This window comes from Butyrivibrio sp. VCB2006, from assembly GCF_000420945.1.
Taxonomy (GTDB): Bacteria; Bacillota; Clostridia; order Lachnospirales; family Lachnospiraceae; genus Butyrivibrio.
The window spans coordinates 57,672-101,674 of record NZ_ATVX01000014.1 but is presented as its reverse complement, the minus strand read 5'-3'; the positions used below and the strand labels follow the sequence as shown (position 1 = coordinate 101,674).

Here is a 44,003-nt window from a genome sequence, read left to right as displayed (position 1 = left end):
CAGAGGATGACATTGCATTTAGTGGAGAAGCAGTAGCAAAGGGAACCGATGTTGATACATATCCTATGAACCTTAAGGATTCACAGTTCAGCAATGGAAATACTGAGCAGTTCAGCAACGTAACCATCAAGGTTGTAAAAGACGGCGTACTTGAGATTACACCTTTAAAGGTGACTGTAACAATTACAGGTAATAACGATTCAGTATTCTATGATGGTCAGACGCATACAGTAAGCGAATTCACAAGTAAGATTGAAGGAAGTGATCTGTATACTGAAGACGACTTCGAATACGATGGAAATACATTGATCAGCGAGACAGATGTAAATAGAGACGAAAATGGCGATGTCACTAAGTATTTGATGGGCCTTGATGCTGAGAAGTTCGTAAATAACAATAATAACTTTGATCCTACATTTGTTATAGCTGAGGATGGAGATGGATATCTTCTCATCAATCCACTTGAGGCATCTGTAACAGTACAGGGTGACCGCGTTACAGCACCTTACGACAATAAGCTCCACGAAGCATCCGGTTGGAAGGTATTGGAGGAAACTATCAGTAATCCTCTTCTTAGCAAAGATGCAATCGCATTAAATGAAGGTGTGAGTGCATATGTAGCAAGAAAAGATGTCGGTAAGGATACCATGAATCTTACAACTGATGACTTCTACTGCAAAGATGGAAACTTTGATGTTACTATTACCGTTGAGGATGGATATGTTGATATCACACCTATCGAGAATATTGTTGTAAAGATTAATGGTACAAAGGCAACTGAGGAATACAACGGACAGCCTCATAAGGCTGCTGACTTTGATGTAATTATCAGTGATGCTTCAGGTCTTTTCCAGAAGACCGATATCACATTCAGTCCTCAGGGAAAAGTTACAGTAGATACTAATAATGTTCCTTATGTTGAGGCTACAGATGTTAAGAGAGATTCAGAAGGCAACGTTGTTTCATACCCTATGGGACTTCTTAAGGAGATGTTCTCTTGCACAGATGAGCGTTTTAAAGATGTAACGTTTGAACTTGAAAGCGATGGCGAGCTTACAATAACACCGGTTAGCATGAATATTGCTGTTGAGGGTGATAAGAAGACTTATACCTATAATGGCAAGGATCATACTGCAGAGGGCTATAAGGCAACCAGCACAGGAGAGTTCTTTGACGAGACTAAGGTCATATATGCCAAGGATAAGCCTGTTGTAACTAAGAAGGATAAGGGAACATATTCATTAGAGCTTGACGAGAATGACTTTAGCTATGATGACAAGAACGTTGACGTTACATTCTCTGTTCAGAATGGTGAGCTTGTAATCGATCCACTTAATATCACAATCGATATCGTAGGTGATTACATTGAAAAGCATATCAAGTTCGACGGAAATGAGCATACAACTAAGGAAGCTAAGCCAGCTCACGAGAAAGGCTATGCAGTAGATTATAATGATGCAACAGCAATTATCGAGGACGAGGATGGTAATCCTGTTTCTCAGACAATTTCTAAAGCTGACATCGAGAAGATTTATGATGAAGCTAAGATTGCGTTCAGCGGCGAAGCTATTGCAAAGGGAACACTTGCTAGAGCAGAAGCCTATACAATGGGACTTACAGAAGGCCAGTTCAGCAATACCGATGATAACTTTGTAGTAAAATTCGTTGTAAAAGATGGTTATCTCTACATTGATAGCCGCGGAGCAGATGCTTATAAGATTACTATTAGTTCTCAGGATGTTCATTCTCCATACAACGGACTTGAGCAGAGCTACACAATCCTTGCAGGCGTTAAGGATGCGACAGCAACCAATCCTGTAGCAGCAACACTTAACAAGATTGCAGAGATGGTTGATAATTTCTTCAGTCTCAAGGTTGGTGCAGAAGATGGTGAGAAGGAAGTTGTAGTTGACGGTGTTACATACGTTGTTCACAACCTTAAAGTCACAGCAACAGGTAAGGATTACAACGAGACCGGTTATGCGTTTGCATTTGAAACAGCACCTACGGTAACTCTTAAGGGTGAAGACGTAACAGGAGAATTCGATATCATTCCTTCACTTGGAAAGCTCTACATCGACAAGGTGCCTGTAACAATTACAGTTGATAACAAGACAAAAGTTCAGGGTGCAGGAGATCCTACATTTACAAGCAAGATCGAAGGCCTTCAGGGAAGCGACACACTTGCACTTGGCTATACAAGAGCAACAGGTGAGGCTCCCGGTAACTATCAGATCAATGTAACTGCTACTAAGGAGGCATTGGAAAGTGATTACAAGAACTATACATTTACTATAGTTCCAGGAACACTTACAATTACAGCTCCAGCACCTACACCTGCTCCGGATGATCCTACTCCTACACCTACACCAACACCTACACCGATACAGGATAATCCTACACCTACAGCACCAGCACCTACACCTGTAGCAACTCCTGCACCACAGGCAGTTCTCGGAGCACAGAGAGAAACAGGTAACGGCCAGGCAGTTCTCGGAGCAAGAAGAGCAAAGACTGAGGACGAGACCAACGATATGGCAAGAGTAATTGCAATCGTTATGTCAGCAGTAGCAGCAGTAATGCTCATGCTTGCAGGCAAGAAGAAAGAAGACGAAGAGGAGAGCTGATACTTAAGAGTAGTGTAAAAGTAGTTTTATGAAAGTTTAAAGATCATATTGAAAGGTCGACAAGTCGGAAATCTCCGGCCTGCCGGCCTTTCTTCTTTGTGTGCAAAAGAAAAATTTTAAGGCCATGCCATTCCTGGGGGCCATATGTAATATAATAATATTTAGAAATACTAAACATGAGGAAGACAAGTTGCTGAAGAATATTATCTTTTCACTGAAAAGAAGTGCAATTGAGAATAAAGAAGTCCTGGGACAGGTGGTTAGAAGCGGCCAGTACCTTGAGGACTGTGGTTATAATGTTAAGCTCCTGGAAGCGGAGGATGAATCCTATCCCAAGATTAAGAGCGCAGGCAAGAAGAATACACTTATAGTCTGCGACAGCGCCTCTTATGCAAAAGAGCTGACGGATAAAGGATATTACTGCATCGGCGCGATTTATAGCACCAATGCTGGGGAGAAATTCGAGGGACTTAAGTACGTATTTGAAGAAATTGAGGAAGTCGACGCAGATTCTTTTGTCAAAGCCTATCAGAGATACTCAGGCGATCCTTGGGAAGTCATAAGAACAGACAGGCTCATTATCCGTGAAACCACCGTAGATGATGTGGACGAATTCTACAGACTCTACAAAGAGCCGGAGATGACCAAATATATGGAAGGTCTTTTCGAAAATCCCGAGGACGAAAAGCGCTATCAGAAGGACTACATTGAGAAGGTCTATGGCCTCATGGGCTTTGGAGTATGGACCATTGTGAGAGCATCAGATGGCGAAGTAATCGGAAGAGCTGGTTTCTCCATAAGGAACGGTTTTGAGAACATTGAGCTGGGATTTCTTATAGGAAAAGAGTATCAGGGAAAAGGATACGCCTATGAAGCCTGCAGCGCTATTCTTGATTATGGCAGAGATGTTCTGTGCCTTGAGCAGGTTCAGGCTTTGGTCAAAAAAGAAAATGAAGTATCAATAAACCTCTGTCAAAAACTTGGTTTCGAGTGCACGGATACCGTAAAGGTTGAAGAAAATATCTATGGTCACAGCTATACTGGGGCAAGCGATGGCACCGATATCAGAGTCAGTGAGTCAAGGTACGGTGAGTATCTCAAATTTGTAAAAGAGCTGTGATCCATATTTTTTTGTTTGAAAGCAAATTTTATGGCAATTTTTAGGTTAATACTGTAATATAATAGCTGTAACAGTAGAAAATTGTAGAAATAATAGGCATAGAGAGGGAGTTCCTCTCAGAGGAGAGTGTCTATACGGAGGTAAAATGAGTTCATTAGAAATGTTCAGCCTTGTTGCGGGGTTAGTTGGTGGTCTTGCCATGTTCCTTTATGGAATGAATGTTATGAGTGGCGGACTTACCAAGATGGCCGGAGGTAAGCTTGAAAGCGTACTGGCCAAAGTAACAGAGCACGCATTTGTAGCATATCTTTTCGGAGTGGGAGTAACCGCTCTGGTTCAGTCTTCATCTGCTTCAACCGTAATGGTTGTTGGTCTTGTTAACTCAGGAATCATGACTCTCAAGCAGGCAGTAAGCGTTATCCTTGGCGCAAACCTTGGTACAACCTTCACTGCATGGCTCTTGTCTTTAAATGCAATCAGCAGTGACAACTTTATAATAAATCTGCTTAAACCGGCATCATTTACGCCTTTCCTGGCACTTATCGGTATTGCCCTTTATATGTTTGGTAAGACTGAGAAAAAGAAAAATGTAGGAACCATCCTTCTTGGCTTCTCCGTTTTGATGTTTGGTATGCAGAGCATGTCCAGTGCTGTTTCACCTCTTAAGGACGTTGAATCTTTCAAGGCAATCCTTACAACCTTCAGTAACCCGGTAATCGGATTCCTGGTAGGTATCATCTTTACAATGGTTATTCAGAGCTCCGCAGGAACCATCGGTGTACTGCAGGCCCTTTCACTTTCTGTTGGAATCAAGTACAGCATGGCAATTCCGGTAGTTATCGGTGCTGAGGTTGGTACATGTATCACAGCGATTTTGTCATCCCTCGGTGCTAACAAGAATGGTAAGAGAACCGCTCTGATGCACCTGTACTTCAACATTATCAAGGCATCAACCTTCATGATCGTGTTCTACATCCTCAATGCATTCATGCATTTTGCATTTTTGGAAGACAAGATCGGAATGGTAGGAATCGCCGGAATCCACACACTGGTTAACCTTGTGGCAACTCCGCTTATGCTGCCATTTGCTCAGGTGCTTGTTAACCTTGCTCTTAAGACAATTCCAATTGATGACAAGGAAAAGAGAGAGCAGGAAGAACAGGAAGGTCTTCGCACTCTGGACCCAAGATTCTTGTCCAACCCTCCTTTTGCGCTTGAACAGGCTCGTCAGGCTGCTATCGCAATGGCAACCATGTCCCAGGAAGCGCTTCAGAAGGCTATCGGACTTATCAATGATTACAACCAGGAAATTGCTGATGATGTAGAGTATCTTGAGAGAAAAATAGATACCTATGAGGATCAGCTTGGAACATATCTTATGAAGATAAACTCTCACCACCTTGGTGAAGAGGACAGCCATACATTATCTCTTTTGCTCCACTGCATCACTGACTATGAGCGTATCAGTGACCATGCTCTTAACATTTCTCAGAAGGCCAAGGGCATGAGTGATGGTAAAAGAACCTTCTCCCCTAAGGGACAGACTGAGATGGAGATATTTGCTTCAGCTGTTCAGGAAATCATGGGACTTGCCGTTAGCTCTTTTACCAACACAGACATTGAGCTGGCTAAGACCATCGAACCTCTTGAAGAGACCATTGATGGTATCCACATGGAGATGAAACGTCGTCACGTAAGACGTCTTCGTAAGGGCAAGTGTACAATTGAGCAGGGATTTGATTTATCCGACATCGGAACTGACTTTGAGCGTATCGCTGACCACTGCAGTAATATTGCAGTTGGTATCATCGAAGTTGACGAGGATATGTACGATGCCCACGAGTACATCGAGACCTTGAAACGTGATCAGACTGATGAATTCCAGAAGGCAGTTAAGCGTTATGAAAAGAAGTATCAGTTGCCTGCAGTAAAATTCTAAGCAATTTAGCACTTTAAAGTTGTGAAAATAAAATGTACAATTGACTGTGGAGGAGAAATCTTCCACAGTCTTTTCTTTATATACGGATTTATGGTATTATAATCTACTAAATTGATTGAAATCAAATTATGACTTAAACAGAGGTAAGAGGTTATGAATATACGAAAGCTTGGCAGATTGGACAATTTGATTGAAAGCCAGCGTGAAAAAGGCAGACTACAGGGAGCAACAATCCTTGTTGAGCATAACGGAAAAAGAGTTTACGAAAAACACTATGAGCCAGACAGAGAAGACAGCATATATAAGATTTTCAGCATGACTAAGCCGATTACTGCAATGGCAGCCATGATCCTGTACGAGAGAGGTGAGCTGGACCTTATGAGCAAGGTTTCGGATTATCTTCCGGCTTTTGCTGATTGTAAAGTGGCTTCTCCCGAGGGAATTACAAAGGCCAGAAATCCAATTATAGTCAAAGATCTTTTAAATATGACTTCAGGAATTGTGTATTCAGGGGACTTTGGCGAAGCTGAAAGATCAATGACCAAGATTTACAAGGAGGCCAAGACTCAGAGACAGTCCGGAATCCTTAGAAGTAATGTTGATGTATGCAACAAACTGGCAGAAGGATACCTTGCCTTCGAGCCGGGAACAGGCTTTAGATACGGACACTCCGCGGATATCATGGCAGGAGTTATCGAGGTAATTACAGGCAAGAAGTATTCGGATTTCCTGAAAAAAGAAATCTTTACACCTCTTAATATGGAGGATACAGATTTCAGAATAGATGAGAGCAAAGCTTTCAGACAGGCAGTTTTATATAGAAGAGATAAGTCCGGCAAGGTTGTTCGTGCTGAGGATGATGTAAAGCGCCGAATGGAAATGGAAAACCCAACAGCCATGCCTTGGTTTGAAATGGGGGGTTCAGGTCTTTATTCCACAGCCAATGACTATGCGCACTTTGCTCAGATGCTGCTTAATAAGGGCTCTTACCATGGCAAAGAGCTTATTGGTAAGAAGACTCTTAGCTTTATGACTATGCCACAGCTTAAGGAGAGTTTTCTTGATGCGTTCTGGGATGTGAACGGTGATCCGGGATATAACTACGGCAATTATTTCAGAATTCTCACAGATCCAGCCATGGCTGCTTCCAACGGAAGTGTTGGAGAATATGGCTGGGAAGGAAAGGGCGGAACTTACTTCCTGGTGGATCCAAACGAGGAACTTATCGTGATCTACATGCAGCAGATCGAGGGTGGCGTAGATTACAACTTTATCCGCGGAATCAGACAGATAGTTTACGGAGCGTGCTAATCATGAAGTTTGAATATTTGGAGAAGAAAGAGCAGGGCAAGTTTATTACAAGATATGACCTGCATTACAGAACTGAGGATGATCAGGAAAAGACCTATGAAATAATCTCAAGAAACCCTGACCTTAAGGGATTTGATGATATTCATAACAAAAAGATAGATGCAGTGGTCCTCATCATGCATGATGAGACCGGGGAAAAGATTCTTATAAACAAGGAATATAGAATGGCTCCCGGAGCCTGGGTTTACAATTTCCCGGCAGGCCTTATTGATCCCGGAGAAGAACCTGAAGAGAGCGCAAGGCGCGAACTTAAAGAAGAGACAGGCCTTGACCTGATAGCTATAGATGACTGGATTGGAGAGAGCTACAGCGCAGTGGGATTTTCTAATGAAAAGAATGTGTGCTGTGTTGGAAGAGCCACCGGTTCTTTTGCCAAGAGCTCATCTACATTGGAAGAAATAGAGCCGGGCTGGTATAGTAAGGCCCAGGTAAGAGAGCTTCTTAAAACAGAGCCTTTTGCCGCAAGAACTCAGGCATACTGCTATTTGTGGGCCAAAGAGTGATGAACTACAGTCATGTTAGATTTTTTAGATTATAGAGATTTGGATGAGAGAAGAAAGAAAAGAAGAACAAAGCCCAGTACAGAATAAGAGCCTGGGAGTATATCAGAAGCAGAGTGGGGCAGAGGAGCTTAAAAAGGGAATCATCGGCCTTAATATTTGTGAGGAATGTGGTGGCTTTTGCACAGAGAGCGTCCCTCTTATGGAAGGACTTCCTGTAAATGCTCAGGTTAGCCTTATGGAGCACTCCAAGCACGAGACTCTCAAAAAGGGAAGCTATCTCTTTAGAGAAGGTGAGAGAGTTGATTCCATCTGTATTATCAGGAAGGGCAGAATTAAGCTTTGTCGCTATGATTCTCTTGGAAGAGAGCAAATCATAACTATCCTTGCAGATCACGATATTATTTGGGAAGGTATGTTTTTGGATGGAAGTATTTATCCCTATTCTGCTGTGTGCCTTACCAACGCGTCAATCTGTCAGATACACAGAGACGATTTCATCAAGGTTGTGGATAATCCCACAGCTGCCATGAACATCATCATTCTTCTTAGTAAAAAACTGCACGACGCCAATGAAAGAAACATGCTACTTTCCACCAAGGATCCAATGGCACGTCTGGCGGGCTTTTTGATGTATAGGGTAGACAGAAGCCCTTCTGATGATATAGTATTGAAACTCGATGACATTGCGGCAAGTGTAAGCCTTCGAATGGAAACCGTAAGTAGGAAGCTTAGAGAGCTTGAGAAAATGGGACTTATCGAGAGAAGAGGCCATGGCAAGATCAAGGTCATCGACAGAGATGCACTGAGGGAGATATACGTTTCCCAGTAATTGGTTGTTTTAGGAAGAGAGTAAGGATAAATGATACAAGGAGCAATTCATTCAATAGAGACATTTGGTTCAGTTGACGGACCCGGAATCAGATTCATAGTATTTTTGAAAGGCTGCAAACTTCGTTGCAAGTATTGCCACAATGCAGATACCTGGGATCCTAAGTCAGAGGACATGAGAACACCTCAGGAGCTTCTTGATTTCGCAGAGAGATATCGCGGATATTGGGGAGAAGACGGGGGAATTACAGTCAGTGGCGGAGAGCCGCTTCTTCAGATTGATTTCCTGATAGAATTCTTCAAGATGGCCAAAGAGCGTGGCATAAATACTTGTATAGACACTGCGCTTCAGCCCTTTGATGAGGATAGAAACAGCGAATTCTTTGGTAAGTTTGAAGAACTAATGAAGTACACAGACCTTCTTTTGGTTGATATCAAGCACATTAATCGCGATGAACATATTGAACTCACAGGACTTCCAAACGATAATATCATCGCAGGAATGAAGTATTTATCAGAAATTGGCAAGCCTATCTGGATCAGACACGTACTGGTTCCCGGAATTACCGATAATGATGAGTATCTTAAACAGACAAGAGCCTTTATTGAGACTCTTAATAATGTTCAAAAGATAGAAGTGCTTCCATATCATTCTATGGGACAGCACAAGTTTGAAGCTCTTGGAATACCATATAAGCTTGTTGGTGTGGAGTCTCCAACAGCTGATAGAGTAGCTAACGCAACTGCGATCCTTCGTGGCGAAGCTTAAGAGCGTAGAGTAAGCGTATAAAAGATATGGCGAATTGATTTGTAATGGATCAATTCGCCATTTTTTATATGTGAATAATGTGTGAAAAGTAAAAAATGAATTAAAATTTGATTACAATCAAAGTTTACAATATAGCGTAATGATAATATATCCTTCGGTAGAAATAAGTGATAAATTATTAACAAGCTATGACTGCGTGTGATTGCAGTTATTATGCGTAGTTCATCACTTTTGTTATTGAGAGGAGTTTATTATTATGAACGAAGCATGGAGAGGGTTTAAAGGAACCCACTGGCTGGATGATGTAAACGTTAGAGATTTCATCCAGAACAACTACACACCATACGATGGAGATGAGAGCTTCCTTGCTGATGCTACAGATGCTACAAACAAGCTCTGGGGCAAGCTTCAGGAGCTTCAGAAGCAGGAGCGTGAAAAGGGCGGTGTCCTTGAGTGCGAGACAGAAGTTGTTTCTAGTCTTACAGCTTACGGTCCTGGATATATTGATGAGTCTATGAAGGACCTTGAGACAGTAGTAGGTCTTCAGACAGACAAGCCTCTTAAGAGAGCATTCATGCCTTACGGCGGAATCAAGATGGCTGAGGAAGCTGCTGAGACATACGGTTACAAGGTAAACGAGAAGTTCCACAAGATCTTCACAGAGTACCACAAGACACACAACCAGGCAGTATTTGATGCTTACACACCTGAGATGAGAGCTGCTAGACACAGCCACATCGTAACAGGTCTTCCAGATACATACGGACGTGGACGTATCGTAGGCGACTACAGAAGAGTTGCTCTTTACGGTATTGATTACCTCATTGCCAAGAAGCAGGAAGATTACAACAACTGCGGCGATGGCACAATGCTTGACCACATCATTCGTCAGAGAGAAGAGATCTCCGAGCAGATCAGAGCTCTTAAGGGAATGAAGGCTATGGCTGAGGTATACGGTTTCGATATTTCACAGCCAGCTAAGAACGCAAGAGAGGCTGTTCAGTGGCTTTACTTCGGATATCTTGCAGCTATCAAGACTCAGAACGGTGCTGCTATGTCAGTTGGTCGTGTATCAACATTCCTTGACATCTATATCGAGAGAGATATTAAGGAAGGAACTCTTACAGAGTCTGAGGCTCAGGAGCTCATCGACCACATGACAATGAAGTTCAGAATGGTTAAGTTTGCTCGTATTCCTTCTTACAACAACCTCTTCTCAGGTGACCCAGTATGGGCTACTCTTGAGGTTGGTGGACTTGGAATGGACGGACGTCACATGGTTACCAAGAACGACTTCAGATTCCTTCACACACTTGAGAACATGGGACCTTCACCAGAGCCTAACCTTACAGTACTTTATACTTCTAAGCTTCCAGCTACATTCAAGAAGTATGCTGCTAAGATCTCTGTTACAACATCTTCAATCCAGTACGAGAACGACGATGTTATGAGACCTATCTGGGGCGATGACTACAGCATCTGCTGCTGCGTATCTGCTACACAGACTGGTAAAGAGATGCAGTTCTTCGGAGCTAGAGCTAACCTTGCTAAGTGCCTTCTTTACGCTATCAACGGTGGTAAGGATGAGAAGTTCCTTACAAAAGATGGCAAGCACATGCAGGTAGGACCTGAGATGGCACCTATTACATCGGAGGTTCTTGATTACAACGAAGTTATGCACAAGTATGACATCATGATGGATTGGCTTGCAGGACTCTATGTAAACATCCTCAACCTTATCCAGTACATGCATGACAAGTACTACTACGAAGCAGCTGAGATGGCTCTTATCGATACAAACGTAAGACGTACATTCGCTACAGGTATCGCTGGTTTCTCACACGTTGTAGATTCACTTTCAGCTATTAAGTATGCTAAGGTTACAACTGTTCGTGATGAGTCAGGCCTTGTTGTTGATTACAAGGTTGAAGGAGACTTCCCAAGATACGGTAACGATGATGAGAGAGCAGACGAGATCGCTGTATGGCTTCTTAAGACATTCATGAAGAAGATCGAGAAGCACCACACATACCGTGATTCAGAGCCTACAACATCTATCCTTACAATCACATCAAACGTAGTTTATGGTAAGGCTACAGGTGCTACACCTGACGGAAGACCTGCTTATGCTTCATTCGCACCTGGTGCATCACCATCTTACGGTGCTGAGAAGAACGGTCTTCTTGCTTCACTTAACTCTGTTGCTAAGATTCCTTACGAGTACGCTCTCGATGGAATTTCAAATACACAGACTATGAACCCTAACGCTCTTGGCCACGACGACGAGGAGAGAGCAAACAAGCTTGTTAGCGTTCTTGATGGATACTTCAACCAGGGATCACATCACCTTAACGTTAACGTATTTGGTAAGGAGAAGCTCATCGATGCTATGGAGCATCCTGAGAAGCCTGAGTATGCTAACTTCACTATCCGTGTATCAGGATATGCTGTTAAGTTCATCAACCTTACTAAGGAGCAGCAGCTCGACGTTATCGCTCGTACATGCCACGAGGCACTTTAATTAACAAACCTATAAGTAAAATGTTATAAAAAAGGACTATGGATAATGACAATGTCACTATTCATAGTCCTCTTTATATGGTGTGATGCACGGATGCACGCCATGCATCAACAAGTGGGCAATTATTTAATTTCGAATTTCTTCCATATTAGTACTTCTTTAACACCGACACCGGCAAGAGGTCCCGGAATGGTCTCGCTGTCTCTGTGGTTACCTAGGAAGTCTCTGTCAAAAGTAATAGGAGTTCCATCCGGATTTTCAAATCTCTGCTCCGGCTCAAAAGCTTTTCCAAGAGTATCTGAGGTTATAATTCCATCGATTAAATCTCCGAGAGCCTTTCCGTAGTTGGTCTTAAGATAGAAATCACCATTCTTTTCCTTGAGTTCTACAGTAACTTTAGTCTTTTTATCTTCCAGATGATTCTTTTTCTTTTCATGCTTACATACAGTAGCCCCATTAAAGTAAGCATTTCCCTCAACCCATACAGGCAAGTGCCCGAAGTGAGCCTCGGCAAGGCCGCCCATGTCAGGGTTATGTTCAAAGTCAAACTGACTTATCCACTCTTCATATGAAGGGAAGATGTCAAAAGGCTTGGTGCCTACAACTTCATACTCTGCGTCGGCAGGAGTTTTCTTCTTGTCGGTGACAGGATGCTGCTGAATAAACACGTTATTATAGATTCTGTCGTCGCCGTGAAGTATGGTCATAAAGCCGGCGACCTCTGTCCTGTGGCGAATGTGATATGGAGTAAATCTAGGCTCTCTTTGACCGTTTACAATGCTGTCTACTCCTGAGTTTATAAGGCCGAAGCCGCCAAGGATAAGGTTGTGGATCACACCGATACCTTCACTTGGAATGATGATGGCAGTAGGTGACAATAAAATGTTGTTATCGATAAGTGTAGGACCATGACCAACTTCGATGAATACATCAGTTGAGAACATAGCTCCCGGAGCCTGCTTAAGGCCGCCGTGTCTGTAATTATCATGCATCAGGTTCTGACTTACACGAGCGCCCTGGGCTTCCCAGTCGAGCCATACACCTTCTATACAGTGATGGATATGATTTCTTCTGATAGTAACATCAATTGCAGCGTGGAGCTTGATTCCGGCGGTTTCTGCGCCTCCAAGCTGCTGAGATGTGCAGATATCGTGAATCTCACAGTCTTCTATGGTTGAGAATACTGCGCCCATTCTACCTACAATACCGGTCTGCTCACAGTGATGAACATGACAACGGCGAACAATATGATGACCAATTTTTTCTTTTAACCAGCCATGGTACTGACCTCGGCAGACAGCGTCACGCTCCATCTGTGTGGGACTCTTAACATGGTTCTTGGTAAAATACATATCATTTTCGGGATCACAGTATTTGCCAAGAGAAATTCCGCAGCATCTGCTTCCGTAAACTTCACAGTCCTCAATAATCCAGCCCTTAGCCCAGTGTGGTCCGATCATGCCGTCCTGATAGGCAGCAGGCGGAGCCCAAGTAGTAGCAGCTTTGTTGATGTTAAAGCCGCTTACAGTGATATAGTCAACGTGATTCTTGGTAGGCATGAAGACATTGCGTCTTACGCTAATTTCTACCTTCTCTTTATTTGGATCAAGGTCTTGGAAGTTTGCGTATAGAACGGTTTCACCGGTCTTCTCATCCTGCTCGGTGTACCAAAGATACTTGGCTGCATTCTGATCCCAGGCAAGAGGATCACCTTTTCCTTTTTGACATTCAGCTAAAGATGATGTTTCATACATCATGCTGTCATTAACAAAGACAGAGCCGGTATGTCTGATGATTGGTGAGAAATACCAGTCTCCGTAGACTCTTTCGATGTAAGGATTATAGTTTCCAAACATGCTGTTGGAAACTCTTGCTGTCCAGGTTGAGCCCTTAACCTTTTTCCAGCCGTTTACAACTTCAGCGCCGGTGATAACAGCTCCAAGGGGCTCTTCTGAGCGATAAACGATAGGAGCATCCTTGGTTCCTGCATTGACCGGAATAACATGCTCTCTGTAAACTCCGGGTTTAACAACAATTTCATCTCCAGGGACAGCAATTTTGGCAGCGTCATTAATATGCTTAAATGGGCGCTCTATACTGCCGTCACCGTCTCTGAAAGACTTTGCATCAACGTAATAAATCATACCTTTCCCCTCTGCATTAAATGCACAATAAAAGCCGATTTGGTTGAACGTTAAACATAAATATTTATTATAATATGTGTTTCAATAATAGTTTACAAGGTCAATTTGCACAAAACTTTGAAAAATAGTTTGTGTTTAATAGACAAATTATCAAAAGATGTTGACAATTCTTTTTGGCAAAGGTTATATTTATGGTGTGTTTAACGATTTACCAACACAAAACTGACACTTAGGAGTAGAGATGGTAACCCTGAAGGAAATTGCGGAAATCTGTAATGTTTCCGCGACAACAGTGTCCAACGTTATCAACGGCAAAGCCAAGACTAGCGAAGCGACCAAAAAGAGAATAATGGATGTTGTCAGGGAAACTGGTTACAATCCCAATTACATGGCCAAGGGCCTTCGTATTAAGCGGACCAGGACCATTGCCATCATCGCCGAAGATTTGGCTCAGTTTACTTCACCGCCCATAATAGAAAACATTATGGCTTACTGTGAGGAACGTCATTATCGGGCAACAGTCTATAATCTGCGTCTATATGACAGATGGGCAGACACCTGGTACAACAATGAAGACGAGTATCAGTCGGTATTTGATCCGGTTTTACGAGATGTGTTATCTGCTCAGGTTGACGGAATAATCTACCTGGCCGGACACTGCAGAGTAATTAAGTCATTTGGGGATGACTTCCAGCTTCCTGTAGTTATGTGCTATGCACTTTCCGATTCGCCAAAGATTCCGTCTGTTGTGATAGATGACGAGAACAGCTCCTGGGAGATGGTTACTCATCTTTTAAAGGCAGGCCATAAGCGAATAGGATTTGTCGGCGGCCGTGTTGAGAATACACACACCATTGAAAGACTTAAAGGGTATCAGAGAGCTCTTTATGAAAACGGAATACTGTTTGATCCAAGCCTTGTTTACTACGGTAACTGGGACAGACAGTCCGGATTTGAAGGAGCACAAAAGCTCCTTACCCAAGGGGTTACAGCTATATTTGCAATTTCAGACAGAATGGCCGGTGGGGTATATGACTATCTGTATGAACAGGGGATTGCGGTAAAAGAAAAAATAGCTGTAGCGGGATTCGATAATGAATCCATATCACAATTTTTCAGACCGGCACTTACAACAACGCAGTTGCCGCTGGCTGAGATTGGCAAGAAGAGCGCGGAACTGATTCTAAACTGCTTAGAGAACAAAGATGGGGAAAAGATAAGCCGTTTGGAACCATATGTAATAAAGATTCCGTGTGCTTTACAAAACAGACAATCTGTTTAAAGGTATTTTTTTACTGGTTTGGTTTATCGTTAAACCAAAAGGAGGAGTAAGGGGTGACAAAGAAAAAGGTTTATTCATTCAAGCTATTCTTAATGGTTCTGCCATTCATTGTTCTGGTTTTATTATTCTGTTATTACCCACTTTATGGATGGATGTATGCATTTTATGATTACAAACCGCCGAAGGCTTTGGCTAATTGCCCATTTGTAGGCTTTAAGTGGTTTACATCACTTATCAGCAGTCAGACCAAGATTAATCAGATAGTTCAGGTGCTTAAAAACACCTTTGCTATGAGTGGAATTACTCTTGGAACTAGCTGGCTCCCAATGCTGTTTGCAGTATTTCTCAATGAGATAAGAGGCGTTAAGTTCCGTAAGTTCGTACAGACAGTAACCACTCTTCCTAACTTCGTAAGCTGGGTAATGGTTTATTCCATAGCATTTGCCCTCTTCAACAGTACAGGAATGATGAATTCTCTGCTTATGAAATTCGGAATGATTGAGCAGCCGATTCTTTTCCTGCAGCAGTCTGAGCACGTTTGGTTTACACAGTGGTTGTGGCTTACCTGGAAAAACCTTGGCTGGGCAGCAATCATGTACATCGCAGCAATTTCAAGTATTGATGACGAGCTTTTGCAGGCAGCAAGAGTTGACGGTGCCAACAGAATGCAGATCATATGGCACATTACAATACCAAGTCTTTTACCTACATATTTCGTTCTTCTGGTAATCAACGTAGCAAACTTCCTTAACAACGGAATGGAGCAGTACTACGTATTCCAGAACGCTTTCAATAAAGAGTTTATCCAGGTTCTTGACCTTTATGTTTATAACATGGCCATGGGTAGTGGCGGATACTCAGTTTCAGTTGCAATCAGTATGCTTAAGAGTCTTGTCAGCGTAGTCCTTCTGATCATTGTTAATGGGGCTTCCAAGGCAATAAGAGGAGAGAGTATCCTATGATTCTGAGAAAAGATTTAGAGTCCCCATTATCGGAGAGAATATTGGAGAAAAAAGCCATGAGTAAAGAGAAAGAGCAAAAAACGAAAATAAAGGTTAGTGCCGGGGATCGCACATTGGAAATCATATGCTACATCATCTTTTCAATAGCAGCGTTTCTGTGCTTGTATCCTTTTTACTACATCATTATTAATACAATCAGTGCCAACGACTTAAGTGCCAAGGGAGATATCCTTTTCTGGCCAAAGGGAATTCATTTCCACAACTATATGTCAGCCTTCAGAATAGATGGACTGTTCAACGCACTTAAGATTTCACTTATGAGAACAACCCTTGGAACTGCATTCACAGTTTTTGCATCAGCATATCTGGGATTTATGTTTACTCAGGAAAAAATGTGGATGAGGAAATTCTGGTACAGGCTTATCGTAGCAACAATGTATTTCAACGCCGGAATTATTCCATGGTTCCTGGTTATGAAGACAATGCACCTTACCAATAATTTCTGGGGCTACATTTTGCCGGCTATCGTATCACCCTTCAACCTGATCCTCACCAAGACCTTCGTTGAATCGGTGCCAAAAGAGCTGCAGGAAGCCGCAGAAATGGATGGAGCAGGCGTACTTACAGTATTCTTCAGAGTTATTATTCCTGTTATCAAGCCAATCATGGCTACTGTTGCTATCTTCTCAGCAGTAAGCCAGTGGAACGCTTTCCAGGATACATTGCTTCTTATGACAGATACTAAGCTTTATCCACTTCAGTTCGTATTGTATCAGTATCTGAATCAGGCAAGTTCACTGGCATCCCTGGCCCAGAGTACAACAAGTACTTCGTCACTGGCGGCAGCTGCTGCAACCAGCCAGACCACAACCAGTGTTCGTATGACAATTACGGTTATCGTTGTACTGCCTATTATGCTCGTTTACCCGATCTTCCAGAAATACTTTGTAAAGGGTATTATGATCGGCGCAGTAAAAGGCTAAGTTAGTAACTTCCATAAAGGAAGAGGTTTTTATAAAAAAGGAGGAATGAAAATGAAGTTTAAGAAAATGGCTTCTCTGGCACTTTCAACGCTGATGGCAGCTTCAATGCTTGCAGGCTGTGGCGATACAGCGCCAGCAAGCACAGGCGGTGCTCAGACTGAGAACAAGACTGAGACAGCAACAACCACAGAAAGTGGTGGGGAAACAGCAGCTGCACCTGCAGAGGCTGACCATAGCACAGAGTACACTGTAGATTTCTACAATGTAGCTGCTAACTTCCAGGGCGTTCAGTCCGGATGGTATGGAAAGATCGTAAAAGACAAATTCAACATGGACATCAACATCATCGCACCTCAGGTTTCAGGTGATGGCGCAGCTCTTTATCAGACACGTTGCGCAGCAGGTAACCTTGGTGATCTCATTATCCTTGATAATGCAGATATGCAGGAATGTATCGAGACTGGTCTTATCCACGATCTTACAGATGTTATCGAGCAGTATCCTAACCTTGCAAAGTACATGTCACAGATTAAGCAGTTCAACTCAATGATGGGCGATGGCACCAAGATCTATGCTATTCCTCTTGAGATGAACAACAACGGACCTACAGCTTATAAGCAGCTTCACGTATATTCATATCCTCGTATGGGATGGGATATGTACAACGAAGTAGGTGCTCCTGAGCTTAAGAATCTTGATGACCTTCTTAACTGCCTTGCAGATATCCAGAAGGCTCATCCTACAAACGACAAGGGTGACCCAGCTTACGCTATCAGCCTTTGGAAGGACTGGGATAGCCAGTTCATGGAGAACGTAGCTCAGCTTACAAAGTGGTACGGACAGGAAGTTAACGGATCAGTTCTTATCGGAACAGACAACTCAATCGCACCTCTTACAGACAAGGCTGGCGCATACTACAAGATGCTTAACTTCTTCTACAAAGCTAACCAGATGGGTCTTGTAGATCCTGACTCAGCTACTCAGGATTGGAACTCAATCGTATCCAAGATGCAGGATAAGAGAGTTTACCTGTACTGGTACAGCTGGCAGTATGGATTCTGGAATTCTCCAGCAAGAGGAAATGAAGGAACTAACTACGTAGAGATTCCTGTAGCAGATACAAACCTTTATCAGACATCAGATACATACTATGGTGACGGACGTGTTCTTGCAATCGGTTCACAGGTTTCAGATGAGAACTTCGCAAGACTTATGGAGTTCCTTGACTGGTATGCTTCTCCAGAGGGTGTTCAGATTCAGCACGCTGGTACAGAAGGTCTTACATACACAGTAGAGAACGGCAAGTACACACTTACAGAAGATGGTCTCAACAGATTCTCAGCAGAAGTTGCTGTTCCTGAAGAGATGGGCGGCGGAAACTGGAACGATGGTAACAACCAGATCAACCAGTGGATCGTAGCTTCTTGTGATATTAACCCTGATACAGGCGAACCATATGCATCAGATATGTGGTCAACAACAATCGAGATGAACCAGACAAAGACAACTAAGGAATGGTCAGAGAAGTTTGGTGCAGCAGACGATGTTGAGTACCTCAATAAGAACAACATGATGACAGTAGTTCCTAGTATCAACATGGCTCTTGCAATCGATTCTACAGACATCAGCCTTATCCGTAAGCAGTGCGGCGATATCATCAAGGATTCTTCCTGGAGAATGGTATTTGCTAAGGATGACGCAGATTTCGATGCTCAGTGGGAAGCTATGGTAGCAGAGCTTGAGGGTCTTGGCTGGAGCGATCTTGTAGCATTCGATACAGAGAAGTATCAGCCAATGCTTGATGCTAGAAAAGCAGCTCAGTAATTATAAGTAAATTATTAAATTTTTATGCAGGGCAGCGCCAGTGGCGCTGCCTTGTTTACTTTTACCAATATGGGTGTTAGAGTGAAAATTGAACACAATTATTTTGAATGATAAGGAAACATCCATGGGAAAAAAGTCTGTTACCGATATGACTCAGGGCAATGAAATAGCCCTTTTGATCAAATTTACAATTCCAATGCTTCTTGGAAATCTTTTCCAACAGTTTTATAACCTGGCAGATACTATCATCGTCGGACAGTTCGGTGGTGAGTATGGCCTGGCTTCTATTGGCGCGGTTGGTAGTGTGAATTTCCTTTTCTTTTCTCTGTGCCTTGGAATGGGAGCTGGAGTAGGAATCATGATTTCCCAGAACTTTGGTGCCGGAAAAGATGACTATGTTAAAAAGATAGTTGGAAATGCCATCTATATCACACTGGTGGCAGGAATTCTCATGAGTATAGTAAGTGTTGTGTTTGCCAGACCTATCCTCACAATAATGGATACCCCTGAGGAATGTATGGCAGATGCCCTTTTATATATGAGAATAGTGTGTGGTGCCACCTTCCTGGTTGCGGCTTATAACATGATATCTTCCATATTGAGGGCCCTGGGAGACAGCAAAACACCATTGATTTTCCTGGTGGTGGCATGCGTGATAAATATTGCCCTGGATCTTATTACAGTAGTAGGACTTCACTGGGGAGTTGCCGGTGCGGCCATTGCTACAGTCTTTTCCCAGACGATTGCCATGGTGGGCTCAATTGCTGTCGGAGTTAAAAAGAATCCGTATCTGCAGCTTAGTAAGAGGCATAAAGAGCTTAATACGGATATTGTTGATAAGGCTATAAGGCTTGGTATTCCGCTGGCTCTACAGAATGCCCTGATTGCCTTCTCCTGTGTAGCACTTCAGAGAGTTGTTAACAGCTTTGGAAGTAATGTAATGGCGGCCTACACCGCTACAGGACGAGTTGAACAGCTGGTTCAGCAGCCATTTGGTTCTCTTGGAACTGCAGTTTCAACTTTTGCCGGACAGAATGCAGGTGCCAAGAAACTTGACAGGGTAAAGAGCGGATGTATCAAGAGTGTACTTCTTGTGGCAATATTCAGTGCAATAATGCTGGTTGTGATGTTCTCCTTCGGAGAGACAATCATCGGATTCTTTACACCTAATCAGGAAGCCATCAGAATTGGCGCCATAGGTCTTCGTATAACCGGTATGTTCTATTTCTTCCTGGGACTTATCTATGTCTTTAGAGGAATGCTTAACGGCGTTGGAGATGCGGCCTTTGCTCTTATAAACGGAATCATAGAGGTTGTGGGACGTATAGGATTTGCAGCGATTCTTATGGCAATTCCCGGAGTCGGCCTGTGGGGATGCTGGTATACAAACGGTCTTACTTGGGCAATTACCGGAATAGGTTGTGTTATCAGGTATATGAGAGGTAAGTGGAGAAAAAAGGTGTTTGTATAATAACAATATTTGTATGGTAGTACGTACAATATAGATGTATCATAGAAGAAGATAATTTTCTTACGGAGGGAACAAAATGGGGACTAATCAAAACACAAAATTATTTTCTGCGCTAAGTTACATTGGATGGATTGGCTGGGTCATTAGTTTTGTTCTTAGAGACAAAGAGGATGAGATAGTCAAGTTCCATCTTAATCAGTCTATGGTATTGCATATAGCAGCGATAATTATAGGTGTTCTTGCACGGCTCCACGGAATATTTGTGGTGATCGCGGGACTTGGGGGACTGGCTTTATTCTTCTACATTGTTTTTGGCATTGTGAGAGCAATTCAGCTAAGCACAGAGCCACTTCCACTTATCGGCGACATTAGACTGGTAAAATAAAATTGCATTATTGTATACAAAATGCTTGACATGTTTTTTTATTTGCTTTAGAATTCATAAACATAAAGACAAGGGCGTCTTAGAGATAACTCTCTAAGGCGCTTTTTGCTTATATATGTATTTGCATGCAGTCCGCGGTGTGTGTGAGTACATGAAAAATCTTCATAGCTTTACTTATTTGGTGATGCAATGGCGCATTAGACTACAGGGGTGTGTAGTGGGCTGTTGCATCTTTTTTATTACCAACAATGCGGAGAGGAGAACATGTATGAGTGAAGAAATCTTAAGTGCAATAGATAGTAGCGTGTTTGGCGTGTGGTTCCTTATCGGAGCTGCATTGGTATTCTGGATGCAGGCCGGCTTTGCAATGTGTGAGGCCGGTTTTACCAGAGCCAAGAATACAGGAAATATCATAATGAAGAACCTTATGGATTTCTGTATTGGTACTGTAGTTTTTATTCTTATCGGTTTTGGCCTGTTACTTGGGGAAGATCTTGCAGGCGTTATCGGTAAGCCGGGATTTGATATCTTTACAAGTTATGCAAACTTCGACTGGTCAAATTTCGTATTTAACCTTGTGTTCTGTGCAACAACAGCAACAATCGTTTCCGGATCAATGGCTGAGAGAACAAAATTCATTTCCTATTGTGTGTACTCGGCAGTTATTTCAGCAATCATTTATCCTATTGAGGCTCACTGGACATGGGGCGGTGGTTTCCTTTCACAGATTGGTTTCCACGATTTCGCAGGTTCAACCTGTATTCACATGGTAGGTGGTATCTCAGCTCTTATCGGAGCAGCATTCCTTGGACCACGTATCGGTAAGTTCGAAAAAGATAAGTCAGGAAAAGTAACAAAGGTAAATGCTTTCCCAGGACACAATCTTGTAGCTGCAGCTCTTGGTGTATTCATTCTCTGGCTTGGCTGGTATGGATTTAACGGAGCAGCTTGTACATCAATCGATCAGCTTGGATCAGTATTTGTAACAACAACAATCGCACCTGCACTTGCAACTGTAACCTGTATGATCTTTACCTGGGTTAAGTATGGTAAGCCTGATGTTTCAATGTGTCTTAACGCTTCCCTGGCAGGTCTTGTAGCTATCACAGCTCCTTGCGATGTAACAGATGCATTTGGCGCCATCGTAATCGGTATTGTAGCAGGCCTTCTTGTTTGCTTCGGTGTATGGTTCCTTGATTACAAGCTTCACGTTGATGATCCTGTTGGTGCTGTTGCAGTTCACTGCCTCAATGGTATTTGGGGAACAATTGCGGTAGGTCTTTTTGCAACAAATACAGCTCCCGGATATAGCATCGTAGATGCTTCAGGAAATGAGATGATAGGTCTTTTCTACGGCGGCGGCTTTAAGCTTCTTGGAATTCAGATTCTTGGTTTTGCAGCTGTAGCAGCTTGGACAGCAGTTACTATTTCAATCACATTCCTTGCTATCAAGGCAACACTTGGCCTTCGTGTAACAGAAGAGGAAGAGATCCTTGGTCTTGATTCTACAGAGCATGGCCTTGCAAGTGCATATTCAGGATTTGCCATCATGGATGTATCAAATACACTTCAGATGTCAGTCAACGAAAATACAGATCTTGGTGTCAGCGAATACGACGAAGCATCAGTATTCCAGAAGAATGCAGCAGTTCCTGTTGTATCTGCACCTGTTCATACAGAATCCGGTATTCATAAAGTTGTTATTATCACTAAGTTATCCCGCTACGACAAGCTTAGACGTGCAATGAACGACCTTGGCGTAACCGGAATGACTGTTACTCAAGTCATGGGATGTGGCGTCCAGAAAGGTTCTGGCGAAATGTATCGTGGAGTCGAGATGGATGCCACTCTCCTTCCCAAGATCAAGCTTGAGGTTGTTGTTAGTAAAATCCCGGTTGAGGATGTTATCGAAGCTGCCAAGAAGACCCTTTATACAGGTCATATCGGAGATGGTAAGATTTTCGTTTACTCTCTCGACAACGTAGTTAAGATCCGTACCGGAGAAGAAGGCGCTCTTGCACTTGCAGACGTCGAATAAACAATAGTTTTTGGAGGAAGTTATGTGCGCAATACTTACATACGCAAGGGAAGATTTATCCCGGGAGTTCTTTGAAGAAATGCTATCAAAGACCATATCAAGGGGCCCTGACATGTCAAGGATCCAGAAAGTAGGATGTGGATGGATGGGATTTAACCGTCTGTCTATCATGGGGCTTAATGAAGCAGGAATGCAGCCCTTTAATCATAATGGTAATACGGTGGTATGTAACGGAGAGCTTTACGGATTTCATGATTTAAAAAAATACTTAGAATCCCTTGGATACAGCTTCCAGAGCGAAAGTGATTGCGAAATATTGCTTCCTTTATATGAGATATTAGGAACCAAAATGTTCGGATTTCTTGATGCTGAATATGCCTGTGTTATCTATGACAAGAAAAAGAACTCATTTATAGCAGCAAGAGATCCAATCGGAATCAGACCCCTCTATTACGGCTATGATGCAGAAGGACACATCATATTCGCATCTGAACCTAAAAACCTGGTGGGAGCTTGTGATAAGATAATGCCTTTCCCACCAGGGCATTTCTATGAGGATGGTAAGTTTGTCTGCTATAGAGATATGACAAAGAGTAAGGTGAAAGAGTGTAGAGAAACACTCGCCGATGATTCCTTAGAAGTCATAGTTGAAAACATTCATGACAAGCTTTTTACCGGTATCCAGAAACGACTTGATGCGGATGCGCCTGTGGGATTTCTTTTATCAGGTGGTCTTGATTCATCCCTTGTCTGCGGCGTAGCGGCAAAGCTTTCCGATAAGCCAATAGAAACCTTTGCAATCGGAATGGACATAGATGCCATTGATCTTAAGTATGCAAGAGAGGTTGCTGATTACATACATAGCAATCATCACGAAGTAATCATTACAAAAGACGATGTCATTGGAGCTTTGGAGCCTGTTATTGCAGCACTTGGAACCTACGACATCACAACAATAAGAGCATCAATCGGAATGTACTTGCTCTGCAAGTGGATACATGAGAACACAGATATCAAGGTTGTTCTTACCGGTGAGATTTCAGATGAGCTCTTTGGTTACAAGTACACAGACTTTGCACCAAGCGCCGAGGCTTTCCAGGAAGAAGCAGAAAAGCGTATCAGAGAAATTCACATGTACGATGTACTTCGTGCAGACAGATGCATAAGTGTTAACTCACTGGAAGCAAGAGTTCCATTCGGAGATCTGGATTTTGTGGATTATGTAATGGGAATTGATCCTGAAAAGAAATTAAATACCTATGGTATTGGTAAATTTCTTTTACGAAAAGCCTTTGAAAAGGATGAAGTTATTCCACATTCGATCCTAATGAGAGAAAAGGCAGCATTTTCAGATGCCGTGGGGCATTCTCTCAGAGATGACCTTATGGAATATGCAGATAGTAAATATACTTATGCAGAGTATGAAACTACTAAAAAGAAATATGAACATGCAACTCCATTTACTAAGGAGTCACTGTTATACAGAGAAATATTTGAAAAATACTATCCGGGCCAGTCAGATATGGTTATTGATTTCTGGATGCCTAACAAGAGCTGGAAGGGCTGCAATGTAACAGATCCTTCAGCAAGAGTTTTATCGAATTATGGAGCCAGCGGTCAGTAAAGGCTCATAAATAAAAGAAAAACGGAGGAGAGTGGCAATGATCGAAGCGAGCAAATTAACAACAGAATTTGGAAGTCTAGTATTTAACGACAAGATTATGAAGGAACGCCTTCCCAAGGATATCTACAAGGCAGTTCATAAGACAATTGAAAAAGGAACACATCTTGAGCTGGATGTAGCTAACTGTGTAGCAGCAACCATGAAGGAGTGGGCAATCGAGAACGGTGCTACACACTTCACACACTGGTTCCAGCCAATGACAGGTCTTACAGCTGAAAAGCACGACAGTTTCATTTCTCCAACAGAGGATGGCAAGATCATCATGGAGTTCTCAGGAAAAGAGCTGGTTAAGGGCGAACCTGATGCATCAAGCTTCCCAAGTGGTGGTCTTCGTGCAACATTCGAAGCTAGAGGTTATACAGCATGGGATCCTTCATCACCTGCATTCATCAAGGATGGTTCCCTTTACATTCCAACAGCTTTCTGCTCATACGGCGGAGAAGCTCTTGATAAGAAGACTCCACTTCTTCGTTCAATGGAGGCTCTTTCAAATGAAGCGGTTAAGATGATGCGTCTTCTTGGATATGAGGATGTTAACCGCGTAAATACTACAATCGGTTCAGAACAGGAATATTTCCTTATCGACAAGGATTTCTATAAGAAGAGGAAAGATTTGCTTCTTACAGGCAGAACACTTATCGGTGCTCCAGCCAGCAAGGGTCAGGAAATGGAAGATCACTACTTCGGAGTTATTAAGCCTAAGGTATCTGCATACATGCATGACCTTGATGAAGAGCTCTGGAAGCTTGGAATCCCTGCTAAGACCAAGCACAACGAGGTTGCACCTTCTCAGCACGAGCTGGCTCCTGTATTTGAGACAGCAAACATCGCTGTAGATCACAACCAGCTCACAATGGAAGTTATGAAGAAGGTTGCTGACAAGCACAACTATGCATGTCTTCTTCACGAGAAGCCATTTGAGGGAGTTAACGGATCTGGTAAGCACAATAACTGGTCAATCTGCACAGATACAGGAATCAACCTTCTTGATCCAGGTAAGAACCCAGGCGAGAACATTCCTTTTCTTGTCTTTCTTATGTCTGTTATCGCAGCAGTTGATGAGTATGCACCAATCCTCAGACTTTCAGTAGCATCTGCCGGAAACGACCACAGACTTGGAGGAAACGAGGCACCTCCAGCAATCATCTCTATCTTCGTTGGTGATGAGCTTGCAGAAGTACTCAAGGCTGTTGAAGCCGGAGAAGCTTACAAGGCAGCAGGCAAGTCTCAGATGACAATGGGAGCAACAGTACTTCCACACTTCACCAAGGACAACACAGACAGAAACAGAACATCACCTTTTGCTTTCACTGGTAACAAGTTCGAGTTCAGAATGCCTGGTTCATCAGTTTCTGTTGCTAACGCTAATATCGTTCTCAACACTGCAGTTGCAGAAGAAGTAGCAAAGCTCTATGCAAAGCTTTCAGCATACAGCGGAGATGAGCTTAAAGAGAAAGTTAAGGAAGTTCTTAAAGAGACACTTCTTGCACATAAGAGAGTTCTTTTCAACGGAAACGGATATACAGACGAGTGGGTTGAGGAAGCTGCTAAGAGAGGCCTTCCAAACCTTAAGGCTCTTCCAGATTGCATGCCATACTGGATCAGCGATGAGTCAATAGATCTTTTCACAAGACACGGTATCTTCACCAAGGAAGAGATTTACTCAAGATATGAGATCCTCCTTGAGAACTATTCTAAGTCAATTCATATTGAGTCTCTCACAATGCAGGAGATGATCAGAAAAGACTTAACAGAAGGTCTTGTAGCATATGAAAAAGATCTGTCAAAAGAGATTGTTCAGAAAAAGAGCCTTCTCGATGGAGACTGCTGTGCACTTGAGCTGGGAGTTCTTAAGTCTCTTGATAAGTCCAGCGCAGAGATGGACAAGGCACTTTCAAAGCTCTTCGAGGATACCAAGAAGGCAGAGGGCATGACAGAAGCTCTTGAGACAGCAAGCTACTATGAGAGCACAGTCCTTGCAGATATGGATGAGCTTAGAAAGTACGCTGATGAGGCAGAGGCACTTATTCCAGAGAAGTACCTTAGCTATCCAACATACGGAGAGATGCTGTTCTCACTTAGATAAGAGGACGCCCCACACAGCAATGTGTGGGGCGTAAAGTTATAGGGAAGGAGATATACCCATATGGACCAGTGGAATAATGACAGAGACGCCTGCGGAATAGGCGCCGTAATTAACATAGATGGAAATGCCGATAACAAGGTTCTTGACGATGCACTTAGTATTGTTGAGAAGCTTGAACATCGTGCTGGTAAAGACGCCACAGGCAAAGTCGGTGATGGCGTTGGTATTTTGGTGCAGATTTCTCACAAGTTCTTTAAAAAAGAAGCTGAGAAGTCAGGAATGAAGCTTAAAAGTGCTGGTGATTACGGCATTGGAATGTTCTTTTTGCCACAGGATTCTATGAAGAGAATGTTTGCAAAAAGGCTTCTGGAAGTTATCGCCCAGAAAGAGAACATGAAGGTTCTTGGCTGGAGAGATGTGCCAACACATCCTGAAATCCTGGGACGGGTAGCAGTAGATTGCATGCCCTATATTGCTCAGTGCTTTATAGAAAGACCATCCAATGTTCAGCGCGGAGTAGAATTTGACAGACGACTTTATTGCCTTAGGAGAGAGTATGAGAAATCTTCTGAGGATACTTATATTTGCTCTTTTTCGTCCAGAACCATCGTGTATAAAGGAATGTTCCTTGTAGGACAGCTCCGTAATTTCTACGAGGATCTTCTTTCTCCTGATTATGTTACGGCTATTGCTATGGTTCATAGCCGCTTTTCTACTAATACAACACCATCATGGCAGAGGGCTCATCCATACAGAATGATCGCTCATAATGGTGAGATCAATACAATCCGTGGTAACAGCGACAGAATGCTTGCCCGTGAAGAGACCATGTCATCGGATGTTCTTGGTGAGGATCTAGCCAAGGTCTATCCTGTAATTGCATCTTCCGGATCAGACTCTGCAATGCTTGATAATACGCTGGAATTTCTGTATATGAACGGTATGGATCTTCCTCTTGCTATGATGCTCACAATTCCTGAACCCTGGAAGCACAATGATTTCATGGCCCAGGACAGGAAAGATTTTTACCACTATTATGCAACTATGATGGAGCCATGGGACGGTCCCGCAGCAGTTCTTTTCACAGATGGAGAGGTATTCGGTGCTACCCTTGATAGAAACGGACTGCGTCCATCAAGATATTATGTCACCAAGGATAACAGACTCATTCTCTCTTCTGAGGTGGGTGTCCTTGATATTCCCGAAGAAAACATTGATAAGAAATCCCGCCTGTCACCTGGACATATGCTCCTTGTAGACACCAAAGAGGGACGAATCATCTCTGATGAAGAATGTAAGGATAAGTATTCCAAGGCAAGCCCTTATGGTGAGTGGCTTGATAGATATCTTTTGCACCTTCATCACCTTAATATTCCCAACAAAAAGATTCCTACAAATAGCCAGGAGATGAGAGATAAGCTCTATAAAGTATTTGGCTATTCTTATGAGGATGTTAAGAATCAGATCATGCCTATGGCTACAAATGGCATAGAGCCTACAGTTTCTATGGGTACTGACGTGCCGCTGGCTATGCTTTCCATGCATCATCAGCCACTGTTTTGCTATTTCAAGCAGCTCTTTGCCCAGGTTACCAATCCTCCTATTGATTCCCTCAGGGAGAAGGTTGTTACCGATACCACAGTGTACATCGGATCTGATGGAAATCTGTTAAAAGAAAAGAGTGATAACTGTCGAGTTCTGGAGATCAATAATCCTATCCTCACAGGCGTTGACCTGATGAAGATTGAGGCCCTTGATCAGCCTGGATTTAAGGTTAGAAAGATTTCTCTTTTGTATTATAAAAATACTCCTGTTGAAAGAGCATTGGAGCAGCTTGACGTGTCTGTTGACAGGGCTGTTGCTGACGGAGTAAACATCATCATCTTGTCAGACAGGGGAGTTGATGAAAACCACATGCCAATACCATCTCTTCTTGCTGTATCTTCAGTTGAGCAGCATCTGGTTAGAACCAAGAGACGTACTGCGGTTTCTCTTATTCTTGAAAGTGGTGAGCCAAGGGATGTTCATCAGATTGCTACTCTTCTTGGTTTTGGTGCAAGAGCTATTCACCCTTACCTTGCACAGGAGTGTATCGCAGAACTCATAGATATCGGAATCCTTGATAAGGACTATCACACAGCAATTGCTGATTATAATAAGGCACTTCTTGGAGGTGTTGTTAAGATTGCGGCTAAGATGGGTATTTCAACACTTCAGTCCTATCAGTCAGCAAGAATCTTTGAAGCAATCGGTTTGTCAAAAGAGCTGGTGGATAAGTACTTTACCGGAACAACCAGCCGAGTAGGCGGAATCGGAATTGCAGAGATCGGCCAGGACGTAGAGTTTAGGCATAATAGAGCATTTGATCCTCTGGGACTTTCAACAGATACTACCCTTGATTCTATCGGCTTCCATTCACTTAGAAGCGGTGAGGACAAGGAAGATCATATGTACAGCCCTAAGACTATTGTTACTCTTCAGAGAGCAGTCAGAGAGGGCGACTACGAGAGATTTAAAGAGTACAGTCAGATGGTGGATGATGAGGACAGACCTCATACCTTGAGAGCTCTTTTGTCATTTGTTCCTGCAGATAAGCCGGTGCCAATTGAGGAAGTTGAAAGCGAAGAGGAAATCGTAAAGCGTTTCCAGACAGGAGCAATGAGCTACGGCTCTCTTTCCAAGGAGGCCCATGAGACTCTTGCCATAGCTATGAACAGACTTGGAGGCAAGTCTAATACCGGAGAAGGCGGCGAGGATATTGCCCGCTTTGGAACAGAGAGAAACAGTGCAGTTAAGCAGGTGGCATCAGGAAGATTCGGTGTAACAAGCCAGTATTTGCAGTCTGCAAAAGAAATCCAGATCAAGATGGCTCAGGGAGCTAAGCCCGGTGAGGGCGGACATCTTCCAGGCAAAAAGGTATATCCATGGGTTGCAAGTACTCGTTACTCAACTCCAGGCGTAGCCCTTATTTCACCGCCACCTCACCATGATATCTATTCAATTGAGGATCTGGCGCAGCTTATTTATGACCTTAAAAATGCCAATGATAAGGCAAGAATATCAGTTAAGCTGGTTTCAGAAGCAGGTGTAGGCACTATTGCATCAGGTGTTGCCAAGGCAGGCGCACAGGTAATTTTGGTGTCGGGATATGACGGAGGAACAGGTGCAGCTCCTTCTTCATCAGTTCATCACGCTGGACTTCCGTGGGAACTTGGTGTGAGTGAAGCGCATCAGTCACTTCTTGATAACGGCCTTAGAAGTCGTGTTGTACTTGAAACAGATGGTAAACTCATGACAGGTAGAGATGTTGCTATTGCAGCCCTTCTTGGAGCAGAGGAGTTTGGATTTGCTACCGCTCCCCTTGTATGCATGGGATGTATGATGATGCGTGTCTGCAATAAGGATACTTGCCCTGTTGGTATCGCAACTCAGAATGAGGAACTTAGAAAGCGCTTTAAGGGTAAGCCAGAGCATGTTATGAATTTCATGCTCTTTGTGGCAAGACAGCTTCGTGAGATCATGAGTCAGCTTGGCTTTAGAACCGTAGAGGAGATGGTAGGAAGAACAGATAAGCTTGCCATGAGAACCTACGGCGGAAGTGATATGGATATCAAAAAGCGCAAGGAGGCAGCAGATCTTAGCCGTATCCTTGACAGAGCTTACGTTGACAGGAAAGATAACCACTTTGATCCTAAGGAAGTTTATAACTTTGGTCTTGAGAAGACACTGGATTCAAAGGTGCTGATTCCTGCGTATGAGAAAAACAAAGATAAGTTGGGCATGCAGATTTATACAGGAAAGCAAGCAGGTAAGACGAAGGATGCTCAAGCTGACAACAGGCTGCTTGTAAAAGTAGATGTGTCCAGTACCGACAGAAGTTTTGGAACTCTCCTGGGAAGCAGAGTAACAGCTGATTACCAGAATACTCTTGCAGAAGATAGTATTGTTGTAGAAGCTCAGGGTGGTGGTGGCCAGTCCTTTGGTGCATTCCTTCCTAAGGGCGTTACAATTAGACTTTATGGCGATGCCAACGACGGTTTTGGAAAGGGCTTGTCAGGAGGTAAAGTAGTTGTAAGACCTTCTGAGAAAGCAACTTTCAAGGCCCATGAGAATATCATAATAGGTAACGTTGCTCTGTACGGTGCAACTGCAGGTAAGGCTTATGTTTGCGGCGTTGCAGGTGAGAGATTCTGCGTACGAAACTCCGGTGCCGTTGCTGTAGCAGAAGGCTGCGGCGATCACGGCCTTGAGTACATGACCGGCGGAAGAGCTGTAATCCTTGGCATGACCGGCAAGAACTTTGCGGCCGGTATGAGTGGCGGAATTGCTTATGTCCTTGATAGAGAACATACTCTCTACCTTCGTATGAACAAGGATATGGCATCACTTTGCGAGCTTACAGAGAAATATGATATAGCAGAGCTCAGAGGAATCCTTGAGGACTATGTAAAAGAGACAGACTCTGAATTTGCTAAGGAAATCCTGTCTGATTTTGAAAGCTATATTCCGGATTTCAAGAAAATCGTTCCTAATGACTATCAGAAGATGCTGACAGCAATCGGAAGGCTCGAGGAGCAGGGTATTGATCATGATACTGCAGTTCTTGAAGCTTTCAAGGAACTTACGTAAGGAGGATAGCGCGATGGGAAAAGATACAGGATTTCTTGAATATAAAAGAAAAAACAACGGAGATGTACCTCCAAAGGAAAGAATAAAGACCTTTGAGGAGTTTCACACACCACTCATGACTGAGGAAAGACGGCAGCAGGCATCAAGATGTATGAACTGCGGTGTTCCCTTCTGCCAGTCAGCAATGAACCTCAGCGGAATGGTAACGGGATGTCCACTTCATAACCTGATTCCTGAGTGGAACGACGAAGTATACAAGGGACATGATAAGCACGCTTTTGCAAGACTTCACAAGACCAGTAATTTTCCTGAATTTACCGGAAGAGTCTGCCCAGCCCTTTGCGAGAAGGCATGCATGTGCGGACAGTACGGCGATTCAGTAACGGTTCATGACAACGAGCTTTATCTGGTGGAGACTGCTTTTGAAAATGGCTACATCCAGCCTATGGTACCTTCTATCAGAAGTGGTAAAAGAGTTGCCGTTGTAGGAAGCGGTCCTTCAGGCCTGGCAGTTGCTGACGAACTTAATCACAGAGGACATACTGTAGAAGTCTTCGAAAGAGAAGATGAAATCGGAGGTCTTCTAATGTATGGAATTCCCAACATGAAGCTTGACAAGACCGTCATCAAGAGAAGACGTGCTCTTATGGAAGCAGAGGGAGTTGTATTTCATACAGGAATGAATATTGGAGACAGCAAGTCCGTAACCGAAAGAAAGACTGAAAAAGCAAGTAAAACGGTGACATCTGATGATTTACTTGCGAAGTTCGACGCAGTAGTTATGTGCTGCGGAGCCAAGAAAGCACGCCCCCTGCCTGCAGCTGATCCTGAGAAAATTGGCGGAGTGTATTATGCGGTAGACTTCCTGACTCAGACTACAAAAGCACTGATGAAGGCAGATGATGTTACTTCAGATGCACTTAAGAAACAGGGAGGTTATATCGACGCAGCAGGCAAGAACGTAGTAATAGTCGGAGGTGGCGATACGGGTAATGACTGTATTGGAACAGTCATAAGAATGGGAGCAAAGAGCGTTACGGCTCTTGAGATGATGCCTAAGCCTCCTGTAGAGCGCGCAGCAAATAACCCATGGCCTGAGTGGCCCAAGGTTCTCAAGACCGATTATGGTCATGAGGAAGCAATATATCTTTTCGGAGATGATCCAAGAGTATATGAGACTACAGTTAAGAGCGTTGCAACTGATAAGAAGGGAAATATCAAACATATCGAGACTGTAAAGGTAGCTTTTAAAGATGGAAAGCTTACAGAGGTTGCAGGTTCAGAGAAGACTCTTAAGTGTGACCTTCTCCTGATTGCAGCAGGTTTTATTGGCTGTGAAGACTATTCTGCCGATGCTTTTTCTCTTAAGAGAAGCCCAAGAGGAACTGTTGTTACCGAAGACGGCGGCTATCACATCCAAGGCACCAAAGTGTTCTCCGCCGGCGATATGCACCGTGGACAGTCGCTTGTAGTATGGGCCATCACCGAAGGAAGAGCTTGCGCAAAAGAAGTTGATGAATATCTGATGGGATATACAAATCTGTAGGGGTCCTAGGGGACGGGGGCAATGTCATTTTGCCAGCTCCCAGAAAGCTACAGCACTGCAGGCAGCAACGTTTAAAGAATCAACACCATGAGCCATTGGGATCTTTACACAACAGTCACAGGCTGCAATGGTTTCTGGAAGAAGGCCATCACCTTCTGCTCCAAGAAAAATAGCCAGTTTGTCAGCACATTTAAGTTCAGCATCACTTATATCTTTTGTATCGTTTCTAAGGGCCATGGCTACAGTTTTAAAGCCAAGGCCCTTTAATGTGTCTATTTCTGAGCCTTCAGGAAGAAATGTCCAGGGAATCTGGAATACAGTACCCATGCTGACTCTGGCAGCGCGGCGATATAGAGGATCAGTACATCCATGGGTAAAAAGAACTGCATCAAGCCCAAGAGCTGCTGCGTTCCTAACGATAGCTCCAAGGTTGGTCGGATTTGTAACGTTCTCAAGAACTGCAATGTGACGGGCATTTGATACAAGGCTTTCAACTGTCGGTAGTTCTTTTCTCTTCATTGCACAAAGAACTCCGCGAGTTAAGTGGAATCCGGTAATCTGAGTGAGAATCGATGACTCAGCCACGTAAACTGGGACACTAGCGCTGCTACCAGCTGTTGCATTACTACATGCATCAACAGGCATGTCTTGGCATCGTTTAACAATCTCTGCAGCTTCTTTTTCAGTCTGCCCTTTCTCAAGTAAAAGAGAAAGTGGCGCATATCCCGCATTCAAAGCGCGACCAATAACCTTGGGACTCTCCGCGATGAAGATTCCAAGGTCCGGTTCATTTATATGAAATAATTGATTCTCCGAAAACTGATGATAGATGGACAGCTTGGGAGTATTGATATCTGTAACTTCGATGAATTCTTTGTTCATTTTATTTCCTTAGTGCAAGTATGTGCTTTATGGCCTTTTATCAGATAGAAAAGAATAACAGAATGATTGGCTGCCTCGCTGGCTTTTTTAGTGGATTACTACAGGAAGAGTCTCTTTCTGCGAAATCACAGTGAGAGCCAGTTCGTCAGCTACCGGAGAAAATGGAACTTTGTCTGTAATATCCCTCACAAATACTGGAGTTCCGTCTCCTGCAAGAAATCCTTTTACATAATCTTGAATAGAATTTAGTCTATATGGGAAGCTCATTCCTCCCATGTGCTTCTGGGTTAAATGGTGAATGTCGGAGCCTCCGCTCATGAGAAATCCATGCTCTAAGCCGTACTGATAGCAGAGAGCATTCTGATAATCAGGATTCTCGGCGTTGAAGCCCTCTATACCATCAACATCATTTGGTGCCAGATGAATTGTGTTTAGGTATCCTCTTTCTCTGTAGGGATGAGCCTGGAGCATAATACCGCCAATTGCATGTACTGCGGTGTAGAGCTCAGGCCTTGTCATGTCCAGAATCTCAGGCGTCTTTTTAAGCCAGTCCTTGTCTATTCCGTACAAAAGATATTCATCTCCCTGAAAGCAGACCTCTGCTCCAAAGAAAACATCAAAATCAGCATCTTTGGCGGCTTCAAGAGCATGTTCGTAACCCTTGCAGTACTGCTCAACCCATTCAGTCCAGGGAAGGCTTCTTGGCACAGCTGTATTTCCGTTAAAAAAGTGATCTGTAACAATCATGCCGCTGTAGCCAATCTTCTTCATGTGCTCAATATACTCTTTTGCCGGAGTATCAGAGCAGGCGCTGGCCTCTATTGTATGTAAGTGCGTTTCATAGATGTATTCCATAATAACCCTTTTGATTTGCTCCTAAACTGTTTCCGCACAAAAGTCACAGCTTATGCGCGTTTCTGATCATATATTCATAATAAGTACCATTTTATATCCATAAGATAGACAAGACAATTCCTTAGATGCGATTAATTCTCATTACTAAATTCATAGTACCTAAATAGCGTGGTCTTTATCATCGATAAGCAGTAATTGACACAATACACAATTTATGACATTAGCACACAAAAGATATAAAAATGCACAATTATCAGACAATAAAATCATCAAATACAACATATACTTACAAAATCAGGGTGTTATACTAAATGTAGTGATATGTGTAATTTCACACATTAATAGTCGGGAGGGTAAAAACATGACAGGATTTCCACTTATTATCGTATTCATTCTAGCTATTGTCTGTATGATTGTTCTGATTTCCAAGTTCAAGATCCATCCATTCATTTCTATCATGTTGATTTCACTGGTTCTTGGTCTTATTGCCGGAATTCCTATTGCCGACATTAAGCTGGATGACGGAACAACCAAGGCAGGAATTGCCACAGTAATTGGCCAGGGCTTCTCAGGAACCTTTACTTCCATTGGTATCGTAATTATCCTGGGCGCTCTTATCGGAAGCATCCTTGAGCAGACAGGCGCAGCTCTTAAGCTGGCTGACATTGTTATTAAGATAGTTGGCAAAAAGCATCCTGTTCTGGCAATGGAACTTATGGGATGGGTTGTATCTATTCCTGTTTTCTGTGATTCCGGATTTGTAATCCTTAACCCAATCCGTAAGGCGCTTGTAAAAAGAACTGCAGCTTCCTCAGTAGCTATGTCTGTAGGCCTTGCAGCAGGTCTTTTCACATCACATGTATTCATCCCACCTACACCGGGACCAATCGCAGCAGCTAATACACTGGGCATCGGTGACAACCTTCTTCTTGTAATGGGTATCGGTGCACTTTGCTCAATATTCCCTATTATCGCAGCATACTTCTATGCACAGTTCATTGGTGGCAAGGTTAAAGCTGATGACGAAGCCGATAACGGTGAGGTTTCCAAGACTTATGAAGAGCTCGTAGCTGAATTTGGTAAGCTTCCTAACGGCTTTATAGCTCTTGCTCCAATTATCGTTCCTATTATCCTTATGGCTCTTTCTTCAATCGTATCAATGGCTAAGATGACAGGCGGTGTTGCTCGTCTTTTCACATTCCTTGGTACACCTATTATTGCCCTTGCAGTTGGTACTATTTTTGCAGTATTCCAGCTTCTTGGCGCAGGCAAGATGGAGAAATTCTATGATATCTGTAACGATACCTTAAAGACAGTTGGACCAATCCTCTTCGTAACAGCAGCAGGCGGTGTTCTTGGTAAGGTTATAGCTTCTTCAGATATGGTTAACTATATCTCAGAGCATGCAACAGTTCTTTCAGCAATGGGCATCTTCTTCCCATTCCTGCTTGCAGCAATCCTCAAATCCGCACAGGGATCTTCAACAGTTGCGCTTACAACCACAGCCGGAATCGTAGCTCCACTCCTTCCTGTTCTTGGATTTACAACTCCTGTTCAGGTAACACTGGTTTGCATGGCAATCGGCGCAGGTGCTATGACAGTATCACATGCTAACGACTCTTATTACTGGGTTGTTACAAACTTTGGTGCAATGTCCACAGACAAGGGCTACAAGTCCTGGACTGTAGCATCTCTTATCATGGGTGTAGCAGCAGTTATTGAGATTGCAATCCTAAGCCTGTTCCTACACTAATATTTTTTTGGCAAAGAAACTATATTGGCAATTTGGTAATTTGAACAAATAGTATAGTTTTAGGCAAGCGGTTGTTTGCAAATTGGGTGAATTGGAGCGGCATACAAATATTAAATGTCGCTCCAATTGCAATCTATATAAGGAAATAGCCTTTGGGAAAGGAGAAGCTCTGATGAATAAAGAACTTAGAAAAGATGCAGACATCATAATAGAGCGATCAATTAAAGCTGTTCTTCCAGATGAAGCAGTCAAAAGAGCTCTAAAAGATTTCAAACCTGGTGAAGGCAAATTAGTTCTTGTGTCAGCTGGTAAAGCTGCATGGCAGATGGCGGCTGCGGCAGTGGAGGACTTGGGCAACCAGGATAAGAATGGGACTACAGCCAGAGGAATAGTTGGGGGCATTGTAATTACTAAATATGATCACGTTAAAGGCGATATCCCAGGAGTAGAGTGCTGCGAGGCTGGTCACCCGGTTCCGGATGAGAATAGTTTCTCTGCAACCAAGAAGGCTCTTGATCTGGTGGAACCCCTTGGCGAAAAGGATACAGTTCTTTTCCTGTTGTCAGGTGGAGGAAGTGCATTGTTTGAAGCTCCGCTTATTCCGGGAGAAGAGCTTCAGGATATCACTAAGCAGCTCCTTGCTTGCGGGGCAGATATTGTTGAGATAAATACAATCAGAAAAAGACTTAGCGGCGTAAAGGGAGGACGCTTTGCTAAGGCAGCTGCTCCGGCTAAGGTGTTTAGTATTGTTCTAAGTGATATCTTGGGAGATCCTCTTGATATGATTGCCAGCGGTCCGGCAGTTCCTGACACCTCAACTTGTGAACAGGCCTTGGAGATAGCTGACAGATATGGGTTGAAGCTTTCTGATAAAGCGAGAAATCTTTTGGCACAGGAAACGCCTAAGGAGCTTGATAACGTAACTACTGTAATCACAGGATCGGTCAGAGAGCTTTGCACAGCGGCAGCAAGAGCAGCGGGGGAACTTGGCTACGAGCCGATTGTTCTAACGGATATGTTATCCTGTGAAGCCAGAGATGCTGGAAGCTTTTTATCCAGTATTGCAATAACTCATCACAAGGATGGACGTAAGCTTGCGTATATAGCAGGCGGAGAGACTGTTGTTCATCTTAAGGGAACCGGAAAGGGTGGACGTAATCAGGAGATAGCTCTTTCTGCGGCTATTGGACTGAGCGGTGTTCCCAATGCAGCAGTATTCTCCCTTGGAAGCGACGGAACAGACGGCCCCACAGATGCAGCAGGCGGATACGCTGATGGTGAGACGGTGACGGATCTCAAGAATAAGAGTATTGATATACACTCATACCTTGATAATAACGACGCCTACAATGCTCTTAAAGCGGTGGATGGTCTTATAATGACCGGCCCCACAGGAACAAATGTTAATGATGTGGCGGTACTGTTAATTTCATAATGAAAATGATGATATAATGATAATAGTAAAACAATTAAACGTATTAAAAACACAGGGTTTCAATATGGGCAGAGATAAAGAAAAAGATATTCTGATATCCGATACCGGAATAAAAACGTCGAGAAAAGGATTATATTCATCAATTTTTGTTACTATATGTCGAATACTCAGTGTGGTTTTAGTCATACTGGGTGTCTTGGCTTTTGTGACCGGAAATTTCTGATTTGCGACGAATATAATTGCTGCTCGAAATGATGTTATAAGACTGACAGAGAGCTGAGCTTAGTCGGTGGGATATTTGTATGGAGAATAATACATTTAAGAAAAGAGTATACGAAGTAATTGAGGTTTCCAGTATTGGAGACAGATCCAGCCGGGCATATGACATGCTTATGACAGTAGCAGTCATTGTTGGCCTTATTCCGCTGACCCTTAAGAAGGATAATTCCTATACATATTGGATTGAGATACTTACAACAACTATTTTTGTAATTGATTATATTGCCAGAGTTTGCACGGCGGATTACAAGATGGGATATAAGAGCGTCAAAGCATACTTAGCATACATACTGACGCCACTTGCGATTTTTGATTTTCTATCAATCGTCCCTATTATATATCTCTTTTCCCCGGTCACATCTGCTATTGGCCTGCTAAGATTATTCAGGGTATTCAGAGTTCTGAAGCTGATCAGGTATTCCAAGACGGCTATCGTAATTGCAAATGTACTTAGAAAGGTTAAAAAGCAGCTTCTTGCGGTGCTGATACTGATCATCATTTATATCTTTGTATCCGCAATGCTGATTTTTCAGCTGGAACCGGATTTGTTTGAAAACTTTTTTGATGCATTATACTGGGCTACAATTTCTATCACAACCATTGGCTACGGCGATATCTACCCCACATCGGATGTGGGAAGGCTTATTACAATGGTTTCGGCTCTTGTGGGGGTTGCGGTTATTGCACTTCCATCCGGTATGATAACGGCAGCCTATATCGGTGAGGTTAACAGGAAGAAATCTAAGTATGAGTTGTAAGAACAAAGATACTAAATTAGACATATAGTGTGTCTATGAAAACATATAATAGTACTAATAATAAGACTGGACCTATACTGTATTTGTATAAGTCCAGTCTTTTGTTAAGAATCAAAGCCCTATATATTTTTTCCTCAAATATAATCCCAGGATAAATAGTCCAACTGTCTCTACAAGATGGAATATTACTGACGTCCAGACTATTCCGATGCTATAGCCCGCAACGGTTACAGTGTGCATTCCAAAAAGCACGAATGATAATAGGAAAAATGTTAGCAAGATTAGAGTAATAACCTTTATCATCTTGTCATTCAGGAAGATTCCGGTCATAAGACTTCCAAGTAAAAGTGCTATAAGAAGACCAATGTACTTAAATCCGTGAGTATTGTTATAGATTGCTACAAAATCTTCTCCGGAGGATGATGCGCTTGTACTGTAATCAATAAGATCTGTTATGAACCTGCGATATACCAGGGAGCAGATATCATATACCATACGGACTGCGATAAGAATCGCACCCCACAGCTCTAGAAGCTTACCTATTGATTCTCCGGTGAGAGCCGGAATCTTGTTACCCATGGTCTCCTGCTGGAGAACAGCCATCTTGAGTCTGTCTGACTCTTCCACAACAGACAGAGCGCTTTTTAATTTATCAAATGCCCCAATAAATACAAATGCCATCAGAATAACCTGAATTGCGGCGACAGCTATCTGACCTGCGAGAATGGTACTGTTAACCATATCCGGCTGAATTGATATCTCGTTTTTGGCAATCCTTCTGACAATGAATAGTGCTGCATTTGCCAAGCAATGAATTCCAGCTGCCCAGAAAAGCGAATTGGACAGATAGTGAGCTTTCTTATTGACGTACATTTACTAATTCCCCCAACGTTAGTAATATAATTGCTTTTATTATATGATTACGCCTTAATTGCCCACCTCATCTTGGTGGACTTACTTCTTGGATTGATTCTGCATTCTTCTGCAGATGGTCTTATTACATCCTCCGATATTTTACTGAACAATCCGGCTTTCTTACATTCTTTAAATGCCTTTTTGACTAATCTGTCTTCTCCTGAATGGAAAGTAAGAATTGCTACTCTGGCTCCGGGATTCAGGATTCCAGGGAGCTTTTCCAGAAATGAGTACAGAACCTCGAATTCACTGTTTACATCAATTCGAAGAGCTTGGAAAACTCTTGCACAGCTCTTTTTTATGGCCTGATCCTTCTCTTCCTTTGGAACTTTCCAAAGAGCAGATTCGATGGCGTGTCTTAGAGCTGTTGTGGTGTCCATGGGATCACCTTTTTTCATCAGATTAAAAACCTTGTCAGCTATCTCTTCTGCATAGGGCTCATCAGAGTTTTCTACCAGCATGCCAACAAACTCATCTCTTGTGATGTTGTGTAATCTCTCGGCTGCTGATTCTCCGTGCTCCGGATCGAGCCTTAAGTCAAGGGGCCCATCAATTTTATAGGAAAATCCGCGCTTTGGATCATCAATCTGCATGGAAGATACTCCAAGGTCTGCGAGAACAAAGTCAAACTTTCCTGCTTCCTCAGCTACCTTATCGATATTGGCGAAATTGATCAGCCTGAACTTGAATACATTCTCATCAAAGCCTGCGTTTCTAAGTCTTTCCACAGTCTTGGCAGATTCTATTGGGTCAACGTCCAGACCGTAGATGCATCCGGGAGAATTACCAGGTGCTGAGCCTTCCTGAGAGCCGCCATTAGTCAGCTGCTCCAGCATCTTTCTGGTATGTCCGCCATATCCCAGTGTGCAATCAAGTCCTTGCTCTCCCGGCTGAATCTTAAGCACCTCCAGGATTTCTTTTACCATAATAGAGATATGCATACCTGCTGGTGTTGAACCCTTGGATATTACGTGGGCTACGGTATCTGCATACTTCTCCGGATTTTGCTCTTTATATTTTTCTTCAAACTTCTTGGGATATTTCCCAGAATAATGAACTCTTCGTTTGTGCTGTTTTTCTTCCATGGTTTTCCTTTGGTTAAAATGTACTGTTTTGCTTATTCATTTAATCTCTCAGTCTATATTATACATTGATTATAATATGGGCAAAAGTATGACAGTTAGAACTATTAAGTTTAAGTATTGACTTTGAAGTGACTAGGAGTTATATTCGATGCTGTCGGGAGTTTGACACCTAAATCATATCAAAAATAGTTGCAGACCACATCTGGTCTGTATTTTTTTGTCAAACTTTTGTTTTTGATATATAGTGATATATAGTGATTTGTGGTATAATATTACTATATATCAAGAATCACAAAAATAACGCCAAGAGCCTGATGTATTAAGGCTTTTGGCGTCTTTAGTTGGTATTAAAACTGTCAAAGGCAGGATTTTATCAGTGAAATTACTATTAAATCACGATTAATTTTGCATTTCTTATCGTATGGTAAATCTGCCTAGCAGCTCATTGATGGATATAGCTGAATCAGATACAGAATTTGCAACATTCTCAACACCCTTTGATTCATCAGCAATCTCCTGAGCACTTACTGCCAAATTGGCTACAGTAGCTGTTATTTCTTCAGAACTAGCTGACTGTTGCTCAGATATAGCAGCAACACTTGATGCTATGTCATTTACATTTGCCATCATTCCAATCATGTTGCGCATTGTGTCTGCTGTACTATTGAGCTCCTGATTGATCTTACTAAAGCTATCTCCAGCTTTTGAAACTGCTCCGCGACTATTGGTAATAGCCTCCATATTTGCCTGAGATTTCTCGGCAAGATCTTTAATAAGATTTGTGATCTCTGCGATAATATCGCTGATTTCTTTAGCAGCTTCCTGGCTGTTTTGAGCAAGTTTACCGATTTCATCAGCAACAACAGCAAAGCCTTTTCCGGCTTCTCCGGCTCTTGCAGCTTCAATACTTGCATTAAGTGACAGAAGGTTTGTCTGTTCAGAAATAGAATCAATCATCCCTACTATTTCAGTAATCTTATCTGCAGAATCTCCTACTGTAGAAACCACATCATTCATATCACTCATGGAAGATGTTATTACTTCCATATTCTTCTGAACATTGCTCATATCATTCTGTCCAACTTCAGCCTGATCTACAAGACTTAGCATTATCTCATTTGTCTTATTTCCATTATCGGTTAATTCTGCAACTGACTGTGCAAGCATAGTTGCATTATTAGCAAGTTCTCCTACTGCATTTGAAATATCATCCATTGTTGTCTGGATTTGTTCCATCGATTTAGACTGCTCATTAGCTCCTTCAGTCATCTTACTTGAAGCATCCTTTGAAGAGTTTGAGTCAAATTGTAGTTGTTCCGCTCTCTCCTGTATATTAGAAATTGTATCATTCATTACTTGAACATAATTTTCCATTTCTTTGCTGATAAGACCAATTTCATCACCTTTATCTTGAGGCATCTGTGTAGTAAAATCCCCTGATGAAATCTTAAGTATACTATTAGAAAGACTATTAACTGGCTTAGAAATAACTCTGCTTATTGTGATCAAAATAATAACTGTGATTATGAAAATCAATGCAATCATTGCAATCATTGCAATAATCATAAATCTGTTGGATGATGCCAAAACATCATTTACAGGAACAGAAGAAACCATATTCCAACTTGTACCCTGAATATTATAGTAGCAAACATAATATTCAAGTCCGCTTAACGGATTTTTTATTTTTGTAACCGCAGTACTACCGGAATCAATATATGCTTTAACGCTAGATAGAAAAGCATTTCCTGATTCAGATATTTTTTTACCATTTAAATCCTGATTAACATAGCTGATAATGTAATCCCCGGCAAGTATTATAGAATTACCTGTTTTCATGGGAGTATATTTTGATGCTTCATTCTGAATATCACCAAGGAAAACGTCAACAGCACAAACTCCTTCCATTCCATTATAAAAACTGTTCTGTCTTACAAAAGAGACACAAAGCTGCCCGGTAGATGAATCAACATAAGGGTCAGATTCAATAAATGTCTCATGTCCTTGTGCAAGTTTATACCAATCTCTTTGTGTAGGCTTCCAGTCAGGAGCCTGTATGGTATGATTGGCAAAAACATAAGTATCATCCTCATAACCAATGTAAATTCCTGTATTGTTAATGATTGTGTAATTTGTAGAGGGCTCAATATATTTTAGAATTGCTTCCTCATCTTCAAAAGGAACCTGTTCCATGGTATCACAATATTGACCAAATTTTGCCAACAGCATTCTGAATCCGGTTCCTATATTGTAAGCATTAGCCTGTGTTTCAGCCTGAAGATCCATAAGAGATACATCTTCAATTGTAGCTTTAGCATTGAATGATAGAATAAGAATAATTGCAACTACTCCAATGATAATCACAGGCAGTAAACACATCAATAATGTTTTTCCAATACTTTTTTTTACACTCGAATTGTTTTTTCCATTATTTCCAATAGTTGAAGCTGTTCCCATTTTTACCCTCCATTTATAAATGTATTAATAAACATTATTGTACGTAGATTCATATACAAATATATTTTACATGTATATATATAAATAATAAATTTATCCATAATTAAACTTTTGTTAAACTTGCGTAAATAAACGCTTTTTTGAATCTAAATTCGTCTGTTTTTTATTGCACGGGAGTTTGACACCTAAATCATATCAAAAATAGTTGCAGACCACATCTGGTCTGTATTTTTTGTCAAATCTTATTTTTAATATATAGTGATATATAGTGATTTGTGGTATGATAAGGGATGGGGGGATACTATTCATGAAACTTACAATCTCAAAGTCCAAGAATTCAGAATCATTCTATATTTCCAAATCCTTTATTGATAATTCTGGAAAAAGCACCACTGCTACTGTCCGTAAACTCGGCACACTTTCAGAATTAATAAAGGATCATGGCCCAACTCGTGATGATGTTATTGCCTGGTGCCGCAGCGAAGTTGCTGCCGAAACCAAGAAGTACAAACAGGCACGCAAAACAAAGTCTGTTCAGGTTGTTTTCCACGCAGATAAAGAATTAGACTATGCACAGCGCAAACTATTTGAAGGCGGTTATCTGTTTCCTCAGGCTGTTTACTACAAGCTCCAGCTGGATAAGATCTGTAAGACAGTCAAACAACGTCATCAGTACGAATACGATTTAAATGCCATTCTTTCTGACCTGGTTTATAACCGCATCCTTGATCCACGTAGCAAACTTTCTGCATATAAAGCTGCCCAGTCATACCTTGAAGCTCCTACATACGAACTTCATGATATCTACAGAGCATTATCAGTACTTGCAGAAGAATCGGATTTTATCCAGTCTGAAGTTTTTAAGAACAGCA

At 42.4% G+C, this 44,003-nt stretch carries 29 protein-coding genes (1 of these 29 only partly in view); 23 read left to right on the top strand and 6 right to left on the bottom strand.

The features are described 5' to 3' along the window. From G613_RS19725 to pflB, 8 genes are all read left to right on the top strand, one after another. Positions 1-2,627 (top strand): MBG domain-containing protein (locus G613_RS19725; protein WP_035774758.1); only part of this gene is annotated, 2,627 nt, incomplete at its 5' end. A 190-nt stretch (positions 2,628-2,817) separates the two neighbouring features. Then, positions 2,818-3,747 carry a GNAT family N-acetyltransferase gene (locus G613_RS0113350; RefSeq protein ID WP_029233095.1) on the top strand — a complete coding sequence of 310 codons (930 nt, stop codon included), beginning with the start codon at positions 2,818-2,820 and terminating at the stop codon, positions 3,745-3,747. Between the two features lie 145 nt (positions 3,748-3,892). Further along, positions 3,893-5,686 (top strand): Na/Pi cotransporter family protein, encoded by a 1,794-nt coding sequence (locus tag G613_RS0113345; protein WP_029233094.1) that lies wholly within the window; start codon positions 3,893-3,895, stop codon positions 5,684-5,686. Between the two features lie 153 nt (positions 5,687-5,839). Beyond that, a complete protein-coding gene (locus tag G613_RS0113340; protein WP_029233093.1) occupies positions 5,840-6,997 on the top strand; it encodes a serine hydrolase domain-containing protein in 1,158 nt (385 codons plus the stop codon). Between the two features lie 2 nt (positions 6,998-6,999). Beyond that, a complete protein-coding gene (locus tag G613_RS0113335; RefSeq protein WP_029233092.1) occupies positions 7,000-7,560 on the top strand; it encodes an NUDIX hydrolase in 561 nt (186 codons plus the stop codon). Positions 7,561-7,603: 43 nt separating this feature from the next. Then, positions 7,604-8,389, top strand: coding sequence for a Crp/Fnr family transcriptional regulator (locus G613_RS0113330; protein WP_029233091.1), 786 nt, complete (start codon positions 7,604-7,606; stop codon positions 8,387-8,389). Positions 8,390-8,419: 30 nt separating this feature from the next. Beyond that, positions 8,420-9,157, top strand: coding sequence for a pyruvate formate-lyase-activating protein (gene pflA, locus G613_RS0113325; protein WP_029233090.1), 738 nt, complete (start codon positions 8,420-8,422; stop codon positions 9,155-9,157). Between the two features lie 256 nt (positions 9,158-9,413). Continuing rightward, entirely contained in the window at positions 9,414-11,678 is a 2,265-nt protein-coding gene (gene pflB, locus G613_RS0113320) for a formate C-acetyltransferase (RefSeq protein ID WP_029233089.1), read from the top strand. A 122-nt stretch (positions 11,679-11,800) separates the two neighbouring features. On the opposite strand, the gene G613_RS0113315 is transcribed toward pflB, so the two are convergent. Further along, complete coding sequence (locus G613_RS0113315; RefSeq protein WP_029233088.1) at positions 11,801-13,822, bottom strand: right-handed parallel beta-helix repeat-containing protein; 2,022 nt, start codon at positions 13,820-13,822, stop codon at positions 11,801-11,803. A gap of 241 nt (positions 13,823-14,063) precedes the next feature. Here G613_RS0113315 and G613_RS0113310 point away from each other — a divergent pair, with 241 nt between their 5' ends. The 11 genes from G613_RS0113310 (at position 14,064) to G613_RS0113260 (ending at position 32,712) form a co-directional block, all read left to right on the top strand. Further along, positions 14,064-15,104, top strand: a complete 1,041-nt coding sequence (locus G613_RS0113310) for a LacI family DNA-binding transcriptional regulator (RefSeq protein ID WP_029233087.1) — start codon at positions 14,064-14,066, stop codon at positions 15,102-15,104. Positions 15,105-15,157: 53 nt separating this feature from the next. Beyond that, positions 15,158-16,066 (top strand): ABC transporter permease subunit, encoded by a 909-nt coding sequence (locus G613_RS0113305; protein ID WP_029233086.1) that lies wholly within the window; start codon positions 15,158-15,160, stop codon positions 16,064-16,066. Positions 16,067-16,122: 56 nt separating this feature from the next. Next, the gene (locus tag G613_RS0113300) at positions 16,123-17,049 is read left to right on the top strand and encodes a carbohydrate ABC transporter permease (protein WP_029233085.1); all 927 of its coding nucleotides are present in this window, start codon (positions 16,123-16,125) and stop codon (positions 17,047-17,049) included. A 51-nt stretch (positions 17,050-17,100) separates the two neighbouring features. Continuing rightward, positions 17,101-18,873, top strand: coding sequence for a sugar ABC transporter substrate-binding protein (locus G613_RS0113295; RefSeq protein WP_029233084.1), 1,773 nt, complete (start codon positions 17,101-17,103; stop codon positions 18,871-18,873). 124 nt (positions 18,874-18,997) lie between these two features. Continuing rightward, on the top strand, positions 18,998-20,344 hold the full coding sequence (locus tag G613_RS0113290; protein WP_029233083.1) for an MATE family efflux transporter: 1,347 nt from the start codon (positions 18,998-19,000) through the stop codon (positions 20,342-20,344). Positions 20,345-20,420: 76 nt separating this feature from the next. Beyond that, positions 20,421-20,729, top strand: coding sequence for a hypothetical protein (locus G613_RS18115; RefSeq protein ID WP_029233082.1), 309 nt, complete (start codon positions 20,421-20,423; stop codon positions 20,727-20,729). Between the two features lie 268 nt (positions 20,730-20,997). After that, complete coding sequence (locus G613_RS0113280) at positions 20,998-22,767, top strand: ammonium transporter (protein WP_029233081.1); 1,770 nt, start codon at positions 20,998-21,000, stop codon at positions 22,765-22,767. 22 nt (positions 22,768-22,789) lie between these two features. Then, positions 22,790-24,391, top strand: a complete 1,602-nt coding sequence (asnB, locus tag G613_RS0113275; RefSeq protein ID WP_029233080.1) for an asparagine synthase B — start codon at positions 22,790-22,792, stop codon at positions 24,389-24,391. 37 nt (positions 24,392-24,428) lie between these two features. Continuing rightward, a complete protein-coding gene (locus G613_RS0113270; RefSeq protein ID WP_029674946.1) occupies positions 24,429-26,537 on the top strand; it encodes a glutamine synthetase III family protein in 2,109 nt (702 codons plus the stop codon). Positions 26,538-26,597: 60 nt separating this feature from the next. Next, on the top strand, positions 26,598-31,166 hold the full coding sequence (gene gltB, locus G613_RS0113265; protein ID WP_029233078.1) for a glutamate synthase large subunit: 4,569 nt from the start codon (positions 26,598-26,600) through the stop codon (positions 31,164-31,166). A 13-nt stretch (positions 31,167-31,179) separates the two neighbouring features. Beyond that, positions 31,180-32,712, top strand: coding sequence for a glutamate synthase subunit beta (locus tag G613_RS0113260; RefSeq protein ID WP_029233077.1), 1,533 nt, complete (start codon positions 31,180-31,182; stop codon positions 32,710-32,712). Between the two features lie 24 nt (positions 32,713-32,736). On the opposite strand, the gene G613_RS0113255 is transcribed toward G613_RS0113260, so the two are convergent. Together G613_RS0113255 and G613_RS0113250 are read right to left on the bottom strand one after the other, a co-directional pair. Next, the gene (locus G613_RS0113255) at positions 32,737-33,594 is read right to left on the bottom strand and encodes a TrmH family RNA methyltransferase (RefSeq protein WP_029233076.1); all 858 of its coding nucleotides are present in this window, start codon (positions 33,592-33,594) and stop codon (positions 32,737-32,739) included. 87 nt (positions 33,595-33,681) lie between these two features. Next, positions 33,682-34,449, bottom strand: coding sequence for a PHP domain-containing protein (locus tag G613_RS0113250; protein WP_029233075.1), 768 nt, complete (start codon positions 34,447-34,449; stop codon positions 33,682-33,684). Positions 34,450-34,810: 361 nt separating this feature from the next. Here G613_RS0113250 and G613_RS0113245 point away from each other — a divergent pair, with 361 nt between their 5' ends. The 3 genes from G613_RS0113245 (at position 34,811) to G613_RS0113235 (ending at position 38,674) form a co-directional block, all read left to right on the top strand. Continuing rightward, entirely contained in the window at positions 34,811-36,202 is a 1,392-nt protein-coding gene (locus G613_RS0113245) for a GntP family permease (RefSeq protein WP_026662160.1), read from the top strand. A gap of 172 nt (positions 36,203-36,374) precedes the next feature. Beyond that, positions 36,375-37,637, top strand: a complete 1,263-nt coding sequence (locus G613_RS0113240; RefSeq protein WP_029233074.1) for a glycerate kinase type-2 family protein — start codon at positions 36,375-36,377, stop codon at positions 37,635-37,637. Between the two features lie 302 nt (positions 37,638-37,939). Beyond that, positions 37,940-38,674 carry an ion transporter gene (locus G613_RS0113235; protein WP_029233073.1) on the top strand — a complete coding sequence of 245 codons (735 nt, stop codon included), beginning with the start codon at positions 37,940-37,942 and terminating at the stop codon, positions 38,672-38,674. A gap of 111 nt (positions 38,675-38,785) precedes the next feature. Here G613_RS0113235 and G613_RS0113230 read toward each other — a convergent pair whose 3' ends face one another. The 3 genes from G613_RS0113230 to G613_RS0113220 all read right to left on the bottom strand — a co-directional run bounded on the left by G613_RS0113230 (position 38,786) and on the right by G613_RS0113220 (position 43,053). Continuing rightward, positions 38,786-39,547, bottom strand: a complete 762-nt coding sequence (locus tag G613_RS0113230) for a hypothetical protein (RefSeq protein WP_029233072.1) — start codon at positions 39,545-39,547, stop codon at positions 38,786-38,788. 47 nt (positions 39,548-39,594) lie between these two features. Further along, positions 39,595-40,674, bottom strand: a complete 1,080-nt coding sequence (gene rsmH, locus G613_RS0113225) for a 16S rRNA (cytosine(1402)-N(4))-methyltransferase RsmH (protein ID WP_029233071.1) — start codon at positions 40,672-40,674, stop codon at positions 39,595-39,597. A 414-nt stretch (positions 40,675-41,088) separates the two neighbouring features. Continuing rightward, a complete protein-coding gene (locus tag G613_RS0113220) occupies positions 41,089-43,053 on the bottom strand; it encodes a methyl-accepting chemotaxis protein (RefSeq protein ID WP_242826148.1) in 1,965 nt (654 codons plus the stop codon). Positions 43,054-43,438: 385 nt separating this feature from the next. Between G613_RS0113220 and G613_RS0113215 the strand changes: the two genes are divergently transcribed. Continuing rightward, positions 43,439-44,003, top strand: the start of a protein-coding gene (locus tag G613_RS0113215) for an IS1634 family transposase (protein WP_029233069.1). 1,163 nt of this gene lie beyond the right edge of the window; 565 of the gene's 1,728 nt are visible here — the first part of the coding sequence; its start codon is at positions 43,439-43,441; the stop codon falls past the right edge of the window.

What these genes read in the sequence shown, in the direction of transcription:
- G613_RS0113345 (WP_029233094.1), top strand. Translation starts at nt 3,893, where the DNA reads ATGAGTTCATTAGAAATGTTCAGCCTTGTTGCGGGGTTAGTTGGTGGT.
- G613_RS0113340 (WP_029233093.1), top strand. Translation starts at nt 5,840, where the DNA reads ATGAATATACGAAAGCTTGGCAGATTGGACAATTTGATTGAAAGCCAG.
- G613_RS0113335 (WP_029233092.1), top strand. Translation starts at nt 7,000, where the DNA reads ATGAAGTTTGAATATTTGGAGAAGAAAGAGCAGGGCAAGTTTATTACA.
- G613_RS0113330 (WP_029233091.1), top strand. Translation starts at nt 7,604, where the DNA reads ATGAGAGAAGAAAGAAAAGAAGAACAAAGCCCAGTACAGAATAAGAGC.
- pflA (WP_029233090.1), top strand. Translation starts at nt 8,420, where the DNA reads ATGATACAAGGAGCAATTCATTCAATAGAGACATTTGGTTCAGTTGAC.
- pflB (WP_029233089.1), top strand. Translation starts at nt 9,414, where the DNA reads ATGAACGAAGCATGGAGAGGGTTTAAAGGAACCCACTGGCTGGATGAT.
- G613_RS0113315 (WP_029233088.1), bottom strand. Translation starts at nt 13,822, where the DNA reads ATGATTTATTACGTTGATGCAAAGTCTTTCAGAGACGGTGACGGCAGT.
- G613_RS0113310 (WP_029233087.1), top strand. Translation starts at nt 14,064, where the DNA reads ATGGTAACCCTGAAGGAAATTGCGGAAATCTGTAATGTTTCCGCGACA.
- G613_RS0113300 (WP_029233085.1), top strand. Translation starts at nt 16,123, where the DNA reads ATGAGTAAAGAGAAAGAGCAAAAAACGAAAATAAAGGTTAGTGCCGGG.
- G613_RS0113295 (WP_029233084.1), top strand. Translation starts at nt 17,101, where the DNA reads ATGAAGTTTAAGAAAATGGCTTCTCTGGCACTTTCAACGCTGATGGCA.
- G613_RS0113290 (WP_029233083.1), top strand. Translation starts at nt 18,998, where the DNA reads ATGGGAAAAAAGTCTGTTACCGATATGACTCAGGGCAATGAAATAGCC.
- G613_RS18115 (WP_029233082.1), top strand. Translation starts at nt 20,421, where the DNA reads ATGGGGACTAATCAAAACACAAAATTATTTTCTGCGCTAAGTTACATT.
- G613_RS0113280 (WP_029233081.1), top strand. Translation starts at nt 20,998, where the DNA reads ATGAGTGAAGAAATCTTAAGTGCAATAGATAGTAGCGTGTTTGGCGTG.
- asnB (WP_029233080.1), top strand. Translation starts at nt 22,790, where the DNA reads ATGTGCGCAATACTTACATACGCAAGGGAAGATTTATCCCGGGAGTTC.
- G613_RS0113270 (WP_029674946.1), top strand. Translation starts at nt 24,429, where the DNA reads ATGATCGAAGCGAGCAAATTAACAACAGAATTTGGAAGTCTAGTATTT.
- gltB (WP_029233078.1), top strand. Translation starts at nt 26,598, where the DNA reads ATGGACCAGTGGAATAATGACAGAGACGCCTGCGGAATAGGCGCCGTA.
- G613_RS0113260 (WP_029233077.1), top strand. Translation starts at nt 31,180, where the DNA reads ATGGGAAAAGATACAGGATTTCTTGAATATAAAAGAAAAAACAACGGA.
- G613_RS0113255 (WP_029233076.1), bottom strand. Translation starts at nt 33,594, where the DNA reads ATGAACAAAGAATTCATCGAAGTTACAGATATCAATACTCCCAAGCTG.
- G613_RS0113250 (WP_029233075.1), bottom strand. Translation starts at nt 34,449, where the DNA reads ATGGAATACATCTATGAAACGCACTTACATACAATAGAGGCCAGCGCC.
- G613_RS0113245 (WP_026662160.1), top strand. Translation starts at nt 34,811, where the DNA reads ATGACAGGATTTCCACTTATTATCGTATTCATTCTAGCTATTGTCTGT.
- G613_RS0113240 (WP_029233074.1), top strand. Translation starts at nt 36,375, where the DNA reads ATGAATAAAGAACTTAGAAAAGATGCAGACATCATAATAGAGCGATCA.
- G613_RS0113235 (WP_029233073.1), top strand. Translation starts at nt 37,940, where the DNA reads ATGGAGAATAATACATTTAAGAAAAGAGTATACGAAGTAATTGAGGTT.
- G613_RS0113230 (WP_029233072.1), bottom strand. Translation starts at nt 39,547, where the DNA reads ATGTACGTCAATAAGAAAGCTCACTATCTGTCCAATTCGCTTTTCTGG.
- rsmH (WP_029233071.1), bottom strand. Translation starts at nt 40,674, where the DNA reads ATGGAAGAAAAACAGCACAAACGAAGAGTTCATTATTCTGGGAAATAT.
- G613_RS0113220 (WP_242826148.1), bottom strand. Translation starts at nt 43,053, where the DNA reads ATGTGTTTACTGCCTGTGATTATCATTGGAGTAGTTGCAATTATTCTT.